Genomic DNA, 44,297 nt, shown 5'->3' on the forward strand with positions numbered 1-44,297 from the left:
CACCGTGGCGTTTTTGGTGGTTATTTACCACCCCCCCCCCCCCCCCGGTTGGGGGGGGCTTAACCCCCCCGCTCCAGCCGCCGCTCCAGCCGGCGGGGGAGCTTTCCTCTTACCTCTCCGACATCCAATTCCGGTGGCGCAGGTCGTATTCCCGATCCCCAATGAGGCTGGGAAAGCTCCAAATCTCACGCTGGATCTCTCCCGACAGGATCTTCGACCGCTCCAGCAGCGACAGCAACTGGTAGACGCGGGACTCGACCAGCGGGAAATAGGCCCCGATGTTGTAGGAACCCTGGGCGCCGGGCCTGGTGCTCAAGACTGGCCAGACTCCTTTCTCGTTCTGTTGAGCCAGGATTTCCCCCAACTCCTCACCGGCAAACCGGGAAACGGACTCGGCCAGTTGGGCCCGGGTCAGGCGGACGGGCCCGGGCCGCGGTCCGTCCCGGCGCTTTCGTAGTTCCGGTTCCAGCCGCGGCCCATCGGGCCTCTTCATGAATAAGGACCAGGGAAAATCCTCTTCCGAAAGCTGATCCGGGTTGGCCCACACCGCCGAACCGGTGTTCAGGAAGGCCGCCCGATCCTGAGGGGTGTCCAGGAAATAGGTCTTCCAATTCTTGAGGTCCACGGCGATGGGGCGGCCGGTCCTGTGGTCCACCAGTTGGCTTCGCATCGGCACTCTCTCTCCGCCCACGTTCACCTCAATCAGAGCGCTCTTCTCCCAGTCGAGGTAACGGGCGACCGGTTCCAGGTATTTCCGGTCACGGGTCAGGTCATAAAGGAAGAAGAGGTTCTCACAGGCGCGGACGCTGGACCCGGAAGAAAGGCCCGGAGGGTGGTAGACCCGGGATCAGACCGGCTGGTTCCGCCCGTCGTAAGCCAGGGCCCAGCCGTAGGTCGGGGGACCCAACTGGGCCGCGAGATGCCACTCGCCGTTGCGAACGATGGCGTCCCGGTACTTGTCCGAGCCGGTCAGGTGATGGGCCAACTGCATCACGCGAAGCTGGTTGCGCTGGTTCCCGTTGTCGAACTCGGCCCCGTGGGGGTCCTGGTTGCGGTTCTCGCTGCGGCCTTCCTTCAGGTTGTAGGTGTAGCCCCAACTGCCGTTGGGGTTCTGGGCCGTGAGGATGAAGTCGGCCGAGCGCCGGAAGCCCTCCAGCCACCGCTCCTCCCGCGTCACCAGGTAAAGCCGGGCCATGAAGAGGGCGGCCTGGCTCTGGCGGCCGTCCTGAAAAGTGGGATAGTCGCGGTGGACGGTCCGCCGGTGGGAAGTGAGGACCTCTCGCCGGGGTGTCGGCCGACCGCCGGTGTGACGGTCGTAATGGTTGACCCAGTAGCCCTCCGGCTGCTGGGCCGACAGCAGCCATTCTCCCGCCTTCCGGGCCACTTCCAGGTAGCGCTGGTCCCCCAGTACCTGATACGCGTACAGGAAGAGTCGTCCCGCTCCCGGCGTGCCGTTCCTGCCGTGGGCCAGCTCCATGAAATGGTCCAGGCCGGGATGGAAGTAGGTGCGGTAGCTGGTTTCCCCCGGCAGCAGGTGAGGCCAAGCGTAGAGGATGGCGCTCCAGGCTCCATCGATTTGGAGCCGGCTGATGAAATCCAGGTGGCGGCAGACGGCGTCCGTGACCCGCACCGCCGCCTTCTCCGGCAGGTGCGTTTCCCGGCCCCGTAGCGCCAGCATCTCCTGGACCGTCATGTCGCTGATCTTCAGCTCGTCGAAGCGCGCCCCGGCAGTCTGCAGGACGACCCGGGGATCGAGGCCCTCTCGGCCCACTCCCCCATAGTAGGAAGCTCCCAGAAACAGAATGTGGAAGCGTTCCATCTCCAGGGGCTTGTCCACCGAGAGACTCCGGAGCCGGCCATCCAGGGCCAGCCAGAGCCGCCCCTTCCGGTCGTCCCACGAAAACAGCAGATGATGCCAGTCCTCGGCCTCCAGTTCGGAAACCGGAAAGTCGAGGGCGCCCACCACCTCGCCGTCTCCTTTCCAGTGGCGGCCGGCCCAGGAGAGCCTCAACCGGTTGTCGCTCGTCTTCCACAGTTCCAGGTCGCGGCGCACGGCGGCCGCTGAGAAGAGGCAGTGCCTGAGCCCGTCCCGCCAGATGTTCCGTCCCGGTTTGCTTCGGACCCAAAACTGGACGGTCCCGCGGTCCGGTCGCATGTTGCCGTGGGCCCGAAGGTTGATCTGGGCTCCCGGGATGTCGATCTCGATCCCGCCGCCGATCCTGCCGGGAACCGAAGCGTCGTAGTTGCGTCCGGCCGCGCCCATCCCGTCGCGCTCGTAGTCGGGCTGGATGCCGCCGGGTGCGTCAAAGCGGGCCAAGAGGGTGGTGTGCCGGTCCCGCTCCACGGGAGCGCCCACCCAATCGGGAAGATCGGTCGTGGTTTGAACCGGCCGGCCGCCGGCCGGAAGAGTGGACGCCAGGAGGAGAGTTGCCGCCAGAAGATTCTTCGTCGAAATGGTGTCCTCGGATCGAGTCGTTCAGCGCATCAGATAATCCCAGCGTGCAGCCGCTCCCTTGACGACTTGGGGAACATCCTGGGACAGCAGGTATCCTTGATCCAGGAGCGCAAGGGCGACTGCGGCGACGCGGCCCAGGTACTCTTCCCGGCTCCCGTACCTTTCCTGGATGGAAAGGCGCGGGTCACCCGCCTCGAGTCGCTCCCGCTTGGTCCGGGCGAAGGGAATCCAGGAGCCACGGAAGCTGCAAATTTCCGTCGGCGGCCCCTTTCCAGGGCCGAAGAGGTTCCATCCCGTGTAAGTGGCCAGGGGCACCGCTACTTCCGGAAGGCGAATCCCCGCCAACTCGTTGCCGTCGGCGTCGACCTTGGGGACCAGGATCGGAAAGGGTTCGCCGACTCGAGGCGGCTGGATGCTCACGATGCCCTCGGAACGAAACCGGGGACCGTAATTCACCCGGTACGCCCGGTGGATTCGGGTGGGCGCCCGAACTCCCGGCAAACGGGGAAAGTCGAACTCGGGAAAGGGGACCAGTGTGTCCTGGTCCAAGCGCGGGTAGCGGCTGGGGGGCGGGGTCGTGCCCTCCGCCACCCAGCGGTCCAGGGCCAGGAGCAGGGCGCGCATCGTCCAGCGAATCTCCAGCGGATTGTTGAGGTGTTCTCCCGTCGTCCGGTCGGGAGGGAAGCGTCCCGGGGAGTGCTGGCTGCCGGTGAAGAGATAGTGGCGAACCTGATCCATCGGCTCCACGTCCCCGGTTCCGTCCACGGTGGTGTGAATCAGGGAAGAGGCGCGGCCCCAATACTCGTACGACGAGTTGGTGTAGAAGATCTTGGGGCAGAGTTCAGGCCGGGCAAAGTGGATCAGCAGCCCGTCGGTCCGGCCGGTCACCGGGTCGGTCTGGGCCGTGCCGGTGAAGGGAAAGATGTCGGTGGGATAGAAGAAGTTGGCGAAGGGCTGGGCGTCCCGGGACGGCTGGGCGAAGCGGTGGTTGAAGCTGCCCCGTCCCGCACCCGCCACGTGCGGCATGAGTCCGTCGAAGACCCGCCGGTTCTGCTCGTCCTCGTTGAAACCGTGGTAGAGGAAGGTCCGCAGGAACCGGCCGCTCTGGGAGCTGCCGTACCCCAGGGCCCGGTTCAGGGCGCCCCGGGGAATGGAGAGCACCGGATCGTCCTCGTACTTGAGGTGGGAGATCATGTCCCGCACCGCTGTGGGGCCCAGTCCTACCAGGGGCGGGTCCTGGGCCCGGTAGACCACTTCGTAGATCCTGTGGGGCTCGAATCCGCCTTCCAGCAGCACGTGGGTCGGGTCGGGCACCGGCCGGCCCCCCTCCATGCGGGCGAATCTCCAGCGCTCGCGGGGAATCGTCTGGCGCTCACCCTCGACGGCATCCCGGACCGTCATCGAATTCTCGGGGTCGTCGGGATCGGACACGGGATAGGGAATATGCCTGCGGTCCGAGAGCAGGCGGTGTTCGACGTGGGTCTTGGGCACGAAGTCGCACCTCACCAGTCCGGTGATGGGGCCTTCCGGATCCCGGGCGACGGCCGGATACACACGAACGTTTCCGGGAGTGTGCGGTGGGTCCAACTGCCAACCCAGCCAGAGGAGCGTGAAACCGCGGCGCATGAGAAATCCGTCCCCGAAGTCCTCGCGGACCTTGGGATCGCGTCTGAACCGGGCCAGGCTGAAGAAGCCCAGCATGTTCTTCCCGCCCCGGTTGGAGACCTCGTAGAGCAGCGCGCCGTTGCCTCGCTCCACCCGGACCGGCTTCATCATCACGAAATCGGAGGAGAACTCCACCTCACCCCGATCATTGCGAGGGGCTTTCCGGATGTCGGTGATGATCCGGTTGGGCCCCAGTTCGGGATCGACGGCGAAGTGCACCCGTCCAGTGATCCTCTCGTAGGGGCCCACGAGGGGATAGGGCTCACCCCCCAGCAGCGAATCCCTCTCCTGGATCTCCACCCGCACGACGCGTGCCCAGAGCGGACTCATGAAGATCAGGAATGAGGAGATGGCAATGAAAAGGCGGGACATACGAATCATTAGAGTCTCGGTGGGAGATCGGAGTCAAGAAGGTGGAAGGGCTGCGGCGAGAGCCGTCGCGGCTCTCCCTGCCGGCCGAATGTCTTAGCGGCCCGTGTGTGGCTTGACGGCGTTCGGGTCGACGGAGGCGACGGCGAGACGTGACATCCGGGCCAGGATCTCGCGGCCGGACCGGTCGCCCGGATCGTCGCTCAGAGCGAAGGCGGAGATGACCACCGGCCCAACGGGCAACTCGACGATTCCCGAGTCGGCGGCGATCCGCCGGCTTCCTCCGTACTTGTTGGCTACGGGGATGCCTTCTCTGACGTACTTGGCAATGGTTCGTTTATGGGTGGAGGCGCGCATCAAGTCCAACATCTCGCCGGTATCTTCCCGGCTCGCCAACTCGCCGCCATACAGCTTGGCCAGAAGCGATCCGATGTCGCGGGGACCGCAGACATTGTTGTTCAGCGAATCGGAGTAACCCAAGCCATCGTCGAACTTCCCGGCGCGCATGTGTTCCAGGATCCGGGCATCGTTTTTTCGAGAGATGGGAGCGTCAGCCAGACCGACGATCAGGTAATGCCATCGGCCCAGCTCCATGGAAGCCCGGGTGTTTTTCAGTCCCAGTTCCCCCAGAAACCGGTTGACCGCCTCCAGCCCCACCTTGTGTATTACCAGGTCGGTGGCCATGTTGTCGCTGTGCACCATCATCAGACGGCAGTACTCGCGCAAGGTGAGGGAGACCGGCCCGTCGCGGCGCTTGAGGACGCCGCTGCCGTGGGTCGAAATGTCCTGGGGCAGAGTTTCCTTGGCGTCCAGGTCCAACGAGCCGGCTGCCGCCTGCCGGTAAAGTTCGATCATGACCGGCAGTTTGATCACGCTGGCCGGCGGAAAACGCTGGTCGCCGTTCCAGGAATACTCGGCGCCATCGGCCAGGTTTCTGGCGAAGAAGCCGATCCTCCCGCCGAACCGGTTTGCCATCGCATCCAGATCTTCTCGAGGGAATTGGGTCTTGGGAGGGTTGCCGGAGGCAATTGCCCCCAGGACCAGACCAAAGGTCAGCAGAAGAATGAATCTGGCCTTGCCGTCGGGAGAGGCGTGCTCCGGCGAGGTGGAAGAGGCTGTCTTTCCGGCTTCCCGTCTCAAGCCAGGAGCTTCTCGATCACGTGGCCGCCGACATCGGTAAGGCGGAAGTCGCGGCCCTGGTAGCGGTAGGTGAGCTTGGTGTGATCGATTCCCAGCAGGTGAAGGATCGTGGCCTGGACGTCGTGGACTTCCACCTTGTCCTTGGTCACGAAGAATCCCAGGTCGTCCACTTCACCGATGGTCTGACCGGGCTTGATGCCGCCGCCGGCGAACCACATGGGGAAGTTGTCGATGTGGTGGTTGCGGCCGACACTCTCCCGGAATTCCGCCATGGGGGTTCGTCCGAACTCGCCGCCCCAGATGACCAGCGTGTCCTCCAACAGGCCGCGCTGCTTGAGATCGGTGATGAGGGCGGCGGAGGGACGATCGGTCTCCATCGACACCTCGTCGATCCTCTCGCTCAGGTTCCCGTGATGGTCCCAGCCGGTGTGGTAGAGCTGGACGAAACGGACGCCCCGCTCGATCATGCGGCGGGCCAGCAGGCAGTTGGTGGCGTACGACGGTTCGCCCGGCGTCACTCCATAGAGGTCCAGGGTGGCCTGGCTTTCGCTGCTCAGGTCCATCAGCTCGGGGCCGCTGGTCTGCATGCGGAAGGCCATCTCGTAGGAGGCGATCCGGGTGGCGATTTCCGGGTCGCCGTATTCCTTCTCATGCATCCGGTTCAGATCCTGGATGGCGGCCAGCTTTGCCCCCTGACGCTGGATCGAGACACCCTTGGGACTGGCCAGATTGGGAATCGGAACGGCCGAGCGCAGGAACTCGACGCCCTGGTATGCCGTGGGCAGAAATCCGCTGCTCCACATGAAGGCGCCGCCCATCAGGTCCGCCTCCCCCGATCGGAGGACCACGAATCCGGGGAGATCCTTCGACTCGCTGCCCAGTCCGTAACCCACCCAGGAGCCCATGCTGGGCAGTCCGAAGCGGGTCGATCCGGAGTTGCAGAAGAGCTTGGCGGGAGCATGATTGAAGTTTTCGGTCACGACCGATTGGACCAGGGCCACGTCGTCCACGACCTTGGCCATCTGGGGGAACACTTCCGAAACCCAGGTGCCCGACTGTCCGTGCTGGGCGAATTTCCGTTTTGGACCGAGCAGTTTGGGCTTCACCTTGGTGAAACGTTCCATGAACGCGAAGCGCTTGCCCTCCAGGATGGAATCGGGTGCGGTCTGGCCGTTCAACCGGGCCAGTTCCGGCCGGTAGAGCCAGGTCTCGAACTGACTCGGCCCGCCGGCCATGAAGAGGTAGATCACCCGTTTGACCTTGGGTTCGTAGTGGGGTTGCCGGAGGGCGAGGGGGTTCCTGGCGCGGCTGTCGCCGGCGGCGAACATTTTGCCGTCGCTCAACAACTGGCCCAAGGCAACGTTGGCCAGACCGACGAAGCACCGGTCGAAGAAATGGCGCCGTGTCTGACCGATAAGCTGGAGCCCGTAATTCGTCATTTCCATCCCGACCTTCCTCTTGGGCCTCGGCCTGTCATTCCCGGGTGAAAAACTCGTCTACGTTGAGCAGCACGCTGGCCGCCATGTACCAGACCGCCTCCTCCTGGCCCTTCTTTCCGTCCGGCATGGCAAGGCTCAGAATCTCTTCCGTCTCCGCCGGATCGGCGCCAAACTCCTGGCGCTGGGTGGTCAACAGGCGCTCCAGCCGGGCTTTCTCCTGGGGCCGGGGCGTCCGGGTCAGGCAGATTCTGAAGAGATGGTCGAGGCGTTCCGAGTCCGTGCCGTCCGGAAGCTCTCTGAGCACTCTGTAGGCCAGGCCTTGGGCGAACTCGTGAAATCCTTCGTCGTTCAGAAGCGTCAGGGCCTGCAACGGCGTCGTCGACCGGTTTCGGCGGGTGACCGTCAACATGGCGTCCGGGCTGTCGAAGACGGCCAGAGCCGGGTGGGGACTGAGTCGCCAGTAGTAGGTGTACAGTCCTCGCCGATACCGGTCCTGCCCCTTGCTTTCCGGCCATCGCTCATGGCTCCCGTCGGGCCTGGCGCCATTCTTGATGATGACCCAGGGGGGTTGCGGCGGGTACACGCTCGGCCCGCCGATCTTCGGCGCCAGGAGGCCGCTCGCCGACAACGCCAGGTCGCGAATCACTTCCGACTCGACGCGCAGCCGGTTCTGCCGCGCCAGCAGGCGGTTGCGGGGGTCCTCCTGCCTGAGATCGGGGCGGTGCCGGGACGATTGCCGATAGGTGGCCGAGGTGGCAATGAGGCGATGGATGGCCTTCAGGCTCCAGTCCTGAGCCACGAACTCCGAGGCCAGCCAGTCCAGGAGCCGGGCGTGGGAGGGAGGGGTGCCCTGGGTTCCGAAATCGTTGCTGGTCTCGACGATTCCAGTACCGAAATACCGCTGCCAGATCCGGTTGACGGTGACCCGCGGCGTCAGGGGATTCTTCTCGTCCACGAGCCAGTGGCCCAGGTCCAGGCGAGTGTAATTCTCACGTTCGGGCAACGGCGGCAGCACGGCCAGGGTTCCGGGCCAGACCTGAATCCCCTTCTGCAGGAAATCGCCTCCCAGCAGTACGTGGGTCGGACGGGGTTCGGGCAACTCCCGCATGACCAACGTGCTGGGGATGTCGGGCTTCAGCTCCCCGACGGTTGCCAGCGCTTTCGTTCGTTCCTGATGTCCCGCATCCTGCCGGAAATAGGCGCGCCGCGTGTACCTCTGCTGCTCCGGATGGCGTTCCGCGATGGGAATCTTCAGAGCGGCCAGATGGCCCGGGGTCAGCTTGGCTCGGGCTTCTTCGTCCAGGTTGGCCTCCCACTCCTCCTGCCTGGAAACCAACAGTTCCTCGTACTTCTCGTTTTCCTCCCGCATCGCCTTGAGCTGGGCCTGGATGGCATCACGCCGCGCAAATTGTTCGGGGGTGCCGAACTCCATGATCGGCTCGTAGGCGCGGGCGCGTCCGGCTTGGTTCTTGTACTCGCCGCTCAACTCGTCGATGTTGTTGAAGAAGGAGAAGAACCGGTAGAACTCCCGTTGGGAGACGGGGTCGTACTTGTGGTCGTGGCAGCGGGCGCAGCCCAGGGTCAGACCCAGAAAGACGACGCCCGTGGTATGCACCCGGTCGACCACCGCCTCGACGCGGTACTGTTCGAAGTCGATGCCCCCCTCCAGATTCAACTGGGTGTTGCGGTGAAATCCCGTGGCGATGACCTGGTCCCGGGTGGGCTCGGGCATCAGGTCGCCGGCGATCTGCTCGATCACGAACTCGTCGTAGGGAAGATCGCGGTTCAGGGCCTCGATCACCCAGTCCCGGTATTTCCAGATCTTGCGGGGCAGGTCGTTGTTGTAGCCGTCCGAGTCGGCGTAGCGGGCCAGATCGAGCCAATGGCGTCCCCAGCGCTCGCCGTAGTGCGGCGACCCCAGCAATCCGTCGATGAGCCGTTCATAGGCGTCCGAGCGCGTATCTTCCAGAAATGCGTCCACCTCCTCGGGGCGGGGCAACAGTCCGACCAGGTCCAGATAGGCCCGGCGGATCAGGGTGGCCTTCTCCGCTTCCGGCGATGGTTTCAAACCTTGCTGATCGAGGCGGGCGAGGATGAAGCGGTCGATGGGATTGCGCACCCAGCCGGCGTCGGACACTGCCGGTTCCGCGGGACGCCGGATGGGCTGGAACGCCCAGTGTTTCGACGGGTCCTCCATGGCCCTGGCCCGGTCCGGCGCCGGGTCGGGCCAGGGAAGCCCCATCCGGATCCAACGGACCAGCGCCGAAACCTCCTGATCGGCCAGCGCCTCCCCTGGAGGCATCTTCAAATCGCCCTGCCGCCTGATGGCGTGGACGAGAAGGCTCTCCCCGGGCAGGCCCTCGGCCACGGCTTCGCCCCGGTTTCCACCCTTGAGGAGCCCCTCCCGGCTGTCGGTGGAGAGGCCGCTGGTGGGCAGCTTGTCGTTGTGACAGCCGGAACACTTGTTCCGCAGGACCGGACGGATCCGGTTTTCGAAGAATTGGATCTGGTCCGCGGAAAACCGCGCCGTCTCCGCCGCGGCGAGCAGATGGAAACAACTGCAAGCAGTGAGGATCAAGACTGTTAGGAGAAGGCGAACCATGGCCCTAGCCTACCACTGTTCCATCACCGCGTTCCATTGCATCGGGGACGGGCCTCCCGCCGGGAGCCGCACTCTGCCGGCTCGATGGAATCGGGGGTGGCGTTCCACGAATCTCATCTTTCGTAACCCGCGAAATCAATCGGTGTCTCGACCAGCCACTTGTGCAGGAACCGCTGCCAGGCCGGATCGATGTGGGGTCCGTTGGCCGAGTGTCCGTCCGGCGTGGGCACGTATTCGTATCGTTCCCGGACTCCGAGAAATTCGTAGACTTCCGCCGCCCGGTTGCAGTAACCCTCGTTGTGCAGGTCGGCCATGCGCCCGCCGATGAGCATGAAGGCCCGGGGTGCGCACATGGCCATCAGTTCGTGGTGATTGCGCTCGAGTCCGGGCCGACCCACATCGGGGTTCAGCAGGCTCAGGACGGTGCCGCGCAGGTCGTGTATTGGGTAATCGTGCGTGCGGATGCCTGGGAACCGTTTCAGCCAGTCCAGGTACCAGTGTTTGAACCAGTTGGTCCTGCCGTTGAGGGCGACTCCCGGATCGAAAGAGACCGTCGCCTTGATCTCGGGGACGAGGGCGGCGGCGTAGATGGCCGCCTTGGCGCTCAGGGAGAATCCCATGAAACCGATCCGGTCCGCGTCCACCTCCGGCAGGGAACTCAGGTATTCCACCTCCCGAGAGACGTCGTGGACCATCTTGCCCATGGGCAGCCAGTGTCCGAATCGGGAATAGAGTGTCTCGTGCACCCCGTTGCGAAAGCTCCGGCCCTCCCGGTACTTCTTGATGAAGGATTGGCTGGTCAGGACCACGAAGCCGCGGCGCGCCAGGTAGCTGCCCCACCATTGCTCTGGCGCATCGTAGTCGGAACTGGTGGCCGCCCAGGCGATGACGGCCGGAAACGGACCGGATCCCTGGTTCGTGGGCATCAGCAAGAGGTGGTCCTGGTAGAAATCGACCTCCATGGCAAGTCCCAGGTGGATCCTTGTATAGCCGTCACGCTCCTGGCGACTGTAAACCTGGGTCTTCGTGATGTCCCCGAACCAGCGGCGGTCCTCCGGTGCGGGACTCAGCTTGCCCAGAATCCGTGTCCAGACCCGAACCAGCTCGGGTCGCCGGAGCACGTCCCAATCCTCCGCTGACTCGATCTTCCGTCCGTCTTCAGAAACCAGAGCCGAGGGGATCTCCATCAGGTGCTGCCCTGGTTGCGGGGAGGGCCCTCGAACCCAAGGGTGGTACGTGAGCCTTCCCAGGTTTCCGGTCTCCCCCGGCGCCAGCGAAGTCAGAATGAATCCCAACAGGCCCGCGAGGACCGATTTCCTAAATTTCCGTCTCACTCGGTTCCCCTCACTTGTGCAAAATATGCAGGGGCGCCCCTTGTGAGCGCCCTCGTTCGTCTGTTGAGGAGGGACGACTTTCCAGTCGATTCTTCTACCTCTCCTGCCTCTTCCCTGGTTCCTCTTTCCTCGAATTCCCACACTCTCTCACGAGCATCAGCGCTGGATTTTCTTGTACACGTCACGCCGGTGGCCGATCGCCACGACGAGGATTTCAATGCGAGATTCGATGAGTCGATAGATGATGCGGTAACGTCCGGTGCGCCAGGCACGCAAGCCCGTCAAGCCAAGGCGTAGCCGTTTGCCGTGTTACGGGTCCTGACTGAGTTTCTGCAGGGTTTCACGAATACGCTTTCGGACAGTTGGATCGAGTTTCCTGATCGCACGTGCGGCACTGGCTGCATACTTGATAGTCCATGTCAATCCCAGACGTCCTCGTGGCTCATCAGATTGCCCGCTGCTGCTTCCGCCAAGCCCTGTCTGATCGATTTCGTCAACTCTTGGTCCGCCAGGATTTCCCAAGGTTCGATGGAACCGAAAACCTTGGCAAGCCACGAACTTCGAGCAAAGAGGTGAGGCTTCTCGTCATATTCCCTGGACTCGATGCAGTCAACGAACTCCGAACGAGGGAAGGTGACTCTGACCGGGATGGTGGTTTGAACACCACCATCGACAAGCCATTCCAACTCGATGGCTTCTCCTCGTTCCCGAGTTTTTGCCGCGGTCACGAACAAGACGGATCCAGGTTGCGGTTCATCCACACCACGATTCTCGATGACTTTGTTCAACCACACCTCGTATGCTTTCCTCCACTTCTCATCCATCAAGAAGAGAGCTTGTCCGAGTGGAATGTCCTCGAAACGCAGGTGCCTCATGATCTCATCGTCTTTCGTTACGCGAGCAACCCAGACCAAACTCGCATGGTCATAATTGTACGCTTGTAAGAGTTAACGTTTCTATCCACAAAAAGACGAACCGCTACGAGGGGGATTGGAGGGACGACTTAATAGTCGCCCATTTCGCCAATCTCCCCCGCCATCCCTCAAGCGTGTTCCAGCTACCGACGGTGTTCCCCTGGTTCTTCCCCTTTCTTTCCTCTTTCCACCTTCCTTCTCCCCCCGCCGGCAAGAATCTCCAGCGCCAGGGAGCGGAACTCCTTCATCCTTCTCGTCCACAACTCCTTCAATCGGCGCACCTTGCCCGGATGCTCCGAGGCCAGATCGGTGGTTTCGGTGCGGTCGGCTTCCAGGTCGTAGAGTTCCCACGGCCCTTCCGGACCTTCCGAAACCAGCTTCCAGCGACCGGACCGCACCGCCCGGTTCTTCTCGTGGTACCACCAGAGATGGTCGCGAGCGACTGCGCCATCTTTGGCGAAAACGGGAAGAAGGCTCTTTCCGGGAAGGGGAGGAGCCGCAACCGGTTCGCCGTTCGAGTTCCGCCAGTCCGATAGTCCGACCATCTCCAGGACAGTGGGGACGAAGTCGATGACATGGCCCACATTGTGGCGGAGTTCGTTGCGGGAAGAGATGCCGCGGGGCCAGTGCACGATCATCGGCGTGGCGATGCCGCCCTCGTGGACCCACATCTTGTGGCGCCGGAAGGGGGTGTTGGCGACGGTCGACCCACCCGGACCCAGGCACAGGAAGGTGCCGGCCGAGCCCGGTTCCGCATCCGGGTCGTGGCCGTCGCTGCGGACGATGAGCTCGCAACTGGCGCCGTTGTCCGAGAGGAAGAGGATCAACGTGTCCTCGAAGGCGCCCATGCGGCGAAGTTGATCCAGGACCCGCCCGATCTCCCGGTCCATGCTGTGGATCATGGCGGCATGGATGGCCATCTTCGCCGCTTGAAACTCGCGCTGCTCCAGGGTCAGCCGGCTCCAGGGAAGCGGCCGGTCCACCTCGCCCGGTCCCAGCGCCTCCAGGGTTCCGGGGAATTCCCGGATCGGCCCCACGCCGGGTTCCATTTCGGGCAGCCGGCCGGAGACGATGCCCATTTCCCGGATCCGCCGCCACCGGTCCAGGCGAATTTCAGCCCAGTCGCGCCGGTACCGGTCGCGGTAGCGGGAGATGTCCCCGGGCAGGGCGTGGAGTGGGAAATGGGGTGCGGTGAATGCCAGGTAGTGGAAGAAGGGCCGGCCGCCGAATTCGGCCGCATGTTGCCTGAGGGTCCGGATGGCGTGATCGGCAATGGCGGTGGTGGCGTAGTAGCCGCTGCCGGGCTCGATGGGCGGCAGTTCCCGATCGTCCTCCCAGTGGACCTGCGGATTGAAGAACCGTCCCTGGTCCCGCAGGTAGTAGGAGCGATGAAATCCGTTGGCCACGGGCATCCCGTCGATGTGCCACTTGCCCGAGTGGTAGGAGCGGTACCCGAGCGGCCGGAGCATATCGGGAAGCAGGCGGGCCCAATCCGGACGTTCGCCCCTTCCGCCGGGGACACCGGGCAATTTATCCCGTCCCACCTGCTGGGCATAGTAACCGGTGAGCAGCGCGGCGCGGGTGGGCCAGCACCTCGCCGTGTTGTAGAACTGGGTGAAGCGGAGGCCGCCTCGGGCCAATCCGTCCAGGTTCGGCGTCTCGATCTCGCCCCCGTAGCACCCGAGATCGGAAAATCCCAGGTCATCGGCCAGGATGACCATGATGTTGGGACGGTTGGGCTCTGTCAGGACAAGGAACAGTATCGTGCATAAAGCACAAAATGGCAGAAAAGCACCAAGCACCAAATTCCAAACGGCATGCGGCCGCCCGGGTACAAAACGCCGGGGGTGTGTCTCGGTGTCACGGGGATTGGATTCAGAGAATTCAGATTTCATCCGGGCGTCGACGTGAGGACTCCTCGGCATTGTCCGATTTCCTCGTGGATGCTTGAATTTGATCGTACGTTACACTGTCGGTACTGACAACGACTGCGGCACGGGGTTAGTCCGGATCTGCCCCAATCATTCCAGGTCAACGATGGTTTCACCTATGGAAAACAGACTCGACCGGCGGCGGCGCTGGACCAGATCCCGCAGAGACTTCTTGAGAATCTCCTCACTCGGGTTAGGGTCGCTGCCGTTGATTCAACCGGCACGGATTATGGCGTCCGGCGCCCGCCGGTCGTCTCCGCAAGTGCGCGAGATCGGGTCGCGGCTCGAGCTGTTCGTGGACGACTGGCTGATCGAGACCATGAAGGGGGTGGATCTGAAGCTGCACCGTCCCGTCCCCCGGGAGGTGGTCCTCGAGTTCGATCGTCCCTGGGAGGGCTCCCTGAGTTACGCCCCGGTCTACATGAAGGAGGGAGACCGCTACCGGCTCTGGTACCGGGGAGGCGGCGTATGGGACGGGATCCGGGCTGATCGGCGCCCGGAGCCGTGCACCTGCTATGCCGAGAGCCGCGACGGCATCCATTGGGAGAGGCCGGTCCTGGGGATCCACGAAACCCGGGGCATCCGCGGATTCGAGCCCTCCAGAGACAACAACATCGTGATCCACGGAAGCACCGCCCAGCACGTCTGTGTCTTCAAGGACAGCAACCCGGCGGCGCCCGAGCACGAACGCTACAAGGCCATCGGCCTCTCGTCCGGGTTCGACCCGCCGGGGACGCTCCGCGGCCTGGTCTCGCCGGACGGACTTCACTGGACGGTGCTGGACAGGGACCCCATCCTCACCGCCACCGGCGACGACCACTGGCCCCATTTCGACTCCCACAACACAGCCTTGTGGGATCCCAATCTCGGGCAGTACGTGGCCTACATGCGGGGAATGGACCCGCGGTTCGGAGTCTTCGAGACCTACCCGCCCGGAATCCGCTCCATCCGGCGCAGCGTTTCTACCGACTTCAGAACCTGGTCCAAGCCGCAGTTCATCGAGTTGGGCGATGCTCCCGTCGAGCATCTCTACATGAACGCTTGCGACCTGTACTACCGGGCGCCCCACCTCTACCTCATGTTTCCCAAGCGCTTCTTCCCGAAACGCAAGGTCCGCCAAGACTGGACAGCGAGCGGGATTTCCGAGAGCGTGTTCATGACCAGCCGCGACGGCATCCACTGGGACCGGCGTTTCATGGAGGCGTTCCTGCGCCCCGGGCCCGACCCGGACAACTGGACCGACCGGAACATGTACAAGGGGGTCGGCATCGTGCCCACCGGTCCGGCGGAGATGTCCATCTACTACGTCGAGCACTATCGGCACCCCTCGGTCCGGCTGCGGAGGGGGACTCTCCGCATTGACGGATTCGTGTCGGTGAACGGAGGCTATTCCGGCGGGGAGCTCCTGACGCGGCCCCTTGTTTTCCAGGGCAGGGAGTTGGCCCTGAACTACGCCACTTCGGCGGCGGGCAGTCTGCGGGTGGAGGTTCAGGACGGTCAGGGAAAGCCCGTAGACGGCTTTGGGCTGGCCGACTGCGGGGAACTCGTGGGGGACGAGATCGAACGGGTCGTCGCCTGGCGGCCTGGACGCGATTTGAGTTCGTTGTCGGGGACGCCCGTCCGGCTGCGGTTCGCCGTGAAAGACGCGGACCTGTATTCCATTCGGTTCCGGACCTGACGCCGGCACGGGCTGGGAGGGAAAGATGAGACTGCATCGCTGGTTGACGCTCCTTTTCGGTGTCATGTTCGCAACCGTCGCCTGCTCTCCCCAGGGAGGAGGCGAAGGCGGCGGCGCCGAAGGGACGGTCTTCCCCAAGGACCGGAAGCGGCGGATCCTCTACTACGACGCCGCCTCGCAGGAAACCTGGGGTTACATCGACCAGGGCCGCAAGATCCCATACACGAAGCTGATCGCCGACATCACCGACCATCAGGCCTTCCTCGACGCCCGCACCAACATGACCTTCGGCACCCAGGTGGACACCTACGTCTTCCACGTCGGCAATGGCGCGGACCCTCCCTACAACACCTCGACGGAGATGCTCTGGCCCTGTTTCAGTTCCTACGAGGAGGTGCGGGACCTGGTCATCGAAGCCTGCCACGCCCGCGGAATGGAGGTGTGGGCCTCCCTGAGGATGAACGATCTGCACGCATCCTGGCGGTCCGTCTCCCTCCATGACCTGGACGATCCCTTCAAGATCGAGCATCCGGAGTTCCTGCTGGCCCCTGAAAGCAGTCGGCACCTGGCCTCCGAACTGACCGAACACATGCTGTGGTCTGGGTTCAACTTCGTCCATCCGGAGGTCCGGCAACACCGGCTGGACTTCATCGAGCGGACCGCCGCCGCCCATGATTTCGACGGCTACGAGCTGGACTTCAACCGCATGGGCATCAGTTTCCCGCTGGGACAGGAGCGGCAAAACGCGCACCTGTTGACCGAAATGATGCGCGAGGCGCGGCAGCGGCTGGATACCGTGGGGGAGCGGCGGGGACGTCCCTACACCCTGGCCGTCCATGTCGTGGACTCCCTGGAACGGTCGCAGGAGCTGGGCATGGAGGTCGATGTGTGGGTCCGGGAGGGGCTGGTGGACGTGCTGCTTGTGGGCATGGGCCACCTCCCCAGCCGGCTGCGGCTGGACCAGTTCCTGAGTCTGGGGCGGGCCCACGGGGTTCCCGTCTACGCCACCCTCAACGGCAACTCCTATCGGGCCGGGGCCTGGGAGGGGCTCTACGGTCGGCCGGTGTTTCGGGAAGGCATGCGGGCCAGCGCCGCCTATTACCACCAGGAGGGTGCGGACGGCATCTATCTGTTCAACTACGCCAACGAGCCGACCCAGGAACTGACCCGGGAGGAGTTCGTCTCGGCCCTCAGCGAACTGGGGGAGGCCCAGACTCTGGCGGGCAAGAACAAGGTCTATGGCATCCACTCCACGGCCCACACCGGAGGACCCATCATCCAGGGGTCCGAGTCGGCCCTCCTGCCCGTGGTCCTGGATCGGGTGGAGACCAAGCTGCCGCTGCTGATGGGACCGGACGCCGACGATGAGAACGCCCGCTTCCGCATCAGCCTCTGGACGGCCGACAGTCGAGAGGACACCCGCATCTGGGTCCGGCTGAACCACACCCTGCTTGCCGCGCCGACCCGGGAGGAGCCCTGGTATCACCTGGACGTTCCCGCCAGGATCATGCGCAGCGGCAACAACGAGTTGGGCATCATATCGGACGTTCCGGCGGGAGGACCGTTCCCCGGGATCGTGGCTCCACCCGGCGTCAAGCGAAAGGACTGGCTGGGTTGGAAACGGAACGAGGGGACCCTGGTGGACGAGTTCGCGGAGGGTCGATTGGTTCGGGACCCGGATACGGCAGGTAGAGACGGACCCGACAAGAGGCGTCCGGTGATCGTGCACCAGATTTTCGTGACCGTGGAATATCCGAATCGGTAGGGGGGAATCATGCGCGCCCTCGGACGAATTCCGCTGTTTGGGCTGGGGATCCTGTTCTGCCTCGTCTCCACCGCCGGATCGGCCCTGGGTCAGGCGGAGACCCGGATCAAGGAACCACCGGGCCGCTTCGACGGGACGGGGCACATCGTCACCGGCGACAAGCTCTCCGCTTCCAAGTACGTGAAGGGGACCTCCATCGAGGGCTCTTGGGCGGTGTTGCCGACTCCGCCTCTCGAGATCGGGAACCGGCGCCAGTTGCTCATGGACGGCTACGTCGTCGAGGACCTGGCCGGCTGCCGCAGGGTGGTCCATCGGCCGCGGCGGCACCCGGACAACCCCCTCATCACCGGCGGCGCCTCACCGGACCACAGGCAGACCCACGTGGTGAGCACTCCCAGTGTCGTCTACGACCGGGAGCGGGGCCTCTACCGCATGTGGGCCAACGGCTACCGGATGTATCGCACCGCAGGCCAACACTTCGGACTCTATTTCGAGTCGCGGGACGGATTGACCTGGACGGCGCCCGACCTGAAGCTGCACCGGATCGAGGGTCTTTCGGCTCCCAACATCTTCTTCACCCAGCCGGGACGGAGCGCCTCCATCGCGGTCACCGAGTTGCCCGCCGAATGGCGCCGCAAGGGGCGCTATCTGCTGGCTTACCACAGCGGAGAACTGGGACGGAACCCCGCCACCCTGCAGATGCCCGGCGGAGGAATGGAGGTCCGGATCGCCCTGAGCGAAGACGGCATCCACTTCCGGGACCAGGAGGAGAACCCCATCTTCCGGGGCCAGAGCGACTGTGAGAACCAGATTCTCTACAACCCGGAGCGGAAGGTCTTCATGCTCTACCGGAGGCCGCCCATCAATGCCAGCCGAATCCGGAAGATCGCCTATTCGGAAAGCTCCGATCTCGTCAACTGGACCCAACCCGCCGTGATCCTCAGGCCCGACGAACTGGACCCCTCCTCGTTCTATGGAATGACGGTGGCGCGCTACGAAGGGCTCTACCTGGGATTTCTGGAGAATTTCTACTACAAGCAGCCGTTCGACGTGGAATCCAAGCCGGCCAAGCACATGCAGATCGACATCCAGTTGGCCTGGAGCCGGAATGGCATCCACTGGGAGCGCCATCCGGCCCGTCCTCTCTTCCTGGAGACGGGACCCGCCGGCACCTACGACTGGGGCATGGTCTTTCCGCCGGTGGGCCTGATCCAGCGGGAGGACCGGCTCGACTTCTACTACGTGGGGCGCGAGCAGCTCCATGTCCGCATGCCGGGCAACTCGCACATCTGCCTGGCCACCCTGCGCAGGGACGGCTTCGTCTCCATCGAGGCGCCCCAGGAGGGGTTTCTCCTGACCCGGCCCCTCAAGCACCCGGGCGGACGGTTGCACATCAACGCGAAAACTTCCGCCACCGGCTCCATCCGGGTGGCCGTCCGGAGTGGAGACGGCGAACTGGACGGGCAATGGCTGCCGGAGTGGGACTACGACCGGTCCCGCACCTTCACCGGCGATTCCACCGACCACGTCATGGTCTGGAATGAAATGGAGGACCTGGAATCACTCAGTGGAAAGAGTATCCGCCTCCAATTCTGGCTGCGAGAAGCTCATCTCTTCTCGTTCTGGTTCGAGTAGGAGGGGAAACCCCAAATGAAAAGAGTGAACCTGAACCGACGCCGTTTCCTCAGCCGGACCCTGGGCGCCGGCGTCCTCGCCTCTGTCGCCCCGGCTCTTCACGGAGCCGCGTTGTCCGCACCGTCCCCCAGCCGCCGCAGCCGAATGCGCTCCCTCGACGCCGTTGCCGACCGGCAAGTCACGGTCTGGCGGCCCCAGGGGCGCTTCACCAAGAACCCCGACCTGATCCGGTTTCCCGGCGGGAAGCTGATGCTGGTCTACAACGACTGCGACGCCCACTGGCCGCAGGAGACGACCCGGCTCACGACCCTCGAAAGCCATGACAATGGAAAGACCTGGGGGACTCCCCGGGTCGTCTCGGAGGCGGACCCTCGAAAGGGCGAGGAGCGCTGGGTGACCCCGCGGATCAGCCGCCTCAGCGACGGGCGGCTGGTCATCATCTGCGACCAGAACGACTTCAGCCACATCCACGAGGACCAGCCCCCCGGGATCTGGAGCTGGTTCAGTTCGGACGAGGGGCGGACTTGGAGCGTGCCCCGGCTGACAGGGGTTCCCGGTTTCGAGCCGGACCGGATCGTGGAGCTGCCGGACGGAACCCTGCTCATGGCCTCCCAGATCTTCTTCAAGGCCACGCGCAAGATCGGCGTCCTGGTCATGCGCTCCACCGACGGCGGGATGACCTGGAAGGACCGGAGCATCGTCGCGGCCGACACGGTCCACCATCATTCGGAAGCCGCCATCGTGGTCCTTTCCGACGGCTCCCTCGCCTGTGTGCTGAGGGAGAGCAACCATCACGGCTATCCCTCGTACCTCTGCTTCTCCAACGACGGGGGCCGGAACTGGAGCCGGCCCGAACCCATGCCCTTCGCGGGAGACCGTCCCTACGCCAAGCAACTGCCCGACGGACGGGTCCTGGTCACCTACCGGAACCGGTCGGGGAACCGGGGCACCCACGCCTGGATCGGAGACCTGCGCCGCAATCCCGGATTCCAGCCGGGCGGAGTCCACTACCACGACCGGGTAAAGCTCGAATCGGGGGAACTGCGCGTCGATGACGTTCCCGGCGGCGTGACCCAGTACATTCTTCTTCCTCCCGAGAACTTCCGGAGCGACCTGTTTCTGGAAGCGGTGCTTCGAGTCGAGGGACCAACGGATCAGCCCGTCGCCTCCTTGGAGATCGGCCGTCTGGAACGGAGGCTGGACGTCTGCAGCAACGGCCTCCGGCTCTACGCGCCCAAGCGGGACCTGGGACCCGACCGGGCCAGCGGCGGCCGCATCGACCTGAAGCACGAACTGGACATGACGAAGCCGAGAAACGTCCGGCTCAACGCCTGGAAGGGCCTGTTCACCGTCCAGGTCGACGGCAAGGTGGTCATGAGCCGGGCTCTCTACAACGACTTTCCGCTGCTGGAGACGTGGTTCGGACGGGCGGAGAACGGCAAAGGAACGAGTTGGTGGAGCCGCGCCGCCTACCAGGTCAGCAACGACACCGAGCCGCATCACCAGTGGGAGTGGCGGGCCGACAGCGGCGAGCATCCCGACCAGTACCAGTTGGACCACATGCTGGAGCTCCACGCCAATACGCCTTCCGCCACCCACCGGCCCGACAACGGATACTCCTCCTGGGTGGAGCTGGAGGACGGACGGATTTTCATGGTGGACTACAGCAACCGGGGCGACCCCCGGACCAAGGCCCATCTCTACGGGGTGTATTTCTCACCCGGGGACTTCCTCACATGACCTCGCGTCCGGCACGGGGCTGGTTGTTGGCCGCCGGCCTGCTCTTCTGCGGGCTGTTTTCGACGGGCTTCCCGGCTCCCTCCGAAGTGCGGGAAGTGGGAAGCGAGCTCCAGCCTCTCTGGGACGACTGGCTGATCGAAAGCCTGGAGAACGTCCGGCATGTTCTTCACCGGCCGGAGCCGCGGGAGGTCGTTCTGCGGCGCGACCGTCCCTGGGAGGACCACGCCATCTACAATCCGGTGGTCATCAAGGACGGATACCGGTACCGGATGTGGTATCGGGCCCGGGCGGTGGAGAAACCGATCCTGACCGCCTACGCCGAGAGTCTGGACGGGATCCATTGGGTGAAGCCCAAGCTGGGCCTCATCGAGCACGACGGGTCGAGGGAGAACAATCTCGTCTGGCCGGTGCCCGGGGGCATCGGCCGGTCCGTCTCCGTCGTCAAGGACGGAAACCCCGAGGCGGACCCTCAGGAGCGCTACAAGGCCATCACCAACCAGGGGACCAAGCTGCCTTCGGGCCGGGAGATCGCCTTGCTGTACGGCCTGGTCTCCCCCGACGGCCTGCGCTGGCGCATGGTCCGGCAGGGACCCATCGTCGTGCCGCCGCTGGGAGACGGGGCCTTCGATTCCCACAACATCATTCTGTGGGACGAAGCCCGGGGGCGCTATTCCATCTACGCCCGGGGCTGGTACCGCCGCGGAAGCAGGCCGCTGGACGGAAAGACGGTGGGCAGGGGACCCTACCATGTCCTGATCGGGCGCCCCTCGGGAGTGGTCGAGAAAATCAGCCGGATCCGGGACATCCGCCGTTTCACTTCAAAGGACTTCCGGAACTGGTCCGAGCCCGAGTACATCGGTCTCGGCGAGACGCCGCTGGAGCACCTCTACAAGAACTCGGCCGTGCCCTACTATCGGCGTCCCGACCTGATCCTCATGTTCCCGAAACGGTATCACCCCACCCGGAAGTTTCACGCCGACTGGCCGGCGCCCGGACAGTCGGAGGTGGTTTTCATGTTCAGCCGGGACGGCGTGAATTTCGACCGGCGCTTCATGGAGGCGTTCCTCCGGCCCGGCCCGAACCCCTTGAACTGGCATGAACGGGCCATCCAGGTGGGCCCGACGCTGGTCCCCACGGCACCGGGCGAGATGTCTCTGTACTACGCCGAGCAGGGCAAGACGGACCAGGTCCGGATCCGCCGCGCGGTACTTCGTGAGGATGGATTCGTGTCCCTTCGCGCTCACTACCCGGGAGGTGCCGTTCGAACCCGGCCCTTCGTGTTCTCCGGGTCGAGGCTGTTCCTCAACTACTCGACCTCCGCAGCCGGAAGCATCCGGGTGGAGATCCAGGATGAGGCGGGCAATCCGTTCCCAGGCTACTCCCTTGAGGATTGCCCGGAGATCTACGGGGACGAAATCGAACGGGAGGTGAAGTGGCGGGCCGTTTCCAGCGTCGAGAGCCTCGCGGGTCGTTCGGTCCGTCTCATGATCTCCATGAGAGACGCCGACCTTTACTCCCTTCGTTTCCGGTAGGAGGGGGGACATTCTTGTCCCCCATTCCTCATCACTCAAGGAGCGGGGGATTTCCTACCCCCACTTCCGGTCCTCCATTTCCACATGCTCATTCCGCCGGGTGTTCGCCGACTCGCCTCCTGGAAAGCGGTATTTGTGTAGATCGCTGTGTAATATAATGTGTAGAGTGTGACGCGATGGCAACGAACCTTGGAATAGATCCGGATCTGCTCGAACAAGCCTTGGCGGTCAGTGGCGAAAAGACCAAGAAGGCCACCGTCAACCGCGCCTTGCGGGAATTCATTGCCCGCCGTAGTCAGGAACGACTGCTCGGTCTGTTTGGCACACTGGATTGGGACGACGACTACAACTACAAGCGCGAGCGTTCCCGTCAGTGAACCTGTTCGTGGATACGAGTGTCTGGTCTATTGCACTCAGGCGTGATTCGCCGCCGGACGTTTCCGAGGTGCGGCGCCTCCGGGAGGCACTCGTCGGGGGCACGGTCTACACGACCGGACTCGTGCTTCAGGAATTGTTGCAGGGTTTCCACGGTCCGCGCGCCCGGACACAGCTCATCGACCGCTTCTCGGCCATGGCCATGATCGTCCCGACGCGCGGTGATCACATCTCCGCGGCCCGCCTGCGCAACGAATGCCGTCGCAACGGCATACAGGTCGGAACCATCGATGCGCTGCTCGCACAGCTCTGCATCAGCCACAAGCTCGTCATGTTGTCGACCGACCGGGATTTCATTCATATCGCAGAGTACACGCCACTCCGGCTGTGGAGGGCGGACTAACCCTGATTTCTACCCAGGTCGCTACGAAATTGACGAACACAAATCATTTTTTAGCATTGACGCGTGTTTTCCAAAGGTTGCTCCGGGACAGAATCCCCGGCAGGGGAATTCCTCGCTCCACGACAGTGGGTCAGTCGTAACTGGACGGTACGATCGTCTCGAAGTGAAGGCGCTTGCCGCTCCGCATGCTGGCGCCGCCGACCAATAGCAGCCGCCTGCCGTAGGGCAGCATGCGGTGAAAGAACCGGTCGTCCTGGAGCCGGGCTGCGATCCTCCACACGCCATCAGCGGTCTCCAATACCTGGACGTTGCCGTTGTAGGTGCTGACGATGCGACGACTCCGATATTCTCGCGCCGGGAAAGGACTTGGAATTCATACTATTGACATTGATCCAACATGGTCGTCTCTCCTTGGTTTGGGGGCTAAGATCAGGCGATCTTGATCAGCCTTTCGCCGTAGCGGATGAGGAAAGCGGCATCGGCCGCTGCGACGCCGTACTGACGGCCGGCCGCCAGCGGAGGATTCTCGGCCAGCTTCTCGAAGCGGCTCGAGGCGCGCAGGACATCGGTTCCCTGTCTCATTGAGAAAAAATAGATCTGGTCTCCCGCGCCGATGGGGGAGACCCAGTTCTGGCCTTGGAGCCGCCGGGTCCAGAGCTCTTCTCCGGTGGCCAGGCTCAGGCAATAGGCGACACCGGACTTGTTGACGAAATAGGCCTGGTCCCGATAGACCAGCGGCGAGCAGAAATAGGTGGTGGCGTTCGCGGCTCTCCACAGGATTGAGGGGCCGGCCTCGTCCTCTCCCGGGAAGCGAATGGCCAGGTTGTGCCCCCTCTTGCTGGAGCCGACGATGGCGCCGCCGGGGAAAGGAGTCGGGGAGGGGACCCGGTTCCCTTCCAATCCGTCCAGGCTCCAGAGCATCTTTCCGTCCCGGCTGCGAAAGGCGTCGAGCCGGTCGCCGCTTCCGGCCAGAATGATCTCTTGGTTCCGGTACCGGCAGACGGCCGGCGTGCTCCAGGCGATGCCTTGGGGCCGCTCCGTTCTCCAGAGGTTCTCCCCGGTTTTCTTGTCCGCCGACAACAGGAAGCTGGGACCGCTGTGGGCCGCCAGCGCCACGACACCGTTCTCCGTGAGCCGCAAGGAGCTGCCGATGCCGTGACGCCCCTGGAACTCGCCGTACTCCTCGACCAGGCTTCGTTGCCAGCGAATCTCGCCCGCATGGCTGAGCGCCATGAACTCCCCGGTCTCGAAGAAGACGTAGACGGAATCGGCGTCCGCGGCGGGCGTCGGGGCGGCCTTGCTGACCATGTTGCTGACCTTGATCCGCTGGGTCGGCGAGACGTTCCTCCGCCAGAGGAGTTCTCCCGTCTCCAGACTCAGCGACAGGATCGAAAGAGTCTCCTTGTAGGGACCCTCCAATGCCGTCAGAAACACCTGAGAGCCATGGAGCACCGGACTCGACTGGCCGTATCCGGGAAGTGGCGTGTCCCACGCCAGGTTCTTCCCGGGGGACCACTCGAGCGGATAGCCGTTTCCCGATGCCTGGCTCGTCCCCTCCCCGCGAAACCCCGTCCACCGGGCGGCTTGGGAGGGAACGGCAAGGCAGGCCGCAAGAAATCTCCGGCGTGAGTGGTGCGGCATTGGTTTCATATGGCGGTTCCTCTTTCTGGATCTACGACTCGTTTGAGGAGGGGGGCATTCACGGTTGAAGCTCCAACGCAGGCCGACCCGTGCCAACCGTCCCGGGCGTCCATGTAGGTGTAACCGGCCGGAGGAGGCGAATGCAGTTCCTTCCACGGGAGCCTGTCCATCCTGGGGCGCCGAACAGAAATTAACGCTATTGAAAATCAATTTCAATAAGAAATTTTCCGGCGGCTTTTTGATCGCTGGATTCAGCCGAATATCGCCTTGCCCGGGACCGGCTTCGATTGATCCGGTACACCCCGAGGGGTAACATGAACCTCAGCAGTTGGTGGTGGAAGTCCTGCCGCGCCATACGCAAAACCGGAGGTGGGCCCATGGCTGAACAGACCAGATCCAAGATACGTATCCGGCCCAGGATTTTGATCCTCTTCCTGCTTTTGGGGATCCCACCCTTGATCATCGGACATGTGGTGCTGATCAACGGCGCACGTACGACCTACACCGAGGTGGTGGCCAACCACTTCAGCGAGTCGGCCGACAGCGCCCAGACCCAGCTCATGAACTACCTGGAGCGGATCAGCAACGAGGTGGGCAACCTGACCCGCGTGTCCGAGATCCTGGAGGCCGTGTCCGCTTCCAACCGGAACCGGTTGGAAGGGACCGAACTCGACAGCCAAGTGGAGAAAAGGGAAGGGGATTGGCTGACCCAGGATCCGGAAAACTCCCGGTTGCAGTCCGGGATCCTGAACAACGAGGCGTCCCGATTTGTCCGCAAGTTCAACAGCATCACCGCCGATTTCCGGGAGATTTTGGTGACCGATGCCCTGGGGCGCCTGGTCGCCGCCAGCAACAAGACCAGCGACTATTTTCAGGGAGACGAGCGGTGGTGGCAGCGCGCCTATCAGGAGGGGCAGGGAAACCCCTTCCACGGAGACATCCAGTTCGACGAGAGCGCCAACGTCTACGGTATGGAGATCGCCTACCCGGTTCGAGATCCCGCCTCGAACGAGGTCATCGGTGTGATCAAGGCAATCGCTGACGCCCACGAGATCTCGGCGCTGGTGGGTGCGACCCGGTTGGGGCCGAACACCGAGGCGGTGATCATCGCAGCCGACGGCACGGGGATTCTGGGCCCGGAACGGACGGTGCGCTACCGGTTCCCGGAGGCCGTCTCTCTGGAACAACCGGGCCGGCGCTTCGTCGAAGCGACCGAAATTCGGGCTTTGCCGGCGGAGGAACGCCAAGTCTTTTTGGGATTGCCGCAGTTTCGGATCAGGGATCGGATGGCGGAGTTGGACTGGATTCTGGTGGTTCAGGAGCCCTACGAAGAGGTCTATTCCCCCTTTCGGAACCTGAACAGCTGGTTCATTTATTTCGCCGTGTTCGGCGTCGCGTTGGTGCTGGTTCTGGCGTTGATCTTTTCCCGAATCCTCTCCGGTCCCGTGATCGAGGCCGACCCCCATCTGGAGCGAATCTGACCACGGCCGATCTCCGCTCGAATTCGATTGAAGGATGATTCGTACCGTCCTCGGAGAGATACCGGAAGACAAACTCGGACCCGCGCTGGCCCACGAGCATCTCTACTGCAACATCGCCCGCCACTCCGGCAACCTCGACAACGCCATGATTGACTGGGAGTTGATCGTCCGCGAACTGGGTTCGTTCAAGGCAGCCGGCGGACGGGGCATTCTGGAGGTGACCCCGGTGGACCTGGACGGAGACGCCGAGGCCCTGCGCCGGATCAGCGAGGCGTCCGGCGTCCACATCGTTCGCGGCATCGCCTTCTACCAGGAGGACAGTTACCCCGCGTGGCTGCAAACGGCCACCGTCGATGAGATCGAGGACTTCTTCGTTCGGGAGATCGAGGAGGGCGGGGCGGGCATTCCGGCCGGCTTCATCGGCGAGATCGGAAGCCACAACCGGCCCGAACCTGATTTCCTCGGATACCGTCTGACGGAAGGAGAGACCCGGGTGTTTCAGGCGGCCGCCGGTGCCCAGAAAAGGACCGGCGCCCTCATCTCCACCCACGCCGCCCTGGGACGGGCGGGCCATGCCCAGTTGAACGTTCTGGAGGCTGCGGGAGCCGACCTGTCCCGCGTGGTCATCGGGCATTGTGACGCCCACTACCACGACGACGAGGAAAAGGACCTGGAATACTATCTGCCCATTCTGGACCGGGGCGCTTACGTGGAATTCGATCTCATCGGCTGGGTCGATGAGTGGCCCGGCTGTCCGACCGATGAGATCCGGGCCCTCCGTCTGGCCTCGCTGGTCCGATTGGGTTACCAGGACCAACTGCTGGTGGCCACAGATACCTGCCGTCTCTCCCACCTGCGGGCGAACGGCGGTAGGGGATACGATTATTTCTGGAGCGATTTTCTGCCGCGACTGCGGCGGGAGGGAGTCGGACAGGACGCCGTGGACGCCATCCTGATCCGTAATCCCGGCCGGGCGGCGAACATTTCCTGAGTTGACGATTGAAGGTCCGTGACGATTTGATCCGCTGACTAACAAGGGGGAATCGGATGAAGAGAAGGAAGTTTTTTCGAAATGCCGGCAGCGCTCTGGGAGGAGTCGCGGCCTATGGGCTGACCTCGTCCGCCGGGGAAGCCCGGCCGGCGGCGGGGCCCCCGGCGGAAATGGACCGGTACCGGTTCAAGCTGGGGATGTACCTGCCCGAGCTTCAACTCCCCTTCGACGAGGCGTTGGCCACGGCCAAGGAGATCGGCGTGGAGTCGGTCTGGTTCAACCGGCTCAAGGATGAGGTCGATGTCGCCCGGATGAGTGACGCCGAGGCGGACCGCATGGCGGAACGGGTGCAGCGCCAAGGGCTGGAGATCTTCCTGCTGAGTGCCGGCTCCAGCTTCAAGCACATTCACCTGACCGACCTGAAGAAGGACAAGCTCACCGAGCACGAAGGGTTCCGAACCCACTTGGCGGAGCTGGAGCGGTGCATGGAGATCGCCTCCCGGATCGGCGTCGGCGCCGTGGGGTCCTTCACCTTCGCCTGGCCCGGAGAGTACAAGGCGGGCAAGCCGACCTGGCCCATGCGCTGGCTGACCCGGGGCGGGTACATCGCCAGGGTCGACATGGAGAAGCTGGTGGAGGCCTTCACGCTGGTGGCGGATGCGGCCGAGAAGCACGGGGTGGACGTGGCGCTCTCCATGATGCCCTGGAACTACACCAACACCACCGGCAACTTCCGGCGGGTGGTGGAGGCCGTGGGGTCCTCCCGGTTGAAGGTCATGTGGGGGCCGGCCGACAACTTCAATTCGGGCGAATGGGACGTGGCCACGGCCGGATTCAACAACATTCGCCCCTACCTGCACGGCCTGCACCTGAAGGACCTTCACGTCATGGACGGCCTGAACCTGAAGTTCGAGTATCGAGCCTTGGGCGCCGGCGACGTGGACTACCCGGAGATCCTCCGCCGGTTGCAGGACCATCGTTCGGATGCGGTCCTGTCGCTGGCGACCCACTTCATTCCACCGGGCGGAACCCGGATCGATGCCATGAAGATCAACTACCAGAGGCTCAGCGGGATGATCCGGAAGGTCCAGGCTGAAAACATTTCCAACCAAGAGGGAGGGAAGGCATGAAAAGCGTCACCCGCCGGGAATTCATGAACGTGTCGGTCGCCGGCGCGGCCACAGTCTCGTCTCTGGCGGCCACGGCCCGCCGGGTTTCGGCCAACGACCGGGTCGTAGCGGCCGTCATCGGACTTCGGGGCATGGGTCGCGTCCACGTGAGCCGTCTCGTGGAGGTCCCGGATGCCGTCTGCGCCACCCTTTGCGACGTGGACCAGAGCATGTTGGAGCGGGAGTCCAAGAAGGTCCGCGACGCCACCGGACAGTCGCCCAAGTTGGTCAAGGACTTCCGGCACGTCCTGGACGACTCCTCCATCGACGCCGTAGTGATCGCCACGCCCCATCACTGGCACGTCCCCATGGCGGTCCGGGCCCTTCGAGCCGGCAAGGACGTCTACCTGGAGAAGCCGGGCTCCCACGTCTTTCGGGAAGGACGCGTCCTGGTCGATACGGTGGAGGAGACCGGGCGCATCGTCCAGCACGGCACGCAGATGCGCTCCAGCCGGGTCACGGCCAAGGCCCGTGAACTCCTGGACGCGGGGGTCATCGGCGAGGTCAAGATGTCCAAGGCCTGGAACAAGCAGCGGCACAAGCACCGGAAGGCGGTGCCGGACGTCCCGGTCCCGGCGGGAGTCGACTACGACATGTGGCTGGGTCCCGCGCCCAAGCGGCCCTTCAATCCCAACCGCTTTCACGGTTACTGGAACTGGTATCGCGACTACGGCAACGGGGACATCGGGGGAGACGGCATTCACGACCTGGACATGGCGCATTTCGGCCTCGCTCCCCAGACCCATCCGGTCCGGATCACGGCGCATGGGAGCCGGGTCCACGTGGAGGGCGTGGAGCGGGAGTTTCCCGACAACATGATGGTGGCCTACCACTTCGCCGAGGGTAAGGTGCTCATCTACGAAGACCGGGCCTGGACCCCCTACGGAAGTTTCGGCGTGGACAGCGGCAACGCCTTCTACGGAACCGAGGGATTCATGGTCTTCTCCCGCCGGGGTTTCTTCCAGGTCTACCTGGGCCGAAAGGAAGAGAAAGGCCCCTCCATGGGAGTCGGAGAAGCCGTCCGCGACCGGGGCAAAGGCACGCACCTGTCCAACTTCCTGGACTGCGTCCGGACCCGCAACCAACCGTTGGCCCCCGCCCTTCAGGTCCATCGGTCCTGCGCGCTGGTCCACCTGGGCGAGGTCGCCTACCGGACGGGCAAGGTGCTGGAGTTCGATCCGGAGACCGAGACCATCACCAATCACCCGGGCGCCAACCGGCTCTTGACAAAAGATTACCGTGGCCCGTGGTCGGTGTGACAGGAACGGCGATATCCTTGTCGCCGAACGGAGCGGCGAAATCCTTGTCGCCGAACGGGGCGGCGATATCCTTATCGCCGAATGGGGCGGCGATATCCTTATCGCCGAATTCCGAACCAACAAATGAACTCAACAACCAACGGCGGACCCCAACCCGCCCTCCGGAACGACCACTCTTCCCTCTGGAAATTGAAACTTCGAGTCTGAATCTCGGTCTATCCTAGGAGCGCAAAGTGACACAACAGAACGACAATCCAGGACTCTGCACCCGGGAAAGATCCACTGGAACCGGTCCCGCCATCTGGCTGGCCGGCGATCCGGCGGACCTGGAAAAGTGGCTGCCGCTGGGAGCGGCGGGCATCGTCACCAACACGGTGGTCCTGAACCAGATGGTCCAGAAGTACGGCCAGATCGTGGACGTCGCCCAGCGCTACCTGGACATCACCGACAAACCGGTGGTGATGGAGATCGACGGCCACTCCACCGAAGAGCTGCTCCGCGTCGGCGAGGTCTTCACCCGCATGTCGGACCGGATCATCCTCAAGATCCCCTGCACCGTCCACGGCCTCGGCGCCTTCCGCGAACTGAAGCGCCAGGGCGTCGAGACCTTCTGCACCACCGTCTTCTCCCTGACCCAGGCGGCGGCCGTGGCCCAGGCCGGCGCCACCCACATCCTCCCCTTCTGCGAGCCGGTCAAGGAGGTGGGAGGCGATCCCACCCAGTTGGTCCGGGAGTGTGTGGCCATGTTCCGGGGTTGGGAGCACCGCCCGTTCATCACCGCCGCCCTGGTCCGCTCCGCCGACACGGCGTACCGGGCGCTCCGGGACGGCGCCGACGGCATCATCATCTTCTGGAACATCTTCCAGGAAATGATGAAACATCCCCTGACGGAGACCTGGAACCAGACCTTTCTGGACGAGTGGAACGCCATGCACGATGCGGGACTGCTGAATGGCGTGCCGGTGGAGCATTGATCCGTCGATTCCGAGGCTGAACCGTGAACCAGCGCTACTCGCGTCAGATCCTCTTCCCTCCCATCGGCGCCGGGGGACAGGAACGCCTGGCCCGGTCGAGGGTGGTGATCGTCGGCTGCGGGGCCCTGGGCAGCGTGGCCGCGGAGCAGTTGGTCCGAGCCGGAATCGGCTCCTTGCGCCTGATCGACCGCGACTTCGTGGAAGAGAGCAATCTGCAGCGGCAGTGCCTCTTCACTGAGGACCATGCCCGCCTGGCCCTGCCCAAGGCGGTGGCGGCCGAGTCGATTCTCGGCGCCATGAACTCCCAAGTCACGGTCGACGGCGTGGTCGAGGACCTGACTCATCGAAACGCGGAGGCTCTCTGTGCCGGCAGCGACCTCATTCTGGACGGCACCGACAACTTCGAAACCCGGTACCTGTTGAACGACTACTCCCTCCTTACCGGCCGGACCTGGGTCTATGGAGCCTGCGTCGGCAGTTACGGAACGGCCTTCGCGTTCCGCCCCCGGGTCACGCCCTGCCTCCAGTGCCTCTTTCCGCAGCCGCCGGCGCCCGGCAGCGCCGAGACGTGCGACACCAGCGGCATCCTGGCGCCGGTCGTCCATATCGTGGCCTCCTACCAGGTCGCCCAGGTTCTGAAGATTCTGGTGGGCGCCGAGCCGGCGTCCACCATGCTGAAGGCGGATGTCTGGGAGAACCGGATGAAACTGGTCTCGCTGGAGGGTGCGCGCGTCCCGGACTGTCCCTGTTGCGGGGCGCTCGAGCTGCGCTTTCTGAAGGGAACGGAGGGGCGCCGTTCGGTTCGACTCTGCGGCCGGAACGCGGTCCAGGTCCAGGCGGGCGGAGACTCGCGAACGGACCTGTCCCGAGTCGCCCGGCGGCTCCGGCCCAGTGGCAGCGTGAGCCTGAACGACTATATGATGAAATTGGAGGTCAACGGCTACGAGCTGGCTCTGTTCCGCGACGGACGGGCCATTATCCGGGGAACGGAGGACGAGAAGGAGGCCCGGGCCATCTACGCTCGCTACATTGGCTGTTAGAGGTGCAATCATGTTGGAGAAACTACGGAGATCATGTCGGTGGCGCGGTTGGTTCACTGTCGGGGCGGGGTTTCTGGCGACCACTCTTGTGATGCCGTCGCTGGCCCGGGAGTCGGGTGACGAGAAGGCCCGGAAGGTGATCGACGCGGCGGTGACGGCCATGGGGGGCGATGCCTACCTGCAGGTCCGGAACTCCCAATCGTCCGGCCGGTACTTCTTCTTCCGGAAGGGCCGCAAGGGATTCACGCGGTATCGGGACTGGACCGTCTACGATCCCGTCAAATCCCGTCACGAAAGGGGGAAGAACGAGAAGGAGCAGTTCGTCGCCGTTCACAACATGGAGTTGAACAAGGGTTGGACGCTGGAAGGCGAATTCGAGGTCGAGGAGATTCCGGACAAGGAACTGGATTCGTGGTTGAAGGCGGTTCGGAAGGACCTCAACTTCATCATCAAGCAGCGCCTCGACGAAGAAGGAATGAGCCTCTACTACTACGGGCCCGACGACATCGCGGGACAGGGCGAGTTCGAGGCGGTGGAGTTTCTGGATGCCTCCAACAACTCGGTGGTGGTCTTCTTCAACCTGAGCAGCCACCTTCCCGAAAAGGTGGAGAACGAGTACACGGACGACACCGGGTTGCGCCACAAGTCGGAGTGGGAGTTCTATAACTGGCACACCATCCAGGGAGTTCACACCCCCCTGCGGACGGACATCTACCTGGACGGAGAAATTTCGCAGCAGTTCTTCATTGAAGACCTGGCCTACAACCTGCAGATTCCCGAATCCCAATTCCTGGAGCCGGCCATCGACGAGAAGAAGAAGTCCAAGTGGGAAGAGAAGATGGCCAAGCGGCTGAAGAAGCAGGAAGAGCGGGACGCCAAGGCGCAACGGGAAGCGGAGAAGGAGCGGGAGAAGAGAAGAAAGGGCCGGCGGAGCGACTGATCCCGGCCGGAATACCACGGCCCCTGACGGCGTTTACCATTAAACGGTATGTGTCCTGCGGTCCACACCATTGTGGACTCCAGGTCACACTCCGCGCTCCCCGCAGCGGCGTTCGAATTACGAAATCCACTGAAAATAAAGGCTTTCCTCGTTTTTGGCCTGAAACGTGCAACACGGTGCAGGCCAGATGCAGAGGACCATCCGCCGGCCGTTCAAACTCAAAGGAATCGGGCTCCACACCGGATGCCGGGTGGCGGTCGAATTGAAGCCCGCGCCGGCGGGGACCGGCGTCGTCTTCCGCCGCGTCGACCTGCAGGGTTTCGAGATCGAGGCCTCCCGCCGGTACGTCTCGCGCGTGGTCCTGGCCACGACCCTCATGAAACGCGGAGTGATGCTCTCGACGGTGGAGCATCTTTTGTCGGCCGTCTACGGCCTCGGCCTGGACAACCTCTACATCGACATCGATTCCCTGGAGGTCCCGATCCTGGACGGGTCGTCTCAGCCCTTCGTGGAGGGGTTTCAGGGTGTCGGGATCGAGGAGCAGGATGCTCCTCGGACCTTCATCAAGGTAGAAAAGCCGATCCGGCTGACGGACGGGGAGAAGTTCGTCTCCATCGAGCCTTCGCCGGTTTTTCGCGTGACCTACGAGATCGATTTCACCCATCCCGTCATCGGCCGCCAACGGCTGGACCTGGAGGTGACCCCTGAGGTCTACGCACGGGAGATCTCTTTTTCCCGGACCTTCGGTTTCTATCGTGAAGTCCGCCAGCTCCTGGACAACAATCTGATCCGGGGCGGCTCCTTCGAAAACGCGGTGGTCTTGAGCGACGACGGCGTCATGAGCGGTGAGCTCCGGGCGCCCGACGAGTTCGTTCGCCACAAGGTCCTGGATCTGATCGGCGACGTCTCCCTCTGCGGCAGCCCGGTGATCGGGCATGTCCGGGCCTACAAGGCCGGACACGCTCTGCACACGGCTCTGGCGACGGCGTTGTTTCGAAACGCGTCCCGCTGGCGTGTCGCCGAATCGGAGCTGGATCCGGCGGTGGCGAGTGCCGCCGCCGGCTGAGTTTGACCGCCGGCGGCAAAAGTCGCCGTACCCCTTCCACTATAATTGCGCCTGATGCCGTGTCCTCCGCTGTGCGCTTCCGGAATTCGGGGTGAATCGGGGAGGGGGTGTCCGTTTCCCTGCCTCAAACGCCTGTTCCGTGTGGCCGCGGCCGCCGGTTGGATGCTGGTCTTTCTCGGCCCCGAATTGCCAGCCCAGAATCGGGGAGAGCTGCTGCTGGACCTGGGGAGTCAAAGGGCGGCGGTGGCGATGGAACGGCGGTCCGGCAAGTCGTACGTCAGCCTCAAGAACCTGATTTCCGCCCTCCGGCTCGAAGGCTGGGAGTCGAATGACCGGTTCAATCTGTCCGGTCCCGGGGGAGAGCTCCTTTTTCTGGACGGGAGACCGCTGGTACGGGGGGGAGTCGACTATCTGCTCATGTCCTCCGCGGCATGGAAGAAAGGCCCTTCCGACTGGTACATCCCGGAGGATTTCCTGATTCGGGCGCTGGCGCCGGTCCTACCGGGGCGTTTCTCCAAGACCGGCGCAGCCAGGTATCGGTTCGAACCCCGGGATCTGAACCGGGTGAAGGTGGAGGTGACGAATCACCCCAGTCACGTCCGGATCGAGTTCACCACCAGCCGGCCGGGTCCGATCCGGGTCCACGACCGGCGGGGCTACGTCGAAGTGGAGTTCGGGCCTTATCGGGTTCGTCCCGGCGCCAAGCGGGGAACCGCTTCGTCCCGTCTGGTGTCCGCGCTGCAGTTCAACTCCCGGGACCCCTTCGGAACGTTCCGCATCCACAAGGGTCAGGACTATCGCCGGTACCGCGACGTCGGAGCCAGCGGCGCCTCGAGCAGGGTCGTGGAGATCCACGGCAGTATGCGGAGGGCTCCGGCCAGCGCCTCGAGAGCGGTCCCGGCCACTGCCGGAAGTCCCGATCCGGCTCCGGCGCGGCGATCCCGTCTCAGCACGACCCGGCGCCCGCGGGAGAGGCCGGTCATTGTCGTCGATCCGGGTCATGGCGGAAGCGATTCCGGAGGCATCTGGGAAGGAGATCTGGGGGAGCAGGGGTTTGTCGAGAAGGATCTGGCCCTCCAGTTTGCGCTGCAGTTGCGAGACGAATTTCGGAAACGGGGCCTGGAGGTGGTTCTGACCCGGGACCGGGACGTGAATCTCTCCGCGGCCCAGCGTAGCGCCGTGGGCAACTCCAATCGAACTCGAGCCTACCTGAGCCTCCATCTGGGACGTGCGCCGGACGCAGAGATGCGGGGCGGCGTAGTCTATTTTCATGGGAAACCCCCAGTCATACCTCCGCCGGAGCCGGAGGAACCGGACGAGGAGTCGTTGGCTCTCCAGGACGGCGAGACTCCGGACCTGCCGCAACCGGAATCGGAAACCGGGGAGACCGAGGAGGAGGAGAACGCCGTCGAGATCGTGGTGAGCCAACCGGAACCCGAACCGAAGCCCGAAGAGCAGGGAAAGTTCGTTCTCTGGGAAATGGGCCAGGAACGATACCAGCCGCGAAGCCGGGATCTGGCCGCGGCGGTTCAGGAGAGCCTGAATCAAGCTTACGAGGTTGAGAATCAGGTCATCGAAGCCCCATTGACGGTGCTGCAGCCGGTGGCGGCCGCGGGAATCGTCGTCGAGTTCGGGCAATTGACCAACGCGGTGGACCGGTTGAACCTGACCTTGCAACTCTTCCAACAGCGTCTGATTTCGGCCTTGGCTTCGGGGGTCGTTGCCTTCCTGGAAGGCCCTTCTGACGGGAGTGATCCGGAATGAGCGAGCTGCGGATCGCGCTCTCCCTGTTCCTGTTGATCATCATCGCTCTGGGAGTCGGGTACTACCTCACCGAGGCGGAGTTGCAACGGCAGCGAAGAGTCGGCCTGGAGGAGCCGCAGGTTACGGAGCCGGTTCGCATGCCGTCCCGCTCAGGAACTTCCTCGCGTGAAATGGAGGTTCGTGTCTTCTTCTGCGCGCCCGGCGCCACGGCTCCCGGCGAAGGGTTTCTCGTGTCCGAAGATCGCACCGTCCTGCAAACGGGTGAGCCGGTGTTCAATGCGCGGCAGATCGTGGACGAACTGATTCAGGGCCCCGAGGAAGAGGGTGTCCCGATCTTTCGGCAAGACGCCACGATTCGGCAGATCTTCGTTCTGGAGGACAAGACGGCGGTGGTGGACATCAGCCGCAAGACGGCCGAGAACCTGGCCGGCGGGATCCGAATGGAATTGTGCGCCATCCATTCCATCACCAGGTCGCTGGTCGAGAACCTGGGGGAGATCGATCAGGTCCGGTTCCTGGTGGGGGGGAAGCCGGAACTCACGCTTTCCGGCCACGTTTCCATAGGGGAACCCTTCCTGTAACATGGCCCCTCCCGGGCGGAGAGACGACTGACAGTGATGAATCGCAGAAACGACGGACGGCGTCCCGACGATTTGAGGCCGGTGAAAGTCACCACCGGCTTTACCAGGCATGCGGAAGGATCGGTCCTGATGGAGTGCGGAGACACCCGGGTCCTCTGCACGGCAAGCGTCGAGAAGAAGGTCCCCCCCTTCTTGCGGGGAGCCGGCCAGGGTTGGATCACCGCCGAGTATGGGATGCTTCCCCGGTCGACCCACACCCGCATGATTCGCGAAGTGGCCAAGGGAAAGCTCTCCGGGAGGAGCCAGGAGATTCAGCGCCTGATCGGGCGGTCGTTGCGGGCGGTCGTGGACCTTCACCTCCTGGGAGAGCGAACCATCTGGTTGGACTGTGACGTGCTTCAGGCGGACGGGGGCACCCGCACCACCTCCATCACCGGGGCTTTCCTGGCCCTGGCCCTGGCTCTGGATCGGTTGCATGGGGAACGGACTCTTCAGGAGCCGGTCCTCCTGTCTCCCGTGGCCGCGGTTAGCGTGGGAATCCTGGGAGACGAACCGGTGTTGGATCTGAACTACCGGGAAGATTTCGCCGCCGAAGTGGACATGAACGTGGTCATGACCGGTCAGGACGAGTACGTCGAGGTCCAGGGGACCGCGGAAGGAACTCCCTTCGGCCAGGGACAACTGGATCGGCTCCTGGAATTGGCCCGCGGCGGAATCCGGCAACTGATCTCCAGGCAGCGGGCCGTATTGGAAGACACGACGGAAGATGCCGCCCGGCTGTTCCGTCCCGATCCCGCCTCCAATCGTTTTGCGATTCCTGTTGGCAACTCGAAATAAGGGAAAGGTGGCGGAGGTCCTCCACGCCCTGGAAGGACTCCCGGTCCAGGTGGATCTGCTGCCGGACCATTCACGGATCCCCGAGCCGGAAGAAACCGGCCTGACCTTCCGTGAAAATGCGGCCCTCAAGTCCCGCTACTACTCCCGTCTCACGGGTGTCCCCACTCTCTCGGAGGATTCCGGACTGGCCGTGGAGGTGCTGGACGGACGTCCGGGCGTCCATTCGGCCCGCCTGGCCCCCAACGACGGCGAGCGAATCCGGACCCTGCTGAAGCTGATTGCGGACGCCGATCCGGAGTGGCCCGATTCCCGTCCCCGGGCCCGCTTCGTCTCGGCGATGTGCCTGTCCCTGCCGGAGGAGCGCATCCAGGTACAGGGCGAGGTCTGGGGACGGATCGTTCCCGAGGCCCGGGGCGAAAACGGCTTCGGCTACGACCCGGTTTTCCTCTATCCGCCGCTGAACCGGACCTTCGCCCAACTCACCATCGAGCAGAAGAGCCGGATCTCCCATCGATCCCGGGCATTGCGGAAGCTTCGGGCCCGGCTCAAGGCATTCTGATTCGAATCAGCCTGCCGCCCCAATGGCCTGCTTCAGTTCTTCCGGCGTGTGAACCGGCCTCCGGCAGACGAAGTTCCGGCAGACGTAGGCTGCGGCCCCGCCGTCGATGGAAGTTTTTCCCGCCAGGAGGGGGATCTGGTATCCAATGCCATCGTCCTCGCCTGACGCGACCGCCAGGATCTTGTTGGGCAGGTACTGATCCCTCACCACCTGGACCAGCGGGGCCCGCTGTGTTTCGCTCCCGACCACGGCGATCTCGTGAACCGGGCCCAGGTAGTGGTCCAGGGCCTGTAGCCAGTAGCCGAACGCCAGCGGATGGCGTTCCAGGGCCAGGGAGACTCGCCGGAGCATGCTCTCCGCCTTCTCCAGGTAGCCGGATCGCCCCAACAGCTTGTGGAGCCGGAGCAGGTTCAGGCAGGAGACGGCGTTCCCGCTGGGGGTGGCATTGTCCATGAACTCCTTGTGGCGAATCACCAGGCGTTCGTGGTTCCTGGAGGTGAAATGGAAGTCTCCTTGCTCAGCGTCCCAGAACAGTTCCAACTGGGCATCCGTGACTTCGGCGGCGCGGTCCACCCAGACCGGATCGCCGGTGGCCTGGTACAGGGCCAGCCAACCCTCGACCACTTGGGCGTAGTCATCGAGATAGCCGTTGAGGCGCGCCCGGCCCATGGTCCAGCTCCGGTGAAGGCGGTGGCCGGTCCACATCTCCGAATAGAGGAACTCCCCGTTCCTCAAGCTGATTTCCAGGTACTCGGAACTGTCGAAGGCGAAGGCGGCCTCGGCGAAAGCGGTGAGCATCATGCCGTTCCAGGAAGCCAGGACCTTGTCGTCCAGCCCCGGCCGGATCCGCTTCCTCCGGATCGCGAACAGCCGCCGTCTGGCCCCCGCCAGGAGCCGGTCCAACTCTTCGGGCGCCATCCCCAGACTCTCGGCGTAGGGTTTCCGTTCCAGCCGGGGGTGCAGGATGTTGGAGCCCTCGAAGTTTCCGTGGGAGGTGACGTCGTAGTAGTCGCAGAAGATCCGCGCGGTCTTCGAATCCAGGGCGGATTCCACCTCTTCGAGGCTCCAGACGTAGAACTTCCCTTCGTGGCCTTCGCTGTCGGCGTCCTCGGCCGAGTAGAAGCCGCCTTCTTCGTTATCCCACATCTCCCGCTGAACGTAACCCAGGGTCTCGTCGACGATCTGCCGGTAGAAACGGTTGTCCGTCAGTTGCCAGGCCTCCAGGTAGACGCGCGCCAGGAGCGCGTTGTCGTAGAGCATCTTCTCGAAGTGGGGCACCAGCCAGCGGTCGTCCACCGAGTAGCGGTGGAACCCGCCGCCCAACTGGTCGTAGATCCCGCCCCGGGCCATCTCGTTGAGCGTCACGTCGACCATCCGAAGGGCGGAGGTTCGTTCGGTTCTCCTGCAATAACGCACCAGGAACGCGAGAACCATGGAACTGGGGAACTTGGGGGCTTGCCCGAAGCCGCCCAGGCGATGGTCGAACTGCTGGTAGCAGCGATCGTGGGCCTGATCCAGGATCTTCGAGTCCAGGTCGCCCGGGGCCAGTCCCCACGAAAAGGCCTCTTCCAGCCGTTGCAGCGTCCGGCTCCGCCCGGCTTCGATCTCCTGGCGGCGCTCCACGAAGGCGTCCTTCACGCCCTGGAGGATGCGGGCAAAGCCGGGACGTCCATAGCGGTCCTCGGGAGGAAAGTAGGTTCCCCCATAGAAGGGGACCAGGTCCGGCGTCAGGAAGACCGTCAACGGCCAACCGCCGCTCCCGGTGGTCATCTGGACGAAGCTCATGTAGATGGAGTCCACGTCGGGCCGCTCCTCCCGGTCGACCTTGATGTTGATGAATCCCTCGTTCATCAGGGCGGCGATGCGCTCGTTCTCGAAGGATTCGTGCTCCATGACGTGGCACCAGTGACAGGAGGAGTATCCGATGCTCAGCAGAATGGGCTTGTCCTGTTCCTTCGACTTGTACAGGGCATCGTCATTCCAGGCATGCCAGTCCACCGGGTTGTAGGCGTGTTGGATCAGATAGGGACTGGTCTCGTCAATCAGCCGGTTGGGGCGGTGAGTGCCGAATGCGGTCATGTTCGAGCTCCCTTGAAAGCTGGGTCCTGCGCTTTGGATCCGTTCATTGGGCGCCGATCGACCCCGGGACGCCGGCGGGAGCCGAGGCCGGCCGGCTCCGGTAGACGGTGGGGTCCGCAACACCGGCGCGGGCGAAGGCGCCGGATCGCTCCCTGCAGGTCCCGCACCGGCCGCAGTGCAGATCCTCACCCCGGTAGCAGCTCCAGGTCAGACCGAACGGAACGTCCAACCGGGTCCCGAGGCGGACGATGTCGACCTTGGTGAGGTGCAGGAACGGGACCGTCAGTTCGATGGGCTCGTAGTGGCAAAGGCCGGCGGTCCTGGCCAGAGCCCGGACGAATTCGGGGCGGCAGTCGGGATAGACCTCGTGGTCTCCGGCATGGGCGGCGTAGGCGACCGTGCCGCAATCGGAAGAGATGGCCCAGGCCAGGGCCACCGCCAGCATCAACATGTTGCGGTTGGGGACCACGGTGACCTTCATGCTCTCCGGATCGTACTCCCCCGACGGGACCTCGACGTCCGGGCTGGTGAGGGCGCTCCCCGCCAGGAATCCCGTGACCGCGGAAAGATCGGCGCTCTTGAAGGAAACTCCCACCCGGGCGCAGATTCCGGCGGCTGCGCCGAGTTCCTTTCGATGCCGTTGTCCGTAGTCGATGCCCAGAGCCTGGACGTGATGCCCCTGGGAGAGAAGCTGATACAGAAGCGTGGTGGAGTCCATCCCTCCCGAAAGCGTCAGAACGACTCGTTTTCGAACCACGGCTTCCCTTCGCTCAACCGGCCCATGCAGAGATTAGCACAGGGGGGGAGCGGCGGTTTCCAACCGCCGAACTCCGGTGGAGCATGGAGGAATGGGAGACTTCCAGTCACCCACGAAACGCGTTCGGTCAAGGCTACTCCGGAAGCCGGCGGTCAGGAAACCGCTGCTCCTTTCCTCATACACCGCTGGATCCAACTGACCACGCAGCCGGCCGCCAGGCCCACGGGAAGCGATACCGGCAGGATCCACTGAAAGCTGAAGTCCACGATTCCGGTCCGTTCCGACAACGGAACCCAACCCAGGTCCAGGGTCATCTGGTTCAGCGAACCCCAGTAGGCCACGCAGGCCGCCGCCAGAAGGGCCGCCAGCGACCCTGCGATAGTTCCCGAAGCGGTGGAGAAGGGTACGAATATGGCGAGAAAGAAGAGCAGAAAGAGGGCGCCGACGTACAGATGAAGGGTGCGTTGCGCGATTTCCACGAAGTTGCCCGGCACGTTTCCCACCACGAACGAGGATCCCAGGACCACGATCAGTCCAATGGCGAGAGCCAGCGCCTGCGAGAGACGGACGCGCGCGATTTCGCTCAGTGCGCGCCGCCGGAACCGGCCGACGAAATCGGTCACCACCACCGCCGTGAGCGAATTGACTCCGGAGTCGACACTCGACATGGCCGCGGCGAAGAGGCCGGAAATCACGAGGCCCGATACGCCGATGGGAAGCAGGTGAACGATGTAGTAGGGAAACACTCGATCGGCATCGACGCCTGCGGGCAGGAGTTCCGGGCGAGCCTCGAAGAAACCCAGCAGTGAGAAGGCCACCAGGGCCAGAATCACGTTCACCAGGATGCCGGCGAACGAATTCAGCAAAAAAGACCGCCGCGCCGCCTTGACGTCCCGAACCGACATGAAGCGTTGGACCGCGGTCTGATCGCCTCCGGCCGTGCAGACCCACCAGAGGGTTCCCGACACGATGGACCAGAACGCCGTGACCCGGACGTTGGGGTCCAGGCTGAACAGGGGTTGAGTGTCCCAGGAGGGGCTCCATTCGGTGGGGAACCAACCGAATCCGCCGAGGCGAACCGTCACCGTGATCACCACCAGCAGCGCCCCGCCGCACAGGAGGCAGAACTGCAGGAAGTCCGTGATGACCACGGCCCGCAGACCGCCGAAGGACGCATAGGTGATGGCCACGGCTCCGATCACCAGTGCCACGTAGGGAAGCTTGTCCTGCTCGAGACCCAGCATCAGAAGCATGGCTTGAGCGCTCAGGTGGATGAGCAGCGACATCCAGGTCAACCGGAGCATGATGAACAGGACGGCGCCGGTCAGGCGGACGCTCAGGCCTTTTTTCTGCTCCAGCAGTTCGTAGGCGCTGATCAGCCGAAAGCGCATGTAGGCCGGGACGATCAGGTAACCCACGATGAGGTAGTAGAAGGGAATCGAGAGAGACGAAGTCAGGATGGCGGGCCCCTTTCCGTAGACTTCGCCCGGTGTGGCCAGGAAGGAGATGGTGCTGAAGAGGGTCACGAACATGGAGATGCCGATGAGCCCCGGGTTCATGGTCCGGTTGCCCACGAAGTACTCGTCCAGGCTCTTCTGGCGCCGCCGGTAGTACCAGCCCAGGGAGATCATCCCCAGGGCGTAGACTGCGATGATGACTCCGTCGATCCAGTGCAGGCCGCTGCCCGCGAAGCCGGCCGCCGCCGCGCCGGCCTCGGGCTGACCCAGTACCTGCCCCATGGACAGGGTTGCCGCCGCCAGGAACCACTTCATCATGCTTTGAGTCACCTGGTGAGAAATTCCGGCTAGTCGGCCACCCAGTGACGGTAGAGCGGCTTGACCCGCGCCGGCAGAGACTCGTAGACGGACGCCGGAACCGGGACCTGCTCGTTTTCGTCTCCTCCCGTCTCGTCCACCATTTGCGTGCGCTCGATCGAGCCGGGTCTCAGGATATCGATGTTGAGCCACCAGGGAGCGTATCGGACCGCCATTCCAACGCGGGGACGGCCGCTCCGATTGGGAGCCGTCGAGTGCCAGAGCCGGCTGTCGAAGATCAGCACGCTGCCGGCCCGTCCGGTGGCGTGGATCTCGGTGGGATACGCGCGGGTGGGATCGACGCCGTTCTCGCCGGTGGGGTTGTTGGGAGACCGGTGACTTCCGGGCACGACCAGCGTGCCCCCGGTCTCTGCCGAGAAGGACGAAAGCATCCAGATGGTGGTCAGGTGGGCGACCATGTCGGGGTAGGGCGCCGGGATGTGGCCGGCGCTGTTCTGGTTGAAGGGCCAGTCGGCGTGCCAGCGGCCCCGCTCGTTCCCCGGATAGTTGATGATGGCCGTAGTGAAGGAGATCCGTACCGGCTTGCCCAGAAGGGCTTCTGCGATAGCCAGGATTCTCCGGTCCGCGAGATAGGGGCTGAAGGACTGATCGAAGGCCAGAAGCCCGGTCCGGGCGCCCACGCCCTGAATCCTGACGGACCCGCCACTGGATTCCACCGCCGACCGGACGCTCCGGCGGATGTCGCGAACCCGGGACTCGGGGATGATCCCATCCAGGACGCACCACCCGTCCAGCTTCAAGTGGTGCAACGCTTTATCCAGGTTCATAAGCCGTGTCCGCGGTTCATTTCCAGAGTCACAACCCGACAAAGATAACATGGTGGCCGTCGCTGGGAAGTGTAGAGGGAGGAGTGCCGTCCTCCTACACACCTCTATAGAATCCAGGGGTATCCACAGAGATCCCGGAATATCTTATAAGTGTTTGATTTTCTTTAGTTTAGACCGGTTCTCACCCTGTTTCGGCCTCCCCTGACGTCCCTTGATATCCCACTCCATCCCGTTTATTATGGCGTAGTGAATGATGTACATAGTTCTCCCGCTCCGCTCCGAAAAACCAAGCCGAAGGGCCGCCACCCCCACAAGGCGCTTTCCGCCGCCTTCGTGCGCTCCGCCCCACCGGGCAAACACTGCGACGGCAACGGATTGTACCTCTACGTCAGGCCGAACGGAGCCCGAAGCTGGATCCAACGCCTCGTCATCCGCGGTCGGCGCCGCGACTTCGGTCTCGGCGGTGTGGCGCTGGTGTCCCTCGCCGAGGCCCGCGAGAAGGCGCGGGCCAACCGCAAGCTGGCCCGCGAGGGGGGGGATCCCCTGACCGAGAGACGCCGCACGCGGAACATGCCGACCTTCGCCGAAGCCGCCGAGCGGGTGGTGGAGCAGAAGCGGTCCGGCTGGCGCTATCCGAGGCAGGCCCACGACTGGATGGTGAGCCTGCGGCGCTACGCCTTTCGCCGCATCGGCCGGATGCCGGTCTCGGAGGTGACGAGCGGCGATGTCCTGGAGATCCTCACCCCCATCTGGCACGTGAAGTCACACACGGCCCAGATCGTGCGCCAGCGCATGCGCACGGTCCTGGAGTGGGCCGTGGCGATGGAATACCGGACCGACAACCCCTGCGACCGCGTCGTGTCGGTCCTCGGAGCACAGGACGCCGTGGTGCGGCACAGGCCGGCCTTGCCGCATCGCGAGGTGGGGGCGGCCCTCCGGAAGGTGTGGGCCTCGAACTCGGCGCCCGTGTCCATGCTGGCCTTCGAGTTTCTGGTGCTCACGGCGGCGAGGTGGGGCGAGGTGCGGTGGGCCGAGTGGCCGGAGATCGATCCGGCGCGAAGGACGTGGACGGTTCCCGGAACCCGCATGAAGACCAAACGGGAGCACCGGGTGCCGCTGTGTGGCCGGGCGATGGAGATTCTGGAGGAAGCACGGACGCTGGAGGATGGAGACGCCCGGTTGATCTTCACCCGGGAGGGCGGAAAGCCCCTCGGCGCCGGCCGGTTGCGCAAGCTGTTGCGCTGGAACCAGATCGCAGCCGTGCCGCACGGGTTCCGGTCGAGTTTCCGGGACTGGGCGGCGGAGGAGACGGATCATCCACGCGAGGTGGTCGAGGCGGCGCTGGCGCATGTGGTGAAGAACAAGGTCGAGGCGGCGTACCGGCGCACGGACCTGTTCGAGCGGCGGCGCGTGCTCATGGAGGACTGGGCGGGCTATCTGGCTGGCGAAAGCTGGCAACTGGTGTCCGGTCGGCGGCGTTGAGCCGCCGTGGTGGTTCCCCCGGCCGGCTTCGGGAGCTGGCGTTCGAGTTGGCATCCGGGAGGTCGGTTTTGACCGCTGAAAAGTGTCGTGTCGTGCCC

35 protein-coding genes are annotated in these 44,297 nt (G+C 63.9%); 20 read left to right on the forward strand and 15 right to left on the reverse strand.

The genetic code is table 11. The features are described from left to right. Positions 1 to 109: 109 nt before the first annotated feature. The 9 genes from OXT71_21480 to OXT71_21520 all read right to left on the reverse strand — a co-directional run bounded on the left by OXT71_21480 (position 110) and on the right by OXT71_21520 (position 13,639). Entirely contained in the window at positions 110 to 670 is a 561-nt protein-coding gene (locus OXT71_21480; protein MDE2928966.1) for a hypothetical protein, read from the reverse strand. 177 nt (positions 671 to 847) lie between these two features. Continuing rightward, positions 848 to 2,356: a hypothetical protein gene (locus tag OXT71_21485; GenBank protein MDE2928967.1), complete on the reverse strand. Its 1,509-nt coding sequence runs from the start codon at positions 2,354 to 2,356 to the stop codon at positions 848 to 850. 120 nt (positions 2,357 to 2,476) lie between these two features. Further along, positions 2,477 to 4,501: an alpha/beta hydrolase domain-containing protein gene (locus OXT71_21490; GenBank protein ID MDE2928968.1), complete on the reverse strand. Its 2,025-nt coding sequence runs from the start codon at positions 4,499 to 4,501 to the stop codon at positions 2,477 to 2,479. 84 nt (positions 4,502 to 4,585) lie between these two features. Then, the gene (locus tag OXT71_21495; GenBank protein ID MDE2928969.1) at positions 4,586 to 5,629 is read right to left on the reverse strand and encodes a class A beta-lactamase-related serine hydrolase; all 1,044 of its coding nucleotides are present in this window, start codon (positions 5,627 to 5,629) and stop codon (positions 4,586 to 4,588) included. Beyond that, complete coding sequence (locus OXT71_21500; GenBank protein ID MDE2928970.1) at positions 5,626 to 7,074, reverse strand: DUF1501 domain-containing protein; 1,449 nt, start codon at positions 7,072 to 7,074, stop codon at positions 5,626 to 5,628. Before OXT71_21500 ends, OXT71_21495 begins: the two co-directional genes overlap by 4 nt. Positions 7,075 to 7,102: 28 nt before the next feature. Beyond that, positions 7,103 to 9,670 carry a PSD1 and planctomycete cytochrome C domain-containing protein gene (locus OXT71_21505; protein MDE2928971.1) on the reverse strand — a complete coding sequence of 856 codons (2,568 nt, stop codon included), beginning with the start codon at positions 9,668 to 9,670 and terminating at the stop codon, positions 7,103 to 7,105. Between the two features lie 113 nt (positions 9,671 to 9,783). Then, positions 9,784 to 11,004 carry a dienelactone hydrolase family protein gene (locus tag OXT71_21510; protein MDE2928972.1) on the reverse strand — a complete coding sequence of 407 codons (1,221 nt, stop codon included), beginning with the start codon at positions 11,002 to 11,004 and terminating at the stop codon, positions 9,784 to 9,786. A 419-nt stretch (positions 11,005 to 11,423) separates the two neighbouring features. Continuing rightward, complete coding sequence (locus tag OXT71_21515) at positions 11,424 to 11,879, reverse strand: hypothetical protein (protein ID MDE2928973.1); 456 nt, start codon at positions 11,877 to 11,879, stop codon at positions 11,424 to 11,426. 182 nt (positions 11,880 to 12,061) lie between these two features. Continuing rightward, the gene (locus OXT71_21520; GenBank protein ID MDE2928974.1) at positions 12,062 to 13,639 is read right to left on the reverse strand and encodes an arylsulfatase; all 1,578 of its coding nucleotides are present in this window, start codon (positions 13,637 to 13,639) and stop codon (positions 12,062 to 12,064) included. Positions 13,640 to 13,967: 328 nt separating this feature from the next. Here OXT71_21520 and OXT71_21525 point away from each other — a divergent pair, with 328 nt between their 5' ends. The 7 genes from OXT71_21525 to OXT71_21555 all read left to right on the forward strand — a co-directional run bounded on the left by OXT71_21525 (position 13,968) and on the right by OXT71_21555 (position 22,977). Beyond that, complete coding sequence (locus OXT71_21525; GenBank protein ID MDE2928975.1) at positions 13,968 to 15,527, forward strand: hypothetical protein; 1,560 nt, start codon at positions 13,968 to 13,970, stop codon at positions 15,525 to 15,527. 25 nt (positions 15,528 to 15,552) lie between these two features. Next, on the forward strand, positions 15,553 to 17,292 hold the full coding sequence (locus tag OXT71_21530; protein MDE2928976.1) for a hypothetical protein: 1,740 nt from the start codon (positions 15,553 to 15,555) through the stop codon (positions 17,290 to 17,292). 9 nt (positions 17,293 to 17,301) lie between these two features. Further along, positions 17,302 to 18,927: an exo-alpha-sialidase gene (locus OXT71_21535; protein ID MDE2928977.1), complete on the forward strand. Its 1,626-nt coding sequence runs from the start codon at positions 17,302 to 17,304 to the stop codon at positions 18,925 to 18,927. A gap of 15 nt (positions 18,928 to 18,942) precedes the next feature. Continuing rightward, positions 18,943 to 20,667, forward strand: coding sequence for a sialidase family protein (locus OXT71_21540; GenBank protein ID MDE2928978.1), 1,725 nt, complete (start codon positions 18,943 to 18,945; stop codon positions 20,665 to 20,667). Next, positions 20,664 to 22,199: a hypothetical protein gene (locus tag OXT71_21545; GenBank protein MDE2928979.1), complete on the forward strand. Its 1,536-nt coding sequence runs from the start codon at positions 20,664 to 20,666 to the stop codon at positions 22,197 to 22,199. Before OXT71_21540 ends, OXT71_21545 begins: the two co-directional genes overlap by 4 nt. Positions 22,200 to 22,375: 176 nt before the next feature. Beyond that, positions 22,376 to 22,576, forward strand: a complete 201-nt coding sequence (locus OXT71_21550; protein MDE2928980.1) for a type II toxin-antitoxin system VapB family antitoxin — start codon at positions 22,376 to 22,378, stop codon at positions 22,574 to 22,576. Next, entirely contained in the window at positions 22,573 to 22,977 is a 405-nt protein-coding gene (locus OXT71_21555) for a PIN domain-containing protein (GenBank protein ID MDE2928981.1), read from the forward strand. Before OXT71_21550 ends, OXT71_21555 begins: the two co-directional genes overlap by 4 nt. A gap of 130 nt (positions 22,978 to 23,107) precedes the next feature. On the opposite strand, the gene OXT71_21560 is transcribed toward OXT71_21555, so the two are convergent. Both OXT71_21560 and OXT71_21565 read right to left on the reverse strand, forming a co-directional pair. Then, positions 23,108 to 23,257, reverse strand: coding sequence for a hypothetical protein (locus OXT71_21560; GenBank protein MDE2928982.1), 150 nt, complete (start codon positions 23,255 to 23,257; stop codon positions 23,108 to 23,110). Positions 23,258 to 23,406: 149 nt separating this feature from the next. After that, positions 23,407 to 24,627, reverse strand: coding sequence for a PQQ-binding-like beta-propeller repeat protein (locus tag OXT71_21565; protein MDE2928983.1), 1,221 nt, complete (start codon positions 24,625 to 24,627; stop codon positions 23,407 to 23,409). Between the two features lie 368 nt (positions 24,628 to 24,995). On the opposite strand from OXT71_21565, the gene OXT71_21570 reads away from it, so the two are divergent. The 12 genes from OXT71_21570 to rdgB all read left to right on the forward strand — a co-directional run bounded on the left by OXT71_21570 (position 24,996) and on the right by rdgB (position 37,279). Then, entirely contained in the window at positions 24,996 to 26,099 is a 1,104-nt protein-coding gene (locus OXT71_21570; protein MDE2928984.1) for a cache domain-containing protein, read from the forward strand. A gap of 34 nt (positions 26,100 to 26,133) precedes the next feature. Next, positions 26,134 to 27,090 carry a hypothetical protein gene (locus OXT71_21575; GenBank protein MDE2928985.1) on the forward strand — a complete coding sequence of 319 codons (957 nt, stop codon included), beginning with the start codon at positions 26,134 to 26,136 and terminating at the stop codon, positions 27,088 to 27,090. A 56-nt stretch (positions 27,091 to 27,146) separates the two neighbouring features. Beyond that, complete coding sequence (locus OXT71_21580; GenBank protein ID MDE2928986.1) at positions 27,147 to 28,220, forward strand: sugar phosphate isomerase/epimerase; 1,074 nt, start codon at positions 27,147 to 27,149, stop codon at positions 28,218 to 28,220. Continuing rightward, positions 28,217 to 29,518 (forward strand): Gfo/Idh/MocA family oxidoreductase, encoded by a 1,302-nt coding sequence (locus tag OXT71_21585; GenBank protein ID MDE2928987.1) that lies wholly within the window; start codon positions 28,217 to 28,219, stop codon positions 29,516 to 29,518. The genes OXT71_21580 and OXT71_21585 overlap by 4 nt, the downstream gene beginning before the upstream one ends. Before the next feature lie 233 nt (positions 29,519 to 29,751). Then, the gene (locus OXT71_21590) at positions 29,752 to 30,492 is read left to right on the forward strand and encodes a hypothetical protein (protein ID MDE2928988.1); all 741 of its coding nucleotides are present in this window, start codon (positions 29,752 to 29,754) and stop codon (positions 30,490 to 30,492) included. Positions 30,493 to 30,515: 23 nt separating this feature from the next. Next, positions 30,516 to 31,532, forward strand: coding sequence for a ThiF family adenylyltransferase (locus tag OXT71_21595; protein ID MDE2928989.1), 1,017 nt, complete (start codon positions 30,516 to 30,518; stop codon positions 31,530 to 31,532). Positions 31,533 to 31,623: 91 nt separating this feature from the next. After that, the gene (locus OXT71_21600) at positions 31,624 to 32,472 is read left to right on the forward strand and encodes a hypothetical protein (protein ID MDE2928990.1); all 849 of its coding nucleotides are present in this window, start codon (positions 31,624 to 31,626) and stop codon (positions 32,470 to 32,472) included. A gap of 187 nt (positions 32,473 to 32,659) precedes the next feature. After that, positions 32,660 to 33,538, forward strand: coding sequence for a UDP-3-O-acyl-N-acetylglucosamine deacetylase (lpxC, locus tag OXT71_21605; GenBank protein ID MDE2928991.1), 879 nt, complete (start codon positions 32,660 to 32,662; stop codon positions 33,536 to 33,538). A gap of 162 nt (positions 33,539 to 33,700) precedes the next feature. Continuing rightward, positions 33,701 to 35,302 (forward strand): N-acetylmuramoyl-L-alanine amidase, encoded by a 1,602-nt coding sequence (locus OXT71_21610; protein MDE2928992.1) that lies wholly within the window; start codon positions 33,701 to 33,703, stop codon positions 35,300 to 35,302. Then, positions 35,299 to 35,883, forward strand: a complete 585-nt coding sequence (locus OXT71_21615) for a GerMN domain-containing protein (GenBank protein ID MDE2928993.1) — start codon at positions 35,299 to 35,301, stop codon at positions 35,881 to 35,883. Before OXT71_21610 ends, OXT71_21615 begins: the two co-directional genes overlap by 4 nt. Before the next feature lie 36 nt (positions 35,884 to 35,919). Further along, a complete protein-coding gene (rph, locus tag OXT71_21620) occupies positions 35,920 to 36,720 on the forward strand; it encodes a ribonuclease PH (protein MDE2928994.1) in 801 nt (266 codons plus the stop codon). After that, complete coding sequence (gene rdgB / locus OXT71_21625) at positions 36,704 to 37,279, forward strand: RdgB/HAM1 family non-canonical purine NTP pyrophosphatase (GenBank protein MDE2928995.1); 576 nt, start codon at positions 36,704 to 36,706, stop codon at positions 37,277 to 37,279. Before rph ends, rdgB begins: the two co-directional genes overlap by 17 nt. 6 nt (positions 37,280 to 37,285) lie before the next feature. Here rdgB and OXT71_21630 read toward each other — a convergent pair whose 3' ends face one another. The 4 genes from OXT71_21630 to OXT71_21645 all read right to left on the reverse strand — a co-directional run bounded on the left by OXT71_21630 (position 37,286) and on the right by OXT71_21645 (position 42,717). Continuing rightward, positions 37,286 to 39,358 (reverse strand): thioredoxin domain-containing protein, encoded by a 2,073-nt coding sequence (locus OXT71_21630; GenBank protein MDE2928996.1) that lies wholly within the window; start codon positions 39,356 to 39,358, stop codon positions 37,286 to 37,288. 43 nt (positions 39,359 to 39,401) lie between these two features. Beyond that, positions 39,402 to 40,115, reverse strand: a complete 714-nt coding sequence (gene queC, locus OXT71_21635) for a 7-cyano-7-deazaguanine synthase QueC (protein MDE2928997.1) — start codon at positions 40,113 to 40,115, stop codon at positions 39,402 to 39,404. Positions 40,116 to 40,267: 152 nt separating this feature from the next. Further along, positions 40,268 to 41,890 carry a sodium-coupled permease gene (locus OXT71_21640; GenBank protein ID MDE2928998.1) on the reverse strand — a complete coding sequence of 541 codons (1,623 nt, stop codon included), beginning with the start codon at positions 41,888 to 41,890 and terminating at the stop codon, positions 40,268 to 40,270. Between the two features lie 29 nt (positions 41,891 to 41,919). Next, entirely contained in the window at positions 41,920 to 42,717 is a 798-nt protein-coding gene (locus tag OXT71_21645) for a phytanoyl-CoA dioxygenase family protein (protein MDE2928999.1), read from the reverse strand. Positions 42,718 to 42,963: 246 nt separating this feature from the next. Here OXT71_21645 and OXT71_21650 point away from each other — a divergent pair, with 246 nt between their 5' ends. Continuing rightward, positions 42,964 to 44,199: an integrase arm-type DNA-binding domain-containing protein gene (locus tag OXT71_21650; protein ID MDE2929000.1), complete on the forward strand. Its 1,236-nt coding sequence runs from the start codon at positions 42,964 to 42,966 to the stop codon at positions 44,197 to 44,199. Positions 44,200 to 44,297 lie beyond the last annotated feature (98 nt).

The sequence above is a fragment of the Acidobacteriota bacterium genome, from assembly GCA_028874215.1.
GTDB lineage: Bacteria > Acidobacteriota > UBA6911 > RPQK01 > JAJDTT01 > JAJDTT01.

Bases quoted from the DNA above. Each gene is read 5' to 3' on its own strand.
- OXT71_21545 (MDE2928979.1), top strand. From the start codon at position 20,664: ATGACCTCGCGTCCGGCACGGGGCTGGTTGTTGGCCGCCGGCCTGCTC.
- OXT71_21610 (MDE2928992.1), top strand. From the start codon at position 33,701: ATGCTGGTCTTTCTCGGCCCCGAATTGCCAGCCCAGAATCGGGGAGAG.
- OXT71_21535 (MDE2928977.1), top strand. From the start codon at position 17,302: ATGCGCGCCCTCGGACGAATTCCGCTGTTTGGGCTGGGGATCCTGTTC.
- OXT71_21515 (MDE2928973.1), bottom strand. From the start codon at position 11,879: ATGAGGCACCTGCGTTTCGAGGACATTCCACTCGGACAAGCTCTCTTC.
- OXT71_21580 (MDE2928986.1), top strand. From the start codon at position 27,147: ATGAAGAGAAGGAAGTTTTTTCGAAATGCCGGCAGCGCTCTGGGAGGA.
- OXT71_21645 (MDE2928999.1), bottom strand. From the start codon at position 42,717: ATGAACCTGGATAAAGCGTTGCACCACTTGAAGCTGGACGGGTGGTGC.
- OXT71_21525 (MDE2928975.1), top strand. From the start codon at position 13,968: ATGGAAAACAGACTCGACCGGCGGCGGCGCTGGACCAGATCCCGCAGA.
- OXT71_21600 (MDE2928990.1), top strand. From the start codon at position 31,624: ATGCCGTCGCTGGCCCGGGAGTCGGGTGACGAGAAGGCCCGGAAGGTG.
- OXT71_21540 (MDE2928978.1), top strand. From the start codon at position 18,943: ATGAAAAGAGTGAACCTGAACCGACGCCGTTTCCTCAGCCGGACCCTG.
- OXT71_21570 (MDE2928984.1), top strand. From the start codon at position 24,996: ATGGCTGAACAGACCAGATCCAAGATACGTATCCGGCCCAGGATTTTG.
- OXT71_21640 (MDE2928998.1), bottom strand. From the start codon at position 41,890: ATGATGAAGTGGTTCCTGGCGGCGGCAACCCTGTCCATGGGGCAGGTA.
- OXT71_21520 (MDE2928974.1), bottom strand. From the start codon at position 13,639: ATGGTCATCCTGGCCGATGACCTGGGATTTTCCGATCTCGGGTGCTAC.
- OXT71_21550 (MDE2928980.1), top strand. From the start codon at position 22,376: ATGGCAACGAACCTTGGAATAGATCCGGATCTGCTCGAACAAGCCTTG.
- OXT71_21500 (MDE2928970.1), bottom strand. From the start codon at position 7,074: ATGGAAATGACGAATTACGGGCTCCAGCTTATCGGTCAGACACGGCGC.
- OXT71_21630 (MDE2928996.1), bottom strand. From the start codon at position 39,358: ATGACCGCATTCGGCACTCACCGCCCCAACCGGCTGATTGACGAGACC.
- OXT71_21585 (MDE2928987.1), top strand. From the start codon at position 28,217: ATGAAAAGCGTCACCCGCCGGGAATTCATGAACGTGTCGGTCGCCGGC.
- OXT71_21530 (MDE2928976.1), top strand. From the start codon at position 15,553: ATGAGACTGCATCGCTGGTTGACGCTCCTTTTCGGTGTCATGTTCGCA.
- OXT71_21505 (MDE2928971.1), bottom strand. From the start codon at position 9,670: ATGGTTCGCCTTCTCCTAACAGTCTTGATCCTCACTGCTTGCAGTTGT.
- lpxC (MDE2928991.1), top strand. From the start codon at position 32,660: ATGCAGAGGACCATCCGCCGGCCGTTCAAACTCAAAGGAATCGGGCTC.
- rph (MDE2928994.1), top strand. From the start codon at position 35,920: ATGAATCGCAGAAACGACGGACGGCGTCCCGACGATTTGAGGCCGGTG.
- OXT71_21575 (MDE2928985.1), top strand. From the start codon at position 26,134: ATGATTCGTACCGTCCTCGGAGAGATACCGGAAGACAAACTCGGACCC.
- OXT71_21615 (MDE2928993.1), top strand. From the start codon at position 35,299: ATGAGCGAGCTGCGGATCGCGCTCTCCCTGTTCCTGTTGATCATCATC.
- OXT71_21565 (MDE2928983.1), bottom strand. From the start codon at position 24,627: ATGAAACCAATGCCGCACCACTCACGCCGGAGATTTCTTGCGGCCTGC.
- OXT71_21490 (MDE2928968.1), bottom strand. From the start codon at position 4,501: ATGATTCGTATGTCCCGCCTTTTCATTGCCATCTCCTCATTCCTGATC.
- OXT71_21480 (MDE2928966.1), bottom strand. From the start codon at position 670: ATGCGAAGCCAACTGGTGGACCACAGGACCGGCCGCCCCATCGCCGTG.